Source organism: Clostridium grantii DSM 8605 (genome assembly GCF_900129965.1).
GTDB classification, from domain to species: Bacteria; Bacillota; Clostridia; order Clostridiales; family Clostridiaceae; genus Clostridium_AF; species Clostridium_AF grantii.
This window is the reverse complement of record NZ_FQXM01000006.1, coordinates 115,344-173,014: the sequence shown is the minus strand read 5'-3', so window position 1 is coordinate 173,014 and position 57,671 is coordinate 115,344. Positions and strand designations below refer to the sequence as shown.

Annotated in this window: 52 protein-coding genes (2 of these 52 cut by a window edge); 32 read left to right on the top strand and 20 right to left on the bottom strand. The window is 30.1% G+C overall.

The features are described from left to right. From BUB83_RS07065 to BUB83_RS07045, 5 genes are all read left to right on the top strand, one after another. Window positions 1-77: the 3' end of a Na+/H+ antiporter NhaC family protein gene (locus tag BUB83_RS07065; protein ID WP_084133446.1), read on the top strand. 1,534 nt of this gene lie to the left of the window's left edge; 77 of the gene's 1,611 nt are visible here — the last part of the coding sequence; its start codon lies off the left edge, out of view; the stop codon is at window positions 75-77. Window positions 78-904: 827 nt separating this feature from the next. Beyond that, entirely contained in the window at window positions 905-2,632 is a 1,728-nt protein-coding gene (locus tag BUB83_RS07060) for a methyl-accepting chemotaxis protein (RefSeq protein WP_073337741.1), read from the top strand. A gap of 425 nt (window positions 2,633-3,057) precedes the next feature. Continuing rightward, window positions 3,058-4,935: a methyl-accepting chemotaxis protein gene (locus BUB83_RS21870; protein ID WP_073337740.1), complete on the top strand. Its 1,878-nt coding sequence runs from the start codon at window positions 3,058-3,060 to the stop codon at window positions 4,933-4,935. A 249-nt stretch (window positions 4,936-5,184) separates the two neighbouring features. Next, on the top strand, window positions 5,185-5,727 hold the full coding sequence (locus tag BUB83_RS07050; protein ID WP_073337739.1) for a nitroreductase family protein: 543 nt from the start codon (window positions 5,185-5,187) through the stop codon (window positions 5,725-5,727). Window positions 5,728-5,931: 204 nt separating this feature from the next. Continuing rightward, the gene (locus BUB83_RS07045; protein WP_073337738.1) at window positions 5,932-6,129 is read left to right on the top strand and encodes a cold-shock protein; all 198 of its coding nucleotides are present in this window, start codon (window positions 5,932-5,934) and stop codon (window positions 6,127-6,129) included. Between the two features lie 118 nt (window positions 6,130-6,247). Here the strand turns inward: BUB83_RS07045 and BUB83_RS07040 are convergent, their stop codons facing one another. Then, the gene (locus BUB83_RS07040; protein ID WP_073337737.1) at window positions 6,248-7,051 is read right to left on the bottom strand and encodes an AraC family transcriptional regulator; all 804 of its coding nucleotides are present in this window, start codon (window positions 7,049-7,051) and stop codon (window positions 6,248-6,250) included. Window positions 7,052-7,198: 147 nt separating this feature from the next. Between BUB83_RS07040 and BUB83_RS07035 the strand changes: the two genes are divergently transcribed. The 5 genes from BUB83_RS07035 to BUB83_RS07015 all read left to right on the top strand — a co-directional run bounded on the left by BUB83_RS07035 (window position 7,199) and on the right by BUB83_RS07015 (window position 12,688). Continuing rightward, a complete protein-coding gene (locus tag BUB83_RS07035) occupies window positions 7,199-9,466 on the top strand; it encodes an FAD-dependent oxidoreductase (protein WP_200801445.1) in 2,268 nt (755 codons plus the stop codon). Between the two features lie 156 nt (window positions 9,467-9,622). Continuing rightward, window positions 9,623-10,483 carry a methyltransferase domain-containing protein gene (locus tag BUB83_RS07030; RefSeq protein WP_084133444.1) on the top strand — a complete coding sequence of 287 codons (861 nt, stop codon included), beginning with the start codon at window positions 9,623-9,625 and terminating at the stop codon, window positions 10,481-10,483. A 734-nt stretch (window positions 10,484-11,217) separates the two neighbouring features. Beyond that, on the top strand, window positions 11,218-11,424 hold the full coding sequence (locus BUB83_RS23055; RefSeq protein ID WP_479723229.1) for a hypothetical protein: 207 nt from the start codon (window positions 11,218-11,220) through the stop codon (window positions 11,422-11,424). Next, window positions 11,385-11,678 carry an MATE family efflux transporter gene (locus tag BUB83_RS07020; RefSeq protein WP_073337735.1) on the top strand — a complete coding sequence of 98 codons (294 nt, stop codon included), beginning with the start codon at window positions 11,385-11,387 and terminating at the stop codon, window positions 11,676-11,678. The genes BUB83_RS23055 and BUB83_RS07020 overlap by 40 nt, the downstream gene beginning before the upstream one ends. Continuing rightward, a complete protein-coding gene (locus tag BUB83_RS07015; RefSeq protein WP_073337734.1) occupies window positions 11,678-12,688 on the top strand; it encodes an endo-1,4-beta-xylanase in 1,011 nt (336 codons plus the stop codon). The genes BUB83_RS07020 and BUB83_RS07015 overlap by 1 nt, the downstream gene beginning before the upstream one ends. 133 nt (window positions 12,689-12,821) lie before the next feature. Here BUB83_RS07015 and BUB83_RS07010 read toward each other — a convergent pair whose 3' ends face one another. Continuing rightward, entirely contained in the window at window positions 12,822-13,166 is a 345-nt protein-coding gene (locus BUB83_RS07010) for a hypothetical protein (protein WP_073337733.1), read from the bottom strand. Between the two features lie 4 nt (window positions 13,167-13,170). Continuing rightward, a complete protein-coding gene (locus BUB83_RS07005; RefSeq protein ID WP_242950644.1) occupies window positions 13,171-14,439 on the bottom strand; it encodes a DUF1576 domain-containing protein in 1,269 nt (422 codons plus the stop codon). Between the two features lie 529 nt (window positions 14,440-14,968). On the opposite strand from BUB83_RS07005, the gene BUB83_RS07000 reads away from it, so the two are divergent. The 3 genes from BUB83_RS07000 to BUB83_RS06990 all read left to right on the top strand — a co-directional run bounded on the left by BUB83_RS07000 (window position 14,969) and on the right by BUB83_RS06990 (window position 17,767). Next, window positions 14,969-15,997, top strand: a complete 1,029-nt coding sequence (locus BUB83_RS07000; protein ID WP_073337732.1) for an ABC transporter substrate-binding protein — start codon at window positions 14,969-14,971, stop codon at window positions 15,995-15,997. Between the two features lie 81 nt (window positions 15,998-16,078). Then, window positions 16,079-16,969 (top strand): ABC transporter permease, encoded by an 891-nt coding sequence (locus tag BUB83_RS06995; protein ID WP_073337731.1) that lies wholly within the window; start codon window positions 16,079-16,081, stop codon window positions 16,967-16,969. A 6-nt stretch (window positions 16,970-16,975) separates the two neighbouring features. Next, window positions 16,976-17,767, top strand: a complete 792-nt coding sequence (locus BUB83_RS06990) for an ABC transporter ATP-binding protein (protein ID WP_073337730.1) — start codon at window positions 16,976-16,978, stop codon at window positions 17,765-17,767. Window positions 17,768-17,840: 73 nt separating this feature from the next. On the opposite strand, the gene BUB83_RS06985 is transcribed toward BUB83_RS06990, so the two are convergent. Both BUB83_RS06985 and BUB83_RS06980 read right to left on the bottom strand, forming a co-directional pair. After that, on the bottom strand, window positions 17,841-18,794 hold the full coding sequence (locus BUB83_RS06985; protein ID WP_073337729.1) for an L-lactate dehydrogenase: 954 nt from the start codon (window positions 18,792-18,794) through the stop codon (window positions 17,841-17,843). 46 nt (window positions 18,795-18,840) lie between these two features. Beyond that, entirely contained in the window at window positions 18,841-19,488 is a 648-nt protein-coding gene (locus tag BUB83_RS06980; RefSeq protein WP_073337728.1) for an SGNH/GDSL hydrolase family protein, read from the bottom strand. A gap of 246 nt (window positions 19,489-19,734) precedes the next feature. On the opposite strand from BUB83_RS06980, the gene BUB83_RS06975 reads away from it, so the two are divergent. After that, window positions 19,735-21,108: an aldehyde dehydrogenase gene (locus tag BUB83_RS06975; protein ID WP_073337727.1), complete on the top strand. Its 1,374-nt coding sequence runs from the start codon at window positions 19,735-19,737 to the stop codon at window positions 21,106-21,108. Window positions 21,109-21,153: 45 nt separating this feature from the next. Here the strand turns inward: BUB83_RS06975 and BUB83_RS06970 are convergent, their stop codons facing one another. Both BUB83_RS06970 and BUB83_RS06965 read right to left on the bottom strand, forming a co-directional pair. After that, the gene (locus BUB83_RS06970; protein ID WP_073337726.1) at window positions 21,154-22,374 is read right to left on the bottom strand and encodes an FAD-dependent oxidoreductase; all 1,221 of its coding nucleotides are present in this window, start codon (window positions 22,372-22,374) and stop codon (window positions 21,154-21,156) included. Between the two features lie 10 nt (window positions 22,375-22,384). Then, window positions 22,385-23,371: a helix-turn-helix domain-containing protein gene (locus BUB83_RS06965; RefSeq protein ID WP_073337725.1), complete on the bottom strand. Its 987-nt coding sequence runs from the start codon at window positions 23,369-23,371 to the stop codon at window positions 22,385-22,387. A gap of 310 nt (window positions 23,372-23,681) precedes the next feature. Here BUB83_RS06965 and hypB point away from each other — a divergent pair, with 310 nt between their 5' ends. From hypB to BUB83_RS06950, 3 genes are read left to right on the top strand one after another with little or no spacing between them, the layout of a single operon-like run. Continuing rightward, window positions 23,682-24,347, top strand: a complete 666-nt coding sequence (gene hypB, locus BUB83_RS06960) for a hydrogenase nickel incorporation protein HypB (RefSeq protein WP_073337724.1) — start codon at window positions 23,682-23,684, stop codon at window positions 24,345-24,347. A 3-nt stretch (window positions 24,348-24,350) separates the two neighbouring features. Further along, complete coding sequence (locus tag BUB83_RS06955; protein WP_084133442.1) at window positions 24,351-27,125, top strand: FAD-dependent oxidoreductase; 2,775 nt, start codon at window positions 24,351-24,353, stop codon at window positions 27,123-27,125. 30 nt (window positions 27,126-27,155) lie between these two features. Then, window positions 27,156-27,497: a hydrogenase maturation nickel metallochaperone HypA gene (locus tag BUB83_RS06950; RefSeq protein ID WP_073337723.1), complete on the top strand. Its 342-nt coding sequence runs from the start codon at window positions 27,156-27,158 to the stop codon at window positions 27,495-27,497. Between the two features lie 122 nt (window positions 27,498-27,619). Here BUB83_RS06950 and BUB83_RS06945 read toward each other — a convergent pair whose 3' ends face one another. After that, window positions 27,620-28,849 carry an MFS transporter gene (locus tag BUB83_RS06945; protein WP_242950643.1) on the bottom strand — a complete coding sequence of 410 codons (1,230 nt, stop codon included), beginning with the start codon at window positions 28,847-28,849 and terminating at the stop codon, window positions 27,620-27,622. A 389-nt stretch (window positions 28,850-29,238) separates the two neighbouring features. On the opposite strand from BUB83_RS06945, the gene BUB83_RS06940 reads away from it, so the two are divergent. The 4 genes from BUB83_RS06940 to BUB83_RS06925 all read left to right on the top strand — a co-directional run bounded on the left by BUB83_RS06940 (window position 29,239) and on the right by BUB83_RS06925 (window position 32,788). After that, the gene (locus BUB83_RS06940) at window positions 29,239-30,462 is read left to right on the top strand and encodes a carbohydrate-binding domain-containing protein (RefSeq protein WP_073337722.1); all 1,224 of its coding nucleotides are present in this window, start codon (window positions 29,239-29,241) and stop codon (window positions 30,460-30,462) included. Between the two features lie 185 nt (window positions 30,463-30,647). After that, on the top strand, window positions 30,648-31,757 hold the full coding sequence (locus BUB83_RS06935) for a radical SAM/SPASM domain-containing protein (RefSeq protein WP_073337721.1): 1,110 nt from the start codon (window positions 30,648-30,650) through the stop codon (window positions 31,755-31,757). A gap of 37 nt (window positions 31,758-31,794) precedes the next feature. Continuing rightward, window positions 31,795-32,529 (top strand): HesA/MoeB/ThiF family protein, encoded by a 735-nt coding sequence (locus BUB83_RS06930; RefSeq protein WP_073337720.1) that lies wholly within the window; start codon window positions 31,795-31,797, stop codon window positions 32,527-32,529. 22 nt (window positions 32,530-32,551) lie between these two features. Then, complete coding sequence (locus tag BUB83_RS06925) at window positions 32,552-32,788, top strand: MoaD/ThiS family protein (protein ID WP_073337719.1); 237 nt, start codon at window positions 32,552-32,554, stop codon at window positions 32,786-32,788. A 74-nt stretch (window positions 32,789-32,862) separates the two neighbouring features. On the opposite strand, the gene BUB83_RS06920 is transcribed toward BUB83_RS06925, so the two are convergent. Beyond that, entirely contained in the window at window positions 32,863-34,710 is a 1,848-nt protein-coding gene (locus BUB83_RS06920) for an aldehyde ferredoxin oxidoreductase family protein (protein WP_073337718.1), read from the bottom strand. 312 nt (window positions 34,711-35,022) lie between these two features. Further along, window positions 35,023-37,509 carry a glycoside hydrolase family 2 TIM barrel-domain containing protein gene (locus BUB83_RS06915; RefSeq protein ID WP_073337717.1) on the bottom strand — a complete coding sequence of 829 codons (2,487 nt, stop codon included), beginning with the start codon at window positions 37,507-37,509 and terminating at the stop codon, window positions 35,023-35,025. A 128-nt stretch (window positions 37,510-37,637) separates the two neighbouring features. On the opposite strand from BUB83_RS06915, the gene BUB83_RS06910 reads away from it, so the two are divergent. Further along, window positions 37,638-38,477 (top strand): PocR ligand-binding domain-containing protein, encoded by an 840-nt coding sequence (locus tag BUB83_RS06910; protein WP_073337716.1) that lies wholly within the window; start codon window positions 37,638-37,640, stop codon window positions 38,475-38,477. 84 nt (window positions 38,478-38,561) lie between these two features. On the opposite strand, the gene BUB83_RS21865 is transcribed toward BUB83_RS06910, so the two are convergent. The 6 genes from BUB83_RS21865 to BUB83_RS06885 form a co-directional block, all read right to left on the bottom strand. After that, window positions 38,562-38,750, bottom strand: coding sequence for a hypothetical protein (locus BUB83_RS21865; RefSeq protein WP_073337715.1), 189 nt, complete (start codon window positions 38,748-38,750; stop codon window positions 38,562-38,564). A gap of 88 nt (window positions 38,751-38,838) precedes the next feature. Next, window positions 38,839-38,961, bottom strand: a complete 123-nt coding sequence (locus BUB83_RS22695; protein WP_278336918.1) for a hypothetical protein — start codon at window positions 38,959-38,961, stop codon at window positions 38,839-38,841. 326 nt (window positions 38,962-39,287) lie between these two features. Further along, window positions 39,288-40,355, bottom strand: a complete 1,068-nt coding sequence (buk, locus tag BUB83_RS06900; RefSeq protein WP_073337714.1) for a butyrate kinase — start codon at window positions 40,353-40,355, stop codon at window positions 39,288-39,290. Window positions 40,356-40,458: 103 nt separating this feature from the next. Then, window positions 40,459-41,364 (bottom strand): bifunctional enoyl-CoA hydratase/phosphate acetyltransferase, encoded by a 906-nt coding sequence (locus BUB83_RS06895; RefSeq protein ID WP_073337713.1) that lies wholly within the window; start codon window positions 41,362-41,364, stop codon window positions 40,459-40,461. A gap of 13 nt (window positions 41,365-41,377) precedes the next feature. Then, window positions 41,378-42,340, bottom strand: a complete 963-nt coding sequence (locus BUB83_RS06890) for a hypothetical protein (protein WP_073337712.1) — start codon at window positions 42,338-42,340, stop codon at window positions 41,378-41,380. A 12-nt stretch (window positions 42,341-42,352) separates the two neighbouring features. After that, window positions 42,353-44,461 carry a DEAD/DEAH box helicase gene (locus BUB83_RS06885; protein WP_200801444.1) on the bottom strand — a complete coding sequence of 703 codons (2,109 nt, stop codon included), beginning with the start codon at window positions 44,459-44,461 and terminating at the stop codon, window positions 42,353-42,355. 221 nt (window positions 44,462-44,682) lie between these two features. Between BUB83_RS06885 and BUB83_RS06880 the strand changes: the two genes are divergently transcribed. From BUB83_RS06880 to BUB83_RS06870, 3 genes are all read left to right on the top strand, one after another. Continuing rightward, on the top strand, window positions 44,683-45,126 hold the full coding sequence (locus BUB83_RS06880; protein ID WP_073337711.1) for an ATP-binding cassette domain-containing protein: 444 nt from the start codon (window positions 44,683-44,685) through the stop codon (window positions 45,124-45,126). Window positions 45,127-45,249: 123 nt separating this feature from the next. Continuing rightward, window positions 45,250-45,495 (top strand): ATP-binding cassette domain-containing protein, encoded by a 246-nt coding sequence (locus BUB83_RS06875; RefSeq protein WP_073337710.1) that lies wholly within the window; start codon window positions 45,250-45,252, stop codon window positions 45,493-45,495. After that, window positions 45,488-47,104 (top strand): hypothetical protein, encoded by a 1,617-nt coding sequence (locus tag BUB83_RS06870; protein WP_073337709.1) that lies wholly within the window; start codon window positions 45,488-45,490, stop codon window positions 47,102-47,104. The genes BUB83_RS06875 and BUB83_RS06870 overlap by 8 nt, the downstream gene beginning before the upstream one ends. 493 nt (window positions 47,105-47,597) lie before the next feature. Here BUB83_RS06870 and BUB83_RS06865 read toward each other — a convergent pair whose 3' ends face one another. Continuing rightward, window positions 47,598-47,969: a PBECR3 domain-containing polyvalent protein gene (locus BUB83_RS06865; protein WP_159434055.1), complete on the bottom strand. Its 372-nt coding sequence runs from the start codon at window positions 47,967-47,969 to the stop codon at window positions 47,598-47,600. A 247-nt stretch (window positions 47,970-48,216) separates the two neighbouring features. After that, window positions 48,217-48,894 carry a Crp/Fnr family transcriptional regulator gene (locus tag BUB83_RS06860; RefSeq protein WP_073337708.1) on the bottom strand — a complete coding sequence of 226 codons (678 nt, stop codon included), beginning with the start codon at window positions 48,892-48,894 and terminating at the stop codon, window positions 48,217-48,219. Window positions 48,895-48,990: 96 nt separating this feature from the next. Here BUB83_RS06860 and BUB83_RS06855 point away from each other — a divergent pair, with 96 nt between their 5' ends. From BUB83_RS06855 to BUB83_RS06830, 6 genes are all read left to right on the top strand, one after another. Further along, window positions 48,991-49,314 carry a cupin domain-containing protein gene (locus tag BUB83_RS06855; RefSeq protein ID WP_073337707.1) on the top strand — a complete coding sequence of 108 codons (324 nt, stop codon included), beginning with the start codon at window positions 48,991-48,993 and terminating at the stop codon, window positions 49,312-49,314. 6 nt (window positions 49,315-49,320) lie between these two features. Beyond that, window positions 49,321-49,803 (top strand): permease, encoded by a 483-nt coding sequence (locus BUB83_RS06850; protein ID WP_073337706.1) that lies wholly within the window; start codon window positions 49,321-49,323, stop codon window positions 49,801-49,803. Next, on the top strand, window positions 49,800-50,525 hold the full coding sequence (locus BUB83_RS06845; protein ID WP_073337705.1) for a permease: 726 nt from the start codon (window positions 49,800-49,802) through the stop codon (window positions 50,523-50,525). The genes BUB83_RS06850 and BUB83_RS06845 overlap by 4 nt, the downstream gene beginning before the upstream one ends. Before the next feature lie 130 nt (window positions 50,526-50,655). Next, the gene (locus BUB83_RS06840; protein ID WP_084133439.1) at window positions 50,656-51,039 is read left to right on the top strand and encodes a BlaI/MecI/CopY family transcriptional regulator; all 384 of its coding nucleotides are present in this window, start codon (window positions 50,656-50,658) and stop codon (window positions 51,037-51,039) included. A 7-nt stretch (window positions 51,040-51,046) separates the two neighbouring features. Continuing rightward, on the top strand, window positions 51,047-52,588 hold the full coding sequence (locus tag BUB83_RS06835; protein WP_073337703.1) for a M56 family metallopeptidase: 1,542 nt from the start codon (window positions 51,047-51,049) through the stop codon (window positions 52,586-52,588). Between the two features lie 197 nt (window positions 52,589-52,785). Next, window positions 52,786-53,340, top strand: coding sequence for a biotin transporter BioY (locus BUB83_RS06830; RefSeq protein WP_073337702.1), 555 nt, complete (start codon window positions 52,786-52,788; stop codon window positions 53,338-53,340). Window positions 53,341-53,388: 48 nt separating this feature from the next. On the opposite strand, the gene BUB83_RS06825 is transcribed toward BUB83_RS06830, so the two are convergent. Further along, on the bottom strand, window positions 53,389-54,144 hold the full coding sequence (locus BUB83_RS06825) for a helix-turn-helix domain-containing protein (RefSeq protein ID WP_143160489.1): 756 nt from the start codon (window positions 54,142-54,144) through the stop codon (window positions 53,389-53,391). A 281-nt stretch (window positions 54,145-54,425) separates the two neighbouring features. Here BUB83_RS06825 and lacZ point away from each other — a divergent pair, with 281 nt between their 5' ends. Continuing rightward, complete coding sequence (gene lacZ, locus BUB83_RS06820; protein WP_073337700.1) at window positions 54,426-57,512, top strand: beta-galactosidase, LacZ type; 3,087 nt, start codon at window positions 54,426-54,428, stop codon at window positions 57,510-57,512. Between the two features lie 111 nt (window positions 57,513-57,623). On the opposite strand, the gene BUB83_RS06815 is transcribed toward lacZ, so the two are convergent. Further along, on the bottom strand, window positions 57,624-57,671 hold the 3' end of the coding sequence (locus BUB83_RS06815; protein WP_073337699.1) for an AraC family transcriptional regulator. It continues 699 nt past the right edge of the window; only the last 48 of its 747 coding nucleotides appear in the window; its start codon lies beyond the right edge, outside the window — the gene reads right to left on this strand; it ends in the stop codon at window positions 57,624-57,626.

The window sequence follows — 57,671 nt, the reverse complement described above, 5'->3', positions numbered from 1 at the left end:
CGTTACCGATTACAATGCTGATTATTATTGGAATTTTAGTTTTATTGAAAAAGAAGAGTGTAGTCAGAAATAACTAGGGAAGTTTAAAAATGAATTTGAAGCCAGGAATTTCTAGTCTGAAATGATTAGGAGTGCCTGGCTTTTTTTATTAATAGTCAATTTTAGCTTTATACATTTTTTGATGTATTTTTAGTTATTTTTATTGGTACTTTATTAGGGTAGGACGATGCTATTATGACAACGGATGAAGAATTAATTGAAGAGATACTTTCCGGAAGTCATACAGCTATAGAGGTTCTTGTTAATAGGTAGTATAAATATATCTTTTCATATGTGTATAGAAATATAGGGGATTATCATGAGAACTATATTTTGACCTAGGAAATTTTTGTTAAGATGATGAAGTATATAAACAGCTACAAAGAAAAGCATAAGTTAAAACTGGATTTTAAAAATATCAATAAATTCATGTAATGATTATTTTAGAAGCAGGAGCTTTAGCGAAAAGAAGTCCAATAATAAAATTAATAGAAAATGAGTAAACATTTTTGTGGTGGAGTTCACTAATAATATGGCAAGAATTACATATATATATATATAAAATTTAATTAAACAATGACTACAATTATATAAAAGATTAAAATATTGCTATAAATTACTATTTTTTTTATTTTTATTACATGAAATGTAGAATTTATTTTATAATTATGATAAAATCTAGATTGGATTTAAATTGAAATTAAATTGAATTCAAATTGAAATTAAAAAATAAGTATAAGTTTTATATGTTAAATAATTTAAAAGCATTCTCAAAACCAATGAGGAGTACTTTAGCTTGAGAGGGTTAAAAATTTATTAAACATAAGAAAAATCTAAATTGTGAATATTAATAGGGGGAAGTACTATGAAGAGGATTGTAAAAACAAAATATTTTGGTTTTAACAGTTTTAAAATTGGAACTAAGTTAGTGATTGGATTCATAATTGTTGCATTGTTGTCAGGTGTAGTGGGTTCAATTGGCTTATTCAATATGAGCAAAAGTAATAAATACGCTTTAGAGATTTATAGAGATAAATTAATACCAATTAGAGATTTATCAACCGTAAATCTAAATTTGTTAAGAATACGATCAAATAATATATATATGCTTTATAACAAAGATATGAATGATTTTAATCAAAGGGAGAAACAAAATATTGAATTGGATAATGAAAATAAAGTACTACTAGAAAAGTATGAAAATTCATTTTTAGTAGGAGAAGAAGTAGTACTATTAGACCAGTTTAATAAAGATTTAAAACCTTACATAACGATTCGTAAAGATTTTGAAAAGTATCTTAAAAATGGAAATGAAACTGAAGCTCAGAAAATTTTACAAGATTTTGTGGTTGCAAGAGAAGCAGTGGAAAAAGATCTACAAAATCTCATTGAAGAGAACAACTTACAGGCAGAAACATTAGTTCAAAATATTAATAAAAACTATAGAGAATCTTTCATTTTTATGGTGTTGATTATTGTGATAGGATTTGCTTTAGCTATTGTGTTGGGTTTGTACTTAGCACATAAAATAGGTAAGCCAATTAAAGGTATGTTAGCAGCAGCAAACAAAATTGCCGATGGAGACCTTGATGTAGAATTAGATGTTCATAGCAGGGATGAAATAGGTGAGATGGCTAAAGCGTTCAATAATATGACGGATAACTTGAACAGGGTCATGAGTAATATTAATTCATCTTCTGAACAGGTAGCGGCGGGAGCTGGACAAGTATCTGATTCTAGTACATCTCTTTCTCAGGGAGCTACAGAACAAGCAAGTTCAATAGAAGAATTAACAGCTACAGTTGAAGAAATCTCTACACAAACTAAACAAAATGCAACCAATGCTCATGAAGCTAAAGATATTGCAGAAGGAGCTAAAGTATATGCATCTCAAGGTAATGCTCAAATGCAAGAAATGTTATCTGCTATGAGTGAAATTAATAATTCTTCAAATAATATTTCTAAAATTATTAAAGTAATTGATGAAATTGCTTTCCAAACAAATATATTGGCTTTAAATGCAGCGGTTGAAGCAGCAAGAGCTGGACAACATGGTAAGGGTTTTGCAGTAGTTGCCGAAGAGGTAAGAAATTTAGCAGCACGTTCTGCCAATGCTGCAAAGGAAACTACTATTATGATTGAAGACTCTATTAAACATGTAAAAGGTGGAACTGAAATCGCTAATAAAACAGCGGAAGCTTTAAAGAAAATTGTTGAGGGTGTTACCAAAGCCGCTAACTTGGTGGGGGATATTTCATTAGCATCTAATGAACAATCAATTGGAGTTCAGCAAGTGAATGAGGGAATCACTCAAATAGCAGGAGTTGTACAAAATACCTCAGCCACATCGGAAGAAACAGCTGCCGCTAGTGAAGAATTATCTAGCCAAGCGCAATTATTAAAGGATGAAGTAAGAACTTTTAAATTAAAAAATAGAAAATCAGTTTCCTCAGAGGAGGAACTCATATTTAATAAAGGTATAGAATACTTAGGGGAGAAACCTTTGAAAATACTTGATAATTCAAAGGAGATAAGAAATTCTAATGCTAGAACGGTAATTAATTTAAGTGACAATGAATTTGAAAAATATTAAGAAAAGGACTCATCAAAATTGATGAGTCCTTTTAGTATATTCAAAAAGATTAATATTGGTTGGAATTTAAGGTTCATTTAAGAATAATGTAATATGATAATACTTAGAATAGTTAATTAAATAAGCTTTTTTCATCAGTGATAATAGAGTCTGTAAGAATTGTTTGGTGGCATCTTCCGTATAGAATAAGTTTGTATGGAAGACAACCTAAAGTCTCTTCTATTAATTCAGAGTGAAGACATTCTTAAATGTGTAGGCTGTAGCGAATATAGGGTATAATTTCTACAAAATTTCGTATAGGAGAAAAGAATTTGTTCACATAGTCCTCTCATAACTAATTTATAATAAAAAGAATTAATAAAAATTACAACACAAGAAAAAAACATAATTAAATATATTAAAATACGAAAGGTGATGTAGGAAATATGAAAAACATATTGAAGAAGAAAAGTTTTAGAATGAATAATGCATCTATTCAACTAAAATTAATGTTAGTAATTACATTCTTAATGGTATCAACTATTTCAGTTGTTGGAGGAATAAACTACTATAAAACTAGTAAAATAGTTGAAAAATCTATTCAAGACCAAAGTTTCCAATTGATTAGGACCTTTGAGGACTGGCTAAAAAATTTTACTGAGGGTACCGAACAAACATTAGATATGATTGGTCATAATCCTGACTTAAATGGTGATCTTACTGAAGAAAAATTAATTGCTATGACAGGTTTTTTTGATACGATACGAGAAAATACCTCTAACGTTCAAGCAGTATATTTAGCTACTGAGGATAAAAAAATGGTTATTTCAAGTGAAAATGAATTGCCTTCAGATTATGATCCTACTTCACAAATTTGGTATACTCAAGCAGTTGAGAAAAATGAACTCACATGGACAGAACCTTATATTGACGAAACTACAGGAGAATTAACTATGTCAATAGCGGCTCCGTTGACTATTGATAATGAACTTATAGGTGTATATGGGATAAATATTTCATTAGATGAATTAGGCTCTTATGTGTCTGAAATTTCATTAGGAGAAACAGGATATTTTTTCATTGTAGATAGTAAAAATATTGTTTTAGCCCATAATAATAATGAATACATAGGTAAAGAATTAGATGTACAAGAATTAAAAGACTCCTTAGTAGAAAATACGCAAGGGGATACCACTTATGCTTTAGATGGTGTAAAAAAATATGCAGTGTTTAGTACTATGGAAAGTAATGGATGGAAAATAATTGGTACTATGGATTATTCGGAAAGCAAAGCAGATTCTTATGATGCTCTTTATACAACAATAGTTAGTGGTGTAATATTTTTTGTTTTAGCTTTAGTTGTGGTATTTATTATTGTTAAAAGAATAGTTTCCAATCTTGATGTAATCAAAAATGATATGGAAAAAATCGGAGAAGGTGATTTATCTATAACTAGTTATGTTAAATCAAATGATCAGTCAGGAAAACTAGCTAATGAATTAAATAGAATGATTGATAATTTAAATCTATCTATGACTAATATAAATGCATCTTCTGAACAAGTTGCTGCAGGTTCTGGACAAGTTGCTGATTCAGCACAGGCACTTGCACAAGGGGCTACAGAGCAAGCAAGCTCAATAGAAGAAATAACTTCAAGTATAACACAGGTATCAAAGCAAACCAGTCAAAACACATTAAATGCAAATGAAGCAAGTCACCTTGCGGATATAGCAAAGAATGATGCTATTTCAGGTAATGAACAGATGAATGATATGGTATCAGCAATGAATGTTATAAATGAATCATCTATTAATATATCAAAAGTAATAAAAGTTATAGAGGAAATTGCATTTCAAACTAATATTTTAGCTTTAAATGCTGCTGTTGAAGCGGCCAGAGCAGGTCAACAAGGGAAAGGCTTTGCTGTAGTTGCAGAAGAAGTAAGAAGTCTTGCGGCTAGAAGTGCTAATGCTGCAAAAGAAACTGAATTAATGATAAATGATTCAATACAAAAGGTTAATCTAGGGTCAAAACTAGCAAATAAATCATCAGAATCATTAATAAAGATTGTCCAAGACGTTACAAAGGTGGCAACATTAATAAAAGATATTTCTGAGGCTTCAAATGAACAAAAATCAGGAATTGAAAAAATCAACCTAGCACTTAATCAGATTACCAGTGTAATTCAAAGCAATTCTGCTACAGCTGAAGAAAGCGCAGCTGCAAGTGAAGAGTTGTCAGCACAAGCAGAAATGTTAAAAAGAGAAGTTTCCAAATTTAAATTAAAAGATAGTGAAGAGTTGATTTTTTTTAAGAACATTTAAAAATTTTATTCTCAAATAACCTTATTTATTACGTTACGAACATATTGTATATTATATGAAAAAAAAGTGCGTACTAGTCGTGAATGTACACTTCATGTTAATATTAATACCAGGTTCTTCATTAGGAAAGTTGCTAATAAATTTATTGATTTATAATTAAGAACCAATGCAAAGACAAAAACTGTAAAATAATTTAGTTGGCTTTAAGGCTAGGTAAAAATATAAATATGAAAAAGATGGGTAATAAAAATGGATGCAGTTACAATGATAAAAGAAAGAAGAAGTGTTCGTAAATTTAAAAATGAAAAAGTTGATAGAGAAATTATGAAAGAAATAGTTTCAATCAGCAAATGGTCACCATCATGGGGAAATTTTCAAGTAGCAAGATATACATTGGTAGATGATGAAGCAACTATCAAACGTCTTGGAACAGAAGGTGTTAATGAATTTGTTTATAATGTAAACACATTAAAAGAAACAAAAGGTGTAGCAGTATTAAGTTTTGTTAAAGGTAAAAGTGGTAAACTAGACAAAGATGAATATGCTACTTCAAAAGCTAATACTTGGGAAATCTTTGATGCTGGTCTTGCATGTCAAACATTTTGTTTAGCAGCACATGCTAAAGGTATTGGGACAACAGTTATGGGAGTTATTAATGATGAGTCAATTTCTAAAGTTGTAGGTTTACCAGAAGAAGAAACGGTAGCAGCACTTATTGTCTACGGTTATCCAGATGAAAAACCTGCAGCAACTCCAAGAATGGAGACTGAAGATATAATGCGGTTTGTATAAGCGAAAAAGAATTAAATCTACGCTGAATAAAGAGTGTTAATATAAAACTGTAGACAAATTATTTTGTTTACAGTTTTTTTTGTAAGTAAGTTTTGATTTACTGTTATATAATTTGACTTTATTGTAAATAATATATTTGTGATATAAGCTGTCGAATTTTTCGGAAAGCATTAAAAGCAAATAAAAATCTCGGAGGTAAAAGTAATGAATGGAACAGTAAAATGGTTTAATGGAGAAAAAGGATTTGGTTTCATAACTACAGATGAAGGAGACGATGTTTTTGCTCACTTCTCACAAATAGATAAAGAAGGTTATAAAACTTTAGAAGAAGGCGAAAAAGTAACCTTTAATGTAGTTAGCGGACCAAAAGGACCACAAGCTGAGAGTATTAGGACAATTTAAATAAATTATACTAATAATAAAAAGTTTGTTTCTAGAAATGTTGAAGGTGGATTATTTACTGTATTGTGTGAATAATCCACCTTTAAAAAGTTTTTCGGTTTTTTGGCATTTCAAAAAATTAATGATAAAGTTGATGCTGATAATCACGTGGGGACATGCCCACAACTTTCTTGAAAATCCTACTTAAGTAATATGGGTTAGGGTAATTAAGTTTATCACTTATTTCAGAGAGAGTTAGATTTGTGGTTTGCATTAAATTTATAACCTCTCTTACTTTAAGTTCCATATGATATCTATTGATGGTTGTACCTGTTTCTGATTTGAACAGTCTCCCAAGGTAGCTATAGCTCATATTAAGCTTATCTTCAATGAGTTTTGCAGAAAATTTATCCTTTATTTGGGATTTTAGCATTTTAATAACTTTTGGAGTTATGATAGCGGCAGCGTTATTAACTTCATATTTTGAAGGTTGGCTTAAGAGTTGAAAAAATATTTGGTACAAAGAACCGCTAAGTCTTTGAGCTTTAAAGGGTTCACTTGAATTATATAATTTTTTCATAGGAGCAATGATATCATGCATCTTATCTGGCGAGCTGATAGTTAAAAGTTTAGGTAGATACATGGTATCAGCGCAAATGGGGGTGGTAGAAGGTATAAAAGAAATCCAAAACCATTTTGCCCCTGGCTGGGTTAAGGTTTTTCCGTAATGATGAAGTCTATTTTTTAAAAAGAAAACTTGGTTTTTGTTCACTTCATAATCAACTCCATTTTCAGATACATGAACTGTGCCATTTAACACAAATAACATAGTGTTAATTTCTAATATTCTATCTAAGTGACGCCATGGAGTGGTCACATTCACCATACCCACAGTAGCAACAATGGGCAATTCCTTTGGATAAATATCAACTCTATTTTCCATTTTTTTATATCCTTTCATCAAATAATAAATACAAAATAATTATAAAAAAAGCATATCACAATAAAGCGAAAAAGGATATGAAAAATTCATTATATGGTATTTAAAGTGTTCAATACATCAGTTACCATAGAATAAGAAGGATATGAATTGAAAAATAGAGAGGATGATTATATGCGTTTTAAAACGGAATTAGTAGAAAAAGATTTTACAATTATTGGAGGCGGAATGCCAGGTATTTGTGCTGCTATACAAGCCGCAAGACTGGGATTATCCGTAGCACTTATTAATAATAGAGGTTATCTTGGGGGAAATGCCAGTCCAGAAGTTCGTATAACTATATCAGGTGGAGATGGGTCAAGTGAGTTTAACTTTTATGCAAGAGAATCTGGAATTATGGAAGAACTTAGACTTGAGAATTTATATAGAAATCCCCAGGGAAATCCATATTTATGGCATACGGTATTACTTGATTATGTGCTTAGAGAAAAAAATATTTCCCTGTATTTAAACACAAATGTGGATGAGGTAATAACAAAAGAGGATGGAACAATTGAAAGTGTTTCAGGCTCACAAATAGGTACAGAAAAACGTCTTGAATTTAAAAGTCCATATTTCTTAGATGATACTGGTGATGGAACCATTGGATATTTAGCAGCGGCTGAGTATAGAATGGGAAGAGAAGCTAGCTCAGAGTTTGGCGAACGCATTGCGCCAGAAAAAGCGGATGACCATGTTTTGCTTAGTACACTATCTTTTTATTCAAAAGATACAGGAAGAAAAGCACCTTTTGTTTTGCCTGATTTTGCAAAAAGCTTGTCTGTGGAAGAAACTTTAAAAAATAGAATAATCCCAGATAGAATACCAGGAAATTCTCGTTACGAAGGTTATAGAATGCAATGGTTTTATGAGATTGGATATGGTAGAAATCAAATTAGTGATGCAGAAGAAATTATGCAAGAACAAAGGGAATTGGTTTATGGCATATGGGATCATATTAAAAAAGGAGAACAATACGACTCAGACAATTTTGATTTTGAATATGTAAGTCCAGTGACTGGTAAAAGAGAATCAAGAAGACTTATGGGAGATTACATTTTAACAGAAGGGGATATTGTAGCACAAAATGATTTTGAAGACACTATTGGTCACGGGGGATGGTCTTTTGATTTGCATGCTCTTAAAGGTTTCTTTTCTACTGATTTAATCAATCGTCATTATGTTTTAAATGGTGTTTATCCAATACCTTATAGAAGTTGTTATTCAAAAGATGTAGATAATTTATTTGTTGCAAGCCGTTGTATGTCAACAACTCACGTGGCTTTTGGCTCTACACGTGTAATGGGAACGTTAGCAGTACTTGGACAATCAGTTGCTATTGCAGCATATTTATGTAAGAAATATTCTGTTAACCCAAGAGGAATATATGAAAATTATTTAGATGAATTTAAACAAGAATTAATTAAAAATGACCAATATATTATAGGAACAGTTAATGAAGATGAAAAAGATTTAGCTAGAAAAGCAACTATAACAGCTTCTTCAAATGAAAAATTAAACTTTGATAATATGGAATATGAAAAAGTATTGAATGAAGAAGTGGCATTAATTTTACCAGTAGAAAAATACATTGGAAAAATATCTTTATTTCTTAAAGCAAAAGTAGATACAGAAATTGAATACATCATGTACACAGCAATAAAAGATCAAAACTATAAACCACAGCAGAAATTAATGAAAAAAAGTATTAATCTTAAAGCCAGTGAAGAATATCAGTGGATAGACCTAGATTTAGGTTGTGAAATTAGCACAGGTAAAATATTTATACAGATTCATAAAAATGATTTAGTATCAATGGGTATGAATAATGATAGAGTTAATGGTGTTTTTTATCTTACAAAACATTATTTTTCTAAAAAATCTACTTATATAGATATTGATACATTAGAACTTATGAAAGAAATGTGGGAAGTAAGAAAAGAATTGCCATGTTTTAAAGGTTTAGAAGAAAATATTTATAGTGCTTCTAATATCAATAATGGATACTCTAGAAATCATAAATTACCAAATTTGTGGCTTTCAGAAAAAAGTAATGATGAAGAGTGGGTAAGTTTAAAGTTTAATGAAGAAAAAGAAGTTAGTCAGGTAGTATTAGTCTTTGATTCTAATTTAAACTATATCTATCATAATTTAGAAATATATTTAGACTTTAATGTTTTTCCAGAGATTATAAAAGATTATACGATTTTTGCAAAATTAAATGGAGAATATGTTGAAATTAAATCAATTAAAGAGAATTATCAAAGAAAGAATATTATAGACTTTTCAACAATAAAAACAGATGAAATAAAAGTAGTATTTAATAAAACTAACGGTTCACCACGTGTAACTGTTTATGAAATAAGAGCATACGCTTAAATATTGATTTTGCTCCTATAATGTATATGTTTTATTATACGCCTTATATGTTTTTCCTATAGATTAAATATGCTTTTAATTACAAACCTGTTTTACTTACAAAGGAACTGATTTTGTGATATATTTATGTGGATAAGAAAATAAGGAAGTGATTTTGTGATAATTGAAAATTTGGACTCTATATTAAAATGTCCAGTATGCAATTTAAGTTTAAAAAAACATGAAAAACAGTATATATGTTTAAATAATCATAGTTATGATATAGCTAATAAAGGACAGATTAATCTTTTATTAGCTAATCAAAAAAGAACAAAAGATCCAGGAGACAGCAAAGAAATGATGGAAGCACGTAGGGACTTTTTAAATAAAGGGTATTACCACATTTTTTCTGAAGCGTTGAATGAAGTGATAATATCAAATATAAATGGAGATAAGATAAATATACTTGATGCTGGGTGTGGAGAAGGATATTTTTTATCTAATATAAAGGAATACATATATAGCAAAGAAAATAATTACATTCAAAACAAGGAAGTTGATTTTTTTGGTGTAGATATTTCAAAGACTGCAATTACATATGCGGCTAAAAGGGATAAAAAAATAAACTTTATAGTAGGAAGTAATTTTAATTTACCAATTATGTCAAATACAATAGATATTATTATTAGAAATTTTGCACCTTCTGACGAGTCAGAACTAAAAAGGGTACTGAAGGATAATGGTAAGTTAGTAGTGGTAACCCCTGGGATTCAACATTTATATGGGCTAAAAGAAATATTATATGTAAAAGCTAGAAAGCATGAAGAAAAAGAAATTAGCTTCCAGGGATTTAAATTAGTTCAGCATAAAGAGGTTAAGTATAGTATTCAAGTAGAAGGAAAGGAAGATGTAAAGAACCTTATTTCAATGACTCCTTATTATTGGACTTTTGATAATACCATGAAAGAAAAAGCGGATGAAACTTCTAAACTTTCAACAGAGCTTGATTTTAACATATCTGTATATGAGAAATATTAAGAGTAAGTAAAACAAAATTTAATTAGACGCTATTTTGTTATTCTCTTGCAATATGAGGTGAAAGAGATTATTTTAAGGCTTAAATACCTATATAAAAATTAGTTTTAAATTGATTAAATCTATTGATTTAATCTTACTAATAAATGAATGAATATTCGTTTATTAGTAAGATTTTATAAGAAAAGTATTAATTATTGTAGGGAGTATATATGGATTTATTTCAATCTGTTTAATGATTTTAAAAAATATAGAATTTAATTTTCTATGTTTTTAACTAAATTTCTTGGGTTGTTGTACTAAATTTATTTAGGTATGTTAAAAGAGTAACCGACAAAAATCTAATAAAACATAATTCATTGTATAATTATTTTTGCTTTTTCTAGTGGAGGATCAGTTTTTTCCGCATAGTTTTGGGGAAATAAAGATGAGAAAAATGTAAAAGCTGTTTTAGGTATAACTTTAATAAGTTCTATTGGATTTTCAATTTTATTTTTTCTGATAGTTTTTTTTTTATACCAGAACAGATTATGGGTTTTTTCACCAAAGATGATGAAATAATTGTTTTAGGTAAAGACTATTTCAGAGTAAGTTCTTTTAGTTAGGTGTTTACGGCAATTACCTTTTCTTATGCCAGTATTTTAAGAAGTACAGCGCAAATCAAACTACCTATGATAATAAATACTTTAGCAAGATTTATAAATACTTTTTTGAATTATTTGCTTATTGGAGGGAAAATGGGATTTCCTGCATTGGGGATTTCAGGAGCAGCGCTGGCAACGGTTATAGCTAGAATTTTAGAATGCTTAATTATGATAACGATTTTATACAAAGATAAGTATGTGGTGGCTGCAATGAATATTTCTAAAACAATACAAAATCTATCCTTTTTGCCATCTCTGGTATGGCAAGCACTTCTGTTATTATGGTGGGGAATGCTATAGGTGCTGGAGAACAGGAATTGGCCTATTCCTATGGTAGAAAAATTTTAAAGTTAAGTTTTATAGTAAGTGCAGTTATTTCTATAATAATAATAGCTTTAAACCCATACATAGGTATGATTTTTAAAATGCCTATAACTGTTGTTTTTACATTAATAACAGTTCAAGAAATATATAAATTTATCTCATGTGCAAAAAGATTCAAATCAAAAAAATGGATTAATAATTTGATTAAACTAGAAGGAGTGGTGGAATAATGAGTATTAAAAATGAAAAGGAAATTTCTTTATGTAACGCATATCAAAAACATTTTCCTATAGGGGCAGCGGTAAGACCAGATGATATTAATGGAGAGCACAAGGAAATTTTACTAAAACATTTTAATGTTTTAGTTGCAGAAAATCATATGAAGTTTGAAAATATACAACCTTTAGAAAATCAATTTAATTTTGAGCAAAGTGACAAAATAGTGAATTTTGCCGTAGATAATAATATGAAAATGAGAGGTCATACCTTGGTATGGCACAATCAAACACCAGAGTGGGTATTTAAAGATGTTAAGGGAGAAAAAGCCTCAAGAGAATTATTGCTTAAAAGAATGAAAAATCATATTAATGAAATAATGAACCATTATAAAGGAAAAGTTTATGTCTGGGATGTGGTAAATGAAGCTATTGAAGATTTTGAAGATAAATCATTAAGAGATACTCAGTGGTTAGATATAATTGGGGAAGATTATATAAAAATAGCTTTTCAATATGCAAAAGAAGCGGATAGCGAAGCAGTATTATTTTATAATGATTATAATAATGAGCAACCTAAAAAGTTAGAAAAAACTTATAAACTATTAAAAAAGCTTATAGATGAAGGAACCCCTATTGATGGAGTAGGTATTCAAGCTCACTGGGATATTAATGATGTAAATTTATTTGATAATCTACGAAATGCTTTAGAAAAATATTCATCATTAGGACTTCAAATTCAAATAACTGAAATGGATATATCTATGTTTTCATTTGAAGACCAAAGAAGGGACAGTATAAAACCTACAAAAGAAATGATTGAAAAACAAGCAGAAGTATACGAAAAAGTATTTTCTATATTTAGAGAATATCAACAGTTTATCACAGGAGTTTTATTCTGGGGAATTAGTGATGAAAAAACTTGGAAAAGTAATTTTCCAGTAAAAAATAGGCAAGATTGGCCTCTTGTATTTGATGAAAATCACCAAGAAAAGCCGGCTTTCTATAAAATAGTAAATTTTTAATAGGTTTCATAATAACTGGCAATGACTCAACGGAGATAATTAGAAAAGATATGTAGTTAAGTAAAAAATCAGGGGGAATCTATATCCCAAAAGTCACTATAAGTAATTAATGAGATTTAGCCCCCTGAGATATTTATTTTTTGTATCTTACTAATTTTATTTTAAGTGAAGGAGGTTTAAATTCAATATCTACTTCATCTACCATCATGCCAACTAAATTTAATTCCCCTCCTTTGATATCTTCTCCGGCTAACTGCCAATAGTATTCTTCCATTTCAGTTTGTCTTTGAACATTGAGAAGTTCTTTAATTTGATCGATTTTTTTAGTACTATGGTTTATTTGGTCTGATTCAGTAATTATAATAAAAGCATCATCTGTATTTTCGATAGATATATTTACTTTTTTTGATGAATTTAAAAAGCAAAAGTTTATAATTTCATCTACTATTTTAGAAATTTTTTGTACTTCGTGTCTCATAAATTTAATCTCCTTTCTTAAAAGCATCTATAATAGGAACTAATATTGCTGCAACAAATCCTCCGGCAAAACCATTATTATATAGATTTATACCTCCATGAACAACACCTACATTCATAACAACTGATAAATGTAAAAAACCAGCTATAAGTCCTATAATTGGACCGAACTCTCCGGCTATAGGAGCTAGCGTTGTACCAAACAATCCTGCAAGTATTACTGCAGTAGAATCTATATCCCATATTTTAATAAAAGCACCTAAAGCAACACCAAGCATAATAGGCAAGGCATTTCTAAGGTGTTTTCCAAAAGCACCAAATCCAACAACAGTTAATAATGCTCCAACAATAGGACCATTTAATACGCCGCCTAAAGATATAGCATAAGCCAATGATACTATACCCATAATGCCCATATTTATGTATGTGATACCATATCCTTTAAGTTGAGTAAAATCAGTAACCAATCTTCCAGAAAATTTTAAAATTTTCTTATACCCTTTAAAACTCTTATTATTAATAAAATAGCCTAATATTATTAAAAGAAGAAATAATATAAAAAAGAATATTTTTAAGAACAAATCATATTTAGTTGAAAGAACTTGTTGTGGTTCTATAACAAAGCCAAAACTTCTTAATAAGGAGGTTATTAACATACCTAAAATCCCAGCAGTTAAGCCAATATTATATAAATTATAGCCATCATGAGTTCTTAACATATGAGATGATAAAGGAGTTATAACAAAGCCAATGAAGATTCCGAAAAGTATGGCTATAGGCAATGAAAATAAAATATTTGTATTTAATCCAAAAGCTATTTCATTTATTATTGGTGCAAGGGAAGTAGAAAACATAATTACAACTAAAACACTTTTAAACTCAATTTTTTGGTATTTTGCATATAAATATCCACCTATATAAATAGGCCAAACATTAAATATATTTTTACCGAAAAATGAAAACCCTGTTATAGTAAATATAGCTGCAATAAGAGCTCCATTTAGTTTTAGTTTTAACTTATATATTATAAAAATATTTATCAATGCTAATAGTGCTGCATTTACAAAAGTAGCGCCTATGCCTCCTACTTCTAAATAATCTACCAATAAAACATCTGATGATATAATTATTGAATATAGCCCCTTAAGAATATTAGCTGGAGTATCCAGCAAGAATGCGGAAATCAAAAATATTATAGGCAAAATAGAAAGGATTATTAAATTTTCTATTCTACCTATTTCAATTTCCGTTGAATCTGTTTTTATTTTTTGCAATTAGTATCACCCTCCAAGTGTTGAAACTAAATTATTAAAGTATATTTAAGTTTATTAAACCATTTTTTTTGCTTTTATTCAATTATAATTAATTTCCTAATAAGTTTTCATAAAATTGAATTGGTTAAGTAAGATTAATCTTGACATTTTTTGATGGTTTAGATTATAATGTACCTATTAAACTTGTGACGTGGAGATAAAACTGTAATAAGCATCTACAGAGAGTGAGGGATGGTGGAAGCCTCGCGAAAAAGCTGTACAGTAAATGGACCACTGAGGGCAAGGTGAACGATTTATAGTAAATCTAGTAGCTAAGACGTACATTGGCGTTAACAATAGGTATCGTGTTTAAAATTTTGTGTATTAAGATGGTATATCAGATATAATCTGTTCTTAAAAAAGGACAGATTTTTTTGTTTATAAAAAATTAATTAAAATAATACTACTGCAAGGATTCCATGGGGAAAATAACTGGAATTTATATGCAAATAGTATAAAAAAATAATTTATTAAAAAGGGGAAAAGAGAGATGAAAAAACTATTAACATTTTTATTGGTAGCAATTATTGCATTAGGGGGCTTAACGGGGTGTTCAAGTAATACTGATAATACTAATAGTACTAATAGTACTAATAGCACTAATAGCACGGATAGTACTGAGTCAAAAATTTATAAAATTGGGATTATCCTTCCTATGGATCACCCTTCTTTGAATCAAATTCATGAAACTATTGAATCAGAACTAAAGGCAATGGATTTTGGGGATAATACTGAAATTGAAATTGATTTTGAAAATGCAAATGGAGATATGAGTTTATTACCTACTATTATGCAAGATATGTTGAGCGATGGTGTAAATATGCTTGTACCTATTGCAACTCCTACTGCACAAGCAGCAATAGCTTCAACTACCAGTGTACCTATCGTATTTTCAGCAGTAAGTAATCCTATAGAAGCTGGGCTTGTTACTTCTTTTGAAGAAACAACAGGTAATATTACAGGGGTTTCAAATTCAATTGCTATTGAAGATATTTTTAAACTAGCAAATGAATTAACACCAGAGGTAAAAGTATTTGGATTTATATACAATAGTAGCGAAATAAATTCTTCTACTGGGATCAAAAGAGCTAAAGAGTATTGTGATGCTAATGGTATAGAATATAAAGAAGCTACAATTACAGGGACTGCTGATTTACAACAAGTGGCTTCTTCTTTGGTTGGAGAAGTTGATGCTTTCTTTACACCAAATGATAATACAGTTGCTTCAGCAATGGCTACTTATATGCAAATAGCAATGGATTCTAACATTCCTACTTATGTGGGTGCAGATTCAATGGTTGCAGATGGAGCACTTGCAACAGTGGGTATTGATTATACTGTACTTGGAAAACAAACAGCTCAAATGGTTTCACGTATTATTAAAGGTGAAACAATTAAAGAAAATTCTGTAGAGCAAATTGCTGAATATTCTAAAATGATAAATATTAGTACAGCTAAAGATTTAGGTTTAAATATTTCAGATGAGTTAATGAAGGAATTTGTTATTATAGGGGAATAGAATTAATTTAAATAGACAACCCCTTAAGTAAACTTATGTATACTTTAAGGGGTTTGTTTAAAATGTAAAAAGGGGATAAATATGATACTAATAATGGGGTCATTACAACTTGGGTTATTATATGCCATTATGGCATTAGGTATATATATAACATTTCGTATCTTAAATTTGCCGGATTTAACCGTTGACGGTAGTTTTTCATTAGGTATGGCTTGTGCTGCTGTAGTAACTATCAGCGGACATCCTTTTCTTGCTTTACCAGTTGCAATACTTGCAGGAGCTTTGGCTGGGTGTACAACAGGTTTATTACAAACTAAATTAAATATACATCCCATATTATCAGGAATTCTTGTTATGACAGCATTATATACAGTGAATTTAGGAATTATGGGAGGTAAAGCAAATCTATCTATTGTAGGTAATGAAACAATATTTACCAAAATAGAGACTATTATTACGGTTCAAAACGGAATGAATAAAACGCTTTTAGCTTTATTTATATGTATTATCATTACAGTAATCCTTGCTATTGCATTTAAAACAAGATTTGGGCTTGCTATTCGTGCTACAGGTGATAATGAGGAAATGGTTCGTTCTTCATCTATAAATGCAAACCTATCTAAGTGTATTGGATTATCCATGGGTAATGCTTGTGTTGCTTTATCTGGAGCTTTGATATGTCAATATCAAATGTTTTCTGATGTGGGTTCTGGAAGCGGTATGGTGGTAATTGGTTTAGCATCAGTTATTATTGGAGAAGCTTTATTTGGCAAACGTTCAGTGACTATTGGATTGATATCAGCAGCAACAGGCTCTATTATTTACAGAATAATTATTGCACTTGCTTTAAAAATTGATTTGCTTCCTTCTTACGCTTTAAAATTAATTTCTGCAATTATTGTTACGGTGGCCCTTTCTTTACCTTCAATAAAAGCAAAGATTAAGCAAAATAAAATTAAAGGGGAGGAGTAATATACTATGTTAACTTTAAATAATGTTTCTAAAACTTTTTACCCTGGCACTGTAAATGAAAAAAAAGCTTTGAAATCAATAAATTTACATCTAGATCCAGGAGATTTTGTCACTATAATTGGCTCAAATGGAGCGGGAAAGTCTACCTTGTTTAATGCAATAGGAGGAAGTTTCTTTGTGGATAGTGGTTCTATTATGCTAGATGATAATAATATCACTAAACTTACGGATTATAAAAGGGCTTTTGATATTGGGAGGCTTATGCAGGACCCAATGAAAGGTACAGCCCCATCTATGACTATTGAAGAAAATCTAGCCCTTGCTTATACTAGAAAAGCAAAAAGAAGTTTTTTTGCTTTAAATAAAAGGGATTTTTCACACTTTAGAGAAATACTAGCTACCTTAGATTTGGGGTTAGAAGATAGAATGAAAACAAAAGTTGGACATTTATCTGGAGGACAAAGACAAGCGGTTACACTTCTTATGTGTACTATTTCTTCACCTAAACTTATACTCTTAGATGAGCATACTGCAGCACTTGACCCAGCCACTGGAGAAAAAATATTAAAGATAACTACAGATATTGTTGCTGAATCAAAAATAACAACAATGATGATTACTCATGATATAAAAGCTGCACTTTCTCTTGGAAATCGTACTATTATGATGGATGATGGTGAGATTATCTTAGATATAAAAGGGGAAGAAAGAAGTAAAATGACTATAGAGGAATTATTAACATATTACTCAAAAGAACGAAAAAAACAATTAACAAATGATAGAATGTTATTGTCTTAGTAAAAATTAAAGAATAACTTTAAAAGTGCACAGTTCATTAACCTTGAACTGTGCATTTTAATTGAAGAGTTAATTATAGTTTTTCTGCTAATGCAATGTGGTTACGAATTACATTACAGGATTCTTCAAATAATTTTTGCTCGTCAGTATTTAATTTTAACTCAATTATTTCTTCTATTCCTTTTTTCCCAATAATAGCGGGCACACCAATATGTAAATTTTCTTCACCATATTCACCTTCTAATAAAGCGGATACAGGTATAACACGATGCTCATCATGAAAGATTGCTTTAACAAGGTCTGCAAGAACAGTACCAATTCCAAATTCTGTTGAACCTTTTCCAATTACAACATCCATTCCAATCATACGAGTTCTATGTAGAATATGATCAAAATTCAAATGGCCATATTTTTCAGGCTTTTCTTTTATTAATTCTAATAAGGGTTTTCCACCAAGGGTAATATGAGAAAAAGGAATCATACTTGAATCTCCATGTTCACCCATAGAAATACATTGAATACTTCTAGAGTCTGCTCCAGTTTCTTCTTGAAGAACTCTTTTAAGTCTAGCAGTATCAAGAGAAGTTCCCGTACTAAAAACTCTATTTTTGGGCCAAGCCAAATGCTTTCTCATGTAGTTAGCAATAACATCAGCTGGATTGGATATACAAATCAATATGCCTTCAAATCCTGAGTTTTTTAAAGGTTCTACAATTTCTTTCATCACTATTATGGAGTCATCCATGGTATCTAGCCTCGTTTGTCCAGGCTTTCTTGGAACTCCTGCAGCTAAAACAACTATATCGGCATTTTTACAATCCTGATAATCTCCAAATCTCACAATGGTAGGATGAGGCATAAAACATGCTGCATCGGCAATATCCCATGCTTGTGCTTTACCTTTTGTTGAGTCCACATCGATAAAAACAATTTCATCAACTTCTCCTTGTGCTAGCAAACTGTACCCACAATGAGAGCCTACATGTCCTGCACCTATAATAACAATTTTCTTTAATTTATTTGTCATCAGCTAATTCTCCTTGTTTTTTATATGGTATTTTTTATTTGTAAATTTATTGTGTTACAGCTTTTATCCATTCTTGTGCAATCAAAGCATGTCCAGCTTGAGATGGGTGTACTCCATCACCAGCCCATTTATCCATAGCTAAAGCCATAGATGCTTTTGCAAATATACCATCTAAAGGAATAAAAGTGGCTTCAAATTCTCTTGCTAATTTTCTAGCAACATGTATTTTGGGATCTAAATCTTCACGCCATTGACTTTGACCTGCAGACCAATCCGAACGTTCTTCTATTACAGGTAAAAGAAAAGGTTCCATGATAATTATTTTTGCATTTGTTTTTTCTTTTACTTCAGTTAAGAGTTGTTTATAGGTTGCTTCGAATTTATCCGCAGCAGTGGCATCATTGTTATCATATTTTCTCCAACAATCATTAATACCAATCAAAATAGAAACTATAGATGGGTTTAAATCTAGGCAATCTTCTTTCCATCTGTTTTGTAGGTCTATTACTCTGTTTCCACTAATGCCTTTATTTAAAAAATTAAAGGATTTTTGTGGGTATTGAGCTGTAAGCCACGCAGCTATCATATTGGCATAGCCAAAGCCTAGCCCATTAGAACTTTCTAATCTACCACAATCTGTTACACTATCACCTTGAAAAAGTATTGTTGAATTTTTTTCAATTATATTTTTCATCGTTTATCATCGCCTTTGCCTTATATAATTTTATTCAATTTTTAGCAAATAAAGAAACTATATGCTATCTAATAGTATAATATATCAATTTTTAAAAGAATACAAATATAATTATTTTAGGTTTAATACCTAAGATAATTACTCCTTGACGAAGTAATATATATGTGGAATGATAATAAACAGAGATATAAATGTAAGTAAAAATTTACTGAAACTAGCAATATAATAAAAAATAGGAGGTATACCATGATAAATTATGCAGAAATCATAGAAGAACATAAAAAATATTATTATACTAGTAAGACCAAAGGCATTGAATATCGAATCCAACGATTAAGTGAGCTTAAAAATTCGATTCGTAACAATGAAGACAAGATTGCAGATGCACTATATATGGACCTTGGAAAATCTAAACATGAAGCTATAACTACTGAAATAGGTTTTACATTAAATGAAATCAAAACAGTGATGAAAAATCTCAAAAAATGGAGTAAGATTAAGCATAGCAAAACCAATCTTATAAACTTTCTTGGAAAATCTTATACAGTTAGAGAACCATTCGGTGTAACCCTTATTATGGGTCCTTGGAATTATCCTTTTCAGCTAGTGATGGCACCACTTATAGGAGCTATTGCAGGTGGAAATTGTAGTGTTATAAAGCCATCAGAATTAGCACCAAATACGGCGAGAGTTATCGAAGAAATTATAAATGAGACTTTCAAACAAAATTATATATCTGTTGTTCAAGGGGGGATACCCGAGACAGAAGCTCTTTTAGAACAACGGTTTGATAAAATATTTTTTACAGGAAGTACAAAAGTAGGAAGTATAGTTATGAACAAAGCAGCAAGACATTTGACACCGGTAGTTCTTGAGCTAGGAGGAAAAAGTCCAACCATTGTTGATAATACTGCGGATTTAACCAAAGCAGCTAAACGTATTATCTTTGGCAAGGGTATCAATTCAGGACAAACATGTGTGGCTCCTGATTATGTATTAGTTCATGAAAGTGTAAAAAAAGATTTTTATGAAACCTTCGGTAAAGTGGTAAAGAATCTATATGGAGAGGATTTACTTACCAATGAGGATTACGGTAGAATGATAAACGAAAAAAATTATCAAAGAGTTAAATCCTATATAGGTGACGGTAAACTAGTTTATGGTGGTAAAACTAATGATGATAAACTTCATATTGATTTGACTTTGATAGAAGTAGAAAATATCGATAAGCCTATTATGAAAGATGAAATCTTCGGACCTATATTGCCAGTAATAAGTTATAGTACCTATGAGGAACTTATAGAAATTATTAGAAGAAATCCGGACCCTTTAGCTTTCTATGTATTTAGTGAAAATCAGAAATTTGTTAATCGTTTGATTCAAGATGTTCCCTTTGGTGGAGGCTGTATTAATGATACCATAATGCATCTTACCAATGAGCACTTACCATTTGGGGGAAGAGGAACTAGTGGGACAGGTAATTATCATGGTAGATATAGTTTTGAAGCATTTACTCATGAAAAATCAGTTCTCAAAAGCGCTACTTTCTTTGATATGCCACTGAAATATCCCCCTTATGGAGGGAAAGCACTTGCTTTTATCAAACGATTGATGTACTAGTATATAACTCAAATAACTCATATGGCTAACATATGAGTTATTTTTTTATTTATTTGAATTATAGTCATCTAATATTTGATTTACAGAATTTTTCACTGATAGATATAAATTTGATAGTGAAGGTTGAGATACTAAAGAACCTATTAAACAAATATTACTAATTTTTTGCCTCTCACTTATATCTTGATAAAAATTTTGAGTAAGATTATTTTCTTTTAAATGGGGGAATATATACCACTGTTTGGCAGTTATTAAATGGTTTATATTTATTCCTAGACTTTGAATATCATGTGTTATTCCGTTAACTAAATCCTTTTGGATAGTTCCATATGCATAAGCAATAAGTATAATGCGGTTATTTTTTTTGAAAGTATGGAAAAACTGTATTTTACCTTTTTTTCCTAGGTTGGCTTTGAAATAGGTTGTTACTAATTTGCTGTTGCTTACTTCATAAGCACATGTGATAAATGGATTTGTATCTATTTTCTTCATTAAGTGATTATATAAATCATCCTTAATAACATCTCTTGGGAGCTTTGTAGTGATAAGAACCTTATCGTAATAGTCAGAAGAAAAGTTAGTTTCAACTTTTACTTTGTTGTCTATAAGTTCAACGTTATTAACTTCAATAGAGTATCTTATATCTGATATATTTTGGCTAAGTTTATTAATAAGGTCGGAAGTTCCACTGTTAATGAACAAAAGCTTATCACCACGAATAAAAGATAATATAATATCTAGGCTAAATATTTTAAAAGTATAGTAAGCTTGGGTATTTAAGATATTTCCATAGCCATAAGATGAGAGGTGAGGTGCAATAACCTGACATATAATCTTTAAATCATGTTTTTTCAGAAATTGGTGTAGTGGAACCAATAAATCTTCATGAATATATCCATAATTCACATCATTAAGTGAAGAAGAATATTGTTTTAAAAGAACTGTAAGACGAGCTAGCTCATCCATTAGTAAAACTACATCTTCTCTGGGCATGTGTTCCACACTATTAAAATTTTCATCAACAAAGTTTCTGTATACAAATCGTTCTGTATAATCAACTTTTAATTCAATTAATAATTCCTTGATTTCCTTGGGAAAGGAGAAAACTGTTCCAAGTTCTGCATAAAGATCTTTATTTGCAAAGGTTCTACAATGTCCGCCTATATATTCCTCTTTTTCATAAACAGTTACTTTAAGTCCATTTTTTTCTAATAAGTATGCTGCAAGCATTCCACTAAAACCCGCTCCGATAATTGCTACTTTCATAGAATCTCCTTTAGTATTTCCTATCAATATATGCCCATAGAGGCAAGATAAGAGGATTATTGGTTAATTTATTATGGTATTCAATAGGAGAACATATCTCGTTATCAAATTTTGTTTTTAAGTTTAAATTGTATGCTCGAATATGTTTTTGCAACTGCATCTTAAGTTCGTTTAATAACATACCTTCATGAATTAAAGGCATTAAATATGATAAACAACCTTCTGTATATTGTTTTCTTAATTCATCAATATTACCTAAGATGTCATTTGATTTAAAAATATATGTTTTTATATCAAGTCCATTATCTTGAACTATTTTGCTAAACTTTGAATTCAAGATGGTTATGGTTTGTTTTATAATTTTTGAATCTTGAAAAAAGCATAAATACTTTGTGTTAAAATTTAGTGTTTGTGATACAGGGATAGCTACAGCAGTTAATAAGTCTTCAAAATTATTAAAGGATATGTCGTGATACAACCTTGTGCAGGATATTCTACTTTTAAAATCAAAGATAGTATATTCATAGATATTACCTATGTTTTTAAAGTTACCATAATTTGTGATCCAAAATATCCAACATTCTCCGCTATTTATCTCATTTAATGGAGGAAGCGAGTTTGTGATATTATTATCCTTCTTCTTTGAAAATTTAATTCTACATTCTCTATTAGTTAGAGAATGTCTTTTCATCACATTGAAAACAGCTGATTCACTTATATTATAACCGAATTCTTCTAATAAGTATTTGATAGCTTTAGGTCCATAATGAGGATATGTCTTAAAAAGACCAAGTAAAACGTTTTCAATATCAGAGCTTGTTTTATTTATAGGTGTAAAATCTTTTTTTATATCATCTAGTCCTTCAATACCTAGAGCTTTATATCTTTTTAACCAACGATAATAAATAGTTCTGGAAATGTTATATTTTTGGCAAGTTGCAGTTACTCCGTTTGTTTGTCCTTCAAATATAATATTGAACTTAAGATTTTTATTCATAATGGTCACCATTATTCTAGAATTGTAATTTTTATAGGAAAAACTCTATATAATATTTTATCATTGTGAAGGAATTCTTTCAATAGTTAATATAATAACAAGGTTTTAAATAAATTTACTTTGGATTTCTGTTTACAGTTCGCATATGTAAAATGTCGAAATTGTCAGACTATTTAGCGCTTTCAATAGTTTTGGATTTGTAAACACTTTAGTAAAGTAATTGCTACAAAAAAACCTAGAAAAATTATGGGTATATGAAATGTTATTCTTTTGCTATAATCAAGATATAGACAGTGGTTGGAGGTTTAATATGGATGAATTAAAGGTTTTCACAATTAAGAAAAATATCCAAGAAGATAATAGAAAAGTTGCGCAAGAAACGAGAGATGAATTAAAGACATTAGATACTTATCTTATTAATATCATGTCTTCACCAGGTAGTGGAAAGACAACTACTCTTGTAAGTACAATTAAGGCATTAAAAGATGTAATAAAAATTGGGGTTATGGAAGCTGATGTGGACTCAGACGTGGATGCTAGAACTGTTCAAGAAGCAGGGGCAAAAGCTATTCAATTGCACACTGGTGGTTTGTGCCATTTAGATGCTACTATGACAAAACAAGGTATAGATGAATTAGGGGTAGAAGAATTAGATTTAGTTTTTTTAGAAAACATAGGAAATTTAATATGCCCAGCAGGATATGATACAGGAGCAATGAAAAATGTAGCTATACTAAGCGTTCCAGAAGGTGATGATAAACCGCTAAAATATCCTAAGATATTTGGGGTAGTAGATGTATTAATCGTGAACAAAATTGATGCCATTGAGCATTTTGATTTTAGAATGGATTTACTTGAAGAAAGAGTAAAAAAGTTAAATAAAGATATTATTATATTTCCTATATCAGCTAAAACCGGTGAAGGTATAGATGAATGGACAAATTGGATTAAAAAACAATTAAGAAAGAGGGTATAAAAAATGTCAAAAGAACAAACAAAAACAAACTTTAACAAATCAGAAAGATTTAACTTTGCTTTAAATTGGGCAGACGTGGATGGTAGAGAGTATAGACAAGAAATAGTTGATCTTGCAAACAAAATTGGAAGAACAAAACAAGGAAGTTCTAGAGAAGTAATTCCGTTTGGTCCTGAGTATTATGCTCTTGCCCCATTACTTAATGAGTATCAAGCAAAATTAGCAATGCATTTGAAATTCCGTGAAAAAGTTAGTGCAGAAGATATTGCAAAAGCAGCAGGAGAGCCATACGAAAAAGTAAAAGAAGCAATGGACTATATTGCTTGGACTGGAGCTGCTTTTGTTAATACAATAAATGGAGTAGATATGTATTGGCATGATATTTTTGTTCCAGGGCATTTAGAAATGATTAATAACAATAAAGAATTAGTTGCTAAATACCCAGAAGTAGCAGAAGCATTTTATTATTTCGGCAAAAAAAGAGGGCCAGCAGCAGCAGGTATAATGCCTATTGGTGGAGGACCTATGCGTGTAATACCTATTGAAAGATCTATTGATGGAAATTCAAAAAAAGCTTCTTATGAAGAAGTGTCAAAATATTTGAATGAATCAACAGTGTTCTCAGTATCAGATTGTTCTTGTAGAACTTCTCGTGAAGCAATGGGAGAAGGATGTGGACATTTAAAAGAAGATATGTGTATTCAATTAGATCATGCAGCTGAGTATTACATTAAAACAGGACGTGGAAGAGAAATCACTAAAGAAGAAGCTTTTGAAATTGTTCAAAAAGCAGAAGATAATGGTTTGATGCACTCTATTCCTAACTTGGATTCACCAGGACATACTCATGCTATTTGTAATTGCTGTGGATGTGGTTGCTATGCTATGAGACTTGCTAATGAATTTGTAAATGGGGATATAGTAAGATCTAATTATAGATCTGTAGTTGATGAATCTAAATGTGTTGCTTGTGGAGAATGTGTTGATGTTTGTCCTACAAATGCTTTAAGACTTGGGCAAAAATTATGTTCAAAAGAGCCAATTGATGTGGAAATGATTAAAGTAACACCAAGAAATACAGAGTGGACAGAAGAAAAGTTGAACAGAGACTATAGAATTAATAGAAAGAACACAGTAGATTCTGGTACAGCTCCTTGTATTACAAATTGTCCTGCGCATATTCCGGTACAAGGTTATGTTAAGCTAGCTTCTCAAGGTAAATATACAGAAGCATTGGAATTAATCAAAAAGCACAATCCACTTCCAGCAGTTTGTGGACGTGTTTGCCCAAGATTATGTGAGGAAGATTGTACACGTGGGGATATAGATGAAGCTGTAGCCGTTGATGATATTAAGAAGTTTATTGCAGAGCAGGATTTAAACAAAGATATTCGCTACATACCTAGAAAAAGACATGATTATAGTGATAAAAAGATTGCTATTATCGGTGGAGGTCCTTCAGGATTAACATGTGCTTATGATCTTTCTATTGATGGATATGATGTAACAATATTTGAAAAAGAAGAAAAACTAGGTGGAATGTTGACATTTGGAATACCATCTTATAGATTAGAAAAAAATGTTATACAAGCAGAAATTGATGTACTACAAGATATGGGAGTAAAGTTTAAAACTGGTGTTGAAGTTGGAAAAGACGTATCAATTCAACAACTTAGAGAACAAGGATTTAACGCATTTTATATAGCTATCGGAGCTCAATCAGGTAGAAAATTAGGCTTAGAGGGTGAAGATGCTAGTGAAGTAATAAGTGGAGTAGATTTCCTTAGAACAGTTAACTTAGAACAACCAACAGAAGTAAAAGGTAAAGTAGTTGTTATCGGTGGAGGGAATGTAGCTATCGATGTGGCTAGATCTTCAGTAAGACTTAAGAGTGTTGAACAAACAGATATTTTCTGTTTAGAAGCAAGAGATATTATGCCTGCACATATAGAAGAAGTAGAAGAAGCATTAGAAGAAAATGTTAACATAAATAACTCATGGGGACCAACAAGAGTTATAACAGAAAACGGTAAAGTTACAGGAATTGAATTCAAACGCTGTATTTCAGTATTAGATGCAGAAGGTAGATTCAATCCACAGTTTGATGAATCAGATAAAAAAATAGTTGAATGTGATTACATTTTATTATCAGTAGGACAAACATTCAATTATGGAAATTTACTACAAGGTGAAGATGTAAAATTAACTAATAGAAACACTATTCAAGTTGACCATATTACTCTTCAAAGTTCAAAAGCGGATATTTTTGCTGGTGGAGATGTGGCTAGTGGACCAAAACTTGCTATTGATGCTATAGCTGCAGGAAAAGAAGGCGCTGTATCTATTCACAGATTTGTTCAAAATGGTCAGTCATTAGTATTTGGTAGAGATAATCATTCTTACAAGATGCTTGATAAAAAGAACTTAATGGAACCTGAAGGATATGATGGAACTGTAAGACAAAGAATCAATCATGTAGATGGTAAGGTATCTAGAACAACTTTTAAAGATTTAAGAGGAACTTTAACAGAAGAACAAATCAAGAAGGAAACTGCAAGATGTCTAGGTTGTGGTGCTACTAAAACTGATCCATACTTATGTGTAGGATGTGGAGCATGTACACTTAAATGTAAATTTGATGCTATTAAACTTGAAAAAGTTTATGATGTAAAAGGTTATGAACTTGAAAACTTACCAAAAGCTGTACTTAAGAAAGCAGCAATTAGAAAAGTTAAAATATTAGCAAATAAAATTAATCCTCTTACAAAAACAAGATAAATCTACTAGATAGAAAGTGGAGTGAAAATAATGCATGAACTAGGTATAGTTTACGAAGTTATTAAAGTAGTTGATAGATTTGTTAAAGAAAATCAACTAACAAAAGTAGATAAAATTGTATTAGAGATTGGACAATTGTCTCAATCAATTCCTAGATATATTGAAGAATGTTATCCTGCAGCAGTTAGTAAAACAGACTATGAAGACACAAAACTAGAGATTATTGTACTTCCAGCTAATGCTGAATGTAAAGCTTGCAATGAAATCTATAATGTTATCGAACATAGAAAGATTTGCCCTAAGTGTAGCGGAGAGGAATATGAATTAATCTCAGGACAGGAATTTAATATTAAAGAAGTTGTAGCATATTAATAAAGTTATGATGGGCTTAATAAATTAGGGATTCAAAGTGTGAATTTTGTAAGATAATAAACAATAAAATTAAGCGGTTAATAACAAGTCTCATTGACAATTATTAACCGCATTATTTTTAATTATTTTGAGCTAATAGTTTCTTGTGTTAGTTTTATTAATCTTTCACTGCATAAAAACATGATTAATATACAACCTATTAAATAAAAAGGAAATATTCTCATACTAGAGTGTTTCACAATTACTCCTAATAGAGGAGGAAATAATGCATTTCCCGTAGCAGCAAAGCCCATTTCATAACCTATAATAAGCTGAGAATGATTTTTTCCAAAGCGTACAGGGGTTTCATGAACCATAGCAGGAAATATAGGGGAAAGACCAAGTCCTATAAGAACAAAAGAAAAAGCTGATATAAAATTGGGCAAAGGAAATAAAAGCAAAATAGCACCAATTAAAGTTATTTTTACACCGTAACGAATCATTTGAGTATTATTTAATTTAAAGGATATAAAACCAGAAATAAAACGACCTAAGGTGATTCCACCATAATACATTGCCACCCAAAAAGCTGCTTTTTCAACGGATATATTCTTGATTTGTATGAGAAAACTACTTCCCCATAAACCCATAGATAGTTCTACTGCACAATAAAATAAAAAGGTGAATAGTGCATATTTAACTCCTTTTATCTTAAGGATAGATTTTCTGCTTAATTTATCATTGATTTCAGAATTCTCAAAGGAATTTTCAAGTGTATTTCCATTAAAGTGTCCATCATTTGTGATGCTATCTGATAAACTTTCATGTTTTTTCCAAAGAGGTAAGGTAATTAATAATATAAAAGCTAGAATTAATTGAATAAAGGCTATAGTACCATATCCCAAACGCCAGGATGAAGTATTAATCAAAATCTGAGCCATAATTAAAGGCCCTAAAGTAGCGCCGACTCCCCAAAAACAATGTAGCCAATTCATATGATGAGCTTTAAAATGCAAAGCTACATAATTGTTCAAGCCAGTATCTACAGCACCACCTCCAAAACCTAGTGGAATAGCAAATAATAAAAGCCATAAATATGAAGGTGCAAAAGAAAATCCTAAAAGAGCACCACCGGTCATTGCACAACTAATAAAAGTTACTTTTCCTGTTCCAAATTTCTTGATGATATGTCCACTTAGAAAACTAGATATAATGGTGCTTCCTGTAATAAATAAAGCTACAAGACCAACAGCATCTAAAGGCAACCCCCACTGATTTTGCATAATAGGCCAAGTAACGCCTAGCAATGAATCAGGCAATCCTAAACTAATAAATGCTAAATAAATAATAATTAATAATACCGTTGTAATCATTTTATAGCTCCTTCAAGTTTAATAACACTTATTACAAGTACTATTTTGAAGGTATAAGTATTAATTGTCAATTGATATATTAACTAACTAAGTTTAAGTGTTGCATAACACTATATCAGTACAGTGGGGAATAAAGTTTTTAAATATGTGGATATTTAATTTTATTTTGATATCTAACTTTGATACAATTAAGTGATGTATTTAAACTTCAAATGTTGGATTATAAAAAAGCACGACTTTTATTATATATTAAAAAATACATAACACTGAACTTTTAAGGTTATTTTAAGGTGCATAATCTATTATTTAATTAAGGCAATAACTAATTAGAAATTTTGGCTAACAAAAATAAAGATTATTACTATTAATATCTAAAGGAGTGTTAATTTATGAAAATTAAAAAAAATATTATAACTGGTTTAAGTTTGTCTCTTGTTCTTTCTTTTGTGGGGTGTAGCAATGCACAAGATAACAATGTAGCGTCTACAAATGCAGAAACTACAGTTACTAGCGAAGTTATAACAACTGAGAATAATACAGACAATACTTCAACAAGTATTATTTCAACTGTTGAAGGGTCGATTCTTGATACATCAGAATTATTCAGCGATAGAGATTTAGAACAGTCAGCAGATCTTACTGATGCAGTACTTATACAACTGGAAAGCAATAAAAATGTTACTATAGATAAAGAAGGTGTGTATGTTTTAAGTGGTGAAGTGGAAAATACTACAGTTATAGTTGAAACTGACGAAGAAGCAAAAGTTCAAATAGTTCTAGATGGGGTTAGTATAAAAAATTCAGATTCACCTGCAATTTATGTGAAATTAGCTGATAAAGTATTTGTTACATCAACTGAAAGTCAGAACTATATGGAAGTTTCAGGTGAGTATGTAGCAGATGAAGAAACCAATTTAGATGCAGTTATTTTTTCTAAAACAGACTTAACATTAAATGGTGTGGGCACATTAGAAATTCTTTCTGCTAAAGGTAACGGAATTTCTTCTAAAGATGATATTAAAATAACTGGAGGTGTATATGTAATTAATTCATCTGAAGATGGCATAGAAGCAAATGATTCTATTCTTATGTATGATGGAGAGATTACCATAGTTACAGATAAAGATGCTCTTCATAGCGAAAATGATGAAGATTCATCCCTTGGATATATCTATATTCAAAATGGTACATTAAATATTACTGCTGCTGATGATGCAATTCGTGCCAACAGTATTGTTCAAATAGATGGCGGTACAATCAATATAGAAACATGTTCAGAAGGTATTGAAGGAACTTATATCCAGATAAATGATGGTCAGATTGATATATATGCCACCGATGATGGAGTAAATGCAACTTCTAAAAGTGATGCTTATGATGTTTTAATAGAAATTAATGGTGGTACAATTAAAGTAGTTATGGCTAGTGGTGATACTGATGGATTCGATTCAAACGGAAATATATATGTTAACGGTGGAATAATAAATGTAGAAGCAAATTCAGCTTTTGATGCAGATATTTCATCAGTATTAAATGGCGGAGATGTTACAGTTAATGGAGAAAAAATAACAGAAATAGTACAGCAAGACATGGGTAAAGGAAAGAAAAAATAGATAATTAAATTAATATAAAAATCCTCTTTAAAGCAAGGTATAAAAATATACCTTGCTTTTTTTGACTTCAACTAATTAAAGCCATCTTTTTATTTATTGTTATTATTGAAGAAAAAATATATAATAAGTGTATACAATTATTATATATTTTGTGTATGTAAAAAAAACAATTAAGGATGGATGTTATGATTGAACTTAAAAAACTTTATATTGAGCCAACATCTAATTGTAACCTACATTGTGAGATGTGTTTTAGAAATACATGGTTTGATGAAGTGTTTTGTGATATGAAATATGAGTTATTCGAAAAAATATTAAAAAATATTCCTTGTGAAACTGAAACGATTTTTTTCGGAGGTATGGGAGAACCTTTGCATCATCCTAAAATTATTGATATGATTCTTGATTGTAGTAACTTAGATTACAAGGTAGAACTTTTAACTAATGGTTCTCTTCTTAGTGAAACAATGGATAAAGCATTGATGGAAGCGGGAGTTTCTAAATTGTGGGTATCTATGGATGCCATTGAACCTACAGATAATAGTGGAATGGGTCACCCTTTTTATGAAAATTTAATAGATAAAATAAAGGAATTTAATAAGCTTAGATATAAAAATAATTCCCTTATACAATTAGGTATTACTTTTGTTGCTACAAAATCTAATGTGGCTCAATTGGCAAAACTACCATATTTCATTGATCAATATAATATTGATGAAGTGAATATATCTAATATGTATCCATCTAGTAGAGAAGCACAGAAAGAGACTTTGTATCAAAAGACCTTGAATATGTCCATAGGCTCCGACAGTTTTGCAAGTAGTAGAAGTGTTGTAAATTTACCTTTTATGGATTTTGATTTATCACAGGTGAGAGAAGGCCTTTCAGGATTATTTAGTAAGATGAACTTTAATCTTAAAATATCTAATAATAGTGTTCCTAGACCTTCGCAGTATTGTCGCTTTGTTAATGAAGGAATGGCTTTTGTTAGAAGTGATGGAAATGTAAGTCCTTGTATGGCTTTGCTGCATAATGGGACTACTGTAATTGGTGATACGGAAAGAAAAGTATATCATCATTCTTTTGGTAATGTGAATGACTTAGGGGTAAAAGAAATTTGGGAATCTAAAGATTATGTTACTTTTAGAAAAAGGGTTCAAGAGTTTTCATTTTCTCCTTGTATGAATTGTGGCCATTGTACTTATGTGGAGGATAACAAAAGTGATTGTTTCGGTAATGAAAAGCCAACCTGTGGAGCTTGTCTTTGGGCAGAAGGGTTACTTAGCTGCCCCTAGATTATTTAAATAGTAAAGTAAAAAAGGAGTCTGTATAATGGAAAATAGATATAGTAGGCAAATTTTATTAGATGACATAGGAGAATTGGGTCAAAGAAAACTGAATAAAGCCAAGGTATTGGTTATTGGTGCTGGCGGACTTGGTTGTCCTGTATTAACTTATCTTATTTGTGCAGGTGTTGGAAACATAAGAATTGTAGATTGTGATATCATTAGTGAATCTAATCTAAATCGTCAATTTTTATATGGGCCAGGGGATATTGGCAAGGAAAAAGTTTTTACTGCAAAACATTATTTGAATAAGCAAAATCCGGAAGTTATTATTGAAGCTTTTAATGACAGAGTTAATGAAGATAATATACAAAGATTAATTGATGGAATAGATATTGTTGTTGATTGTGTGGATAATATTACAACTCGTTTGATCACTAATTCTGCATGTTTAGAAAAAAATATTCCTCTTGTAGATGGAGGAGTTGAAGGTTTTTATGGATTTGCTACAGTGGTTAAAAGAGACTCAGCTTGTCTTGAATGTATGGGTTTTTATGAAGGGAATCCTAAGGAGCCAGCGGCGGTTGTTGGTGTTACAGCAGGAATTATAGGTTCTTTTGAGGCTAATGAATGTATTCGTATATTATTAGGATATAAATCAGACTTAGAGGGCAAGTTTCTTCAATATGATGGAAAAAAACAGACAATACAGAAAGTGCACGTTAAGATTGATCCAAACTGTAGTGCACATAAGCGTTATAATAAATTAAATAGTAAATAATAATAGAAAGCAGGGATAATATATGGTGAAAATTATTTTTCTTGGACCACTTGGCAGATTTATGCCAGAGGAAGATGAAAATGGCTATTGGAATGTGGAGGCTACTGGAAAAACAGTAGAAGAAATCATTAATAGTACAAAGGTAAGCGAATCTAAGATGAATTATTCAGTGCTTGTTAATGATGAGCGAAAGTCTAGGGATTATGTGCTTAATGACGGGGATGATGTTTCTATTCTTCCACTATTTTGTGCAGGTTAAGAAAAATCTTCTTTATAATTATAAAAAGGGATGTCTTATAAGTTTAAGACATCCCTATGATTTTAGTTTTTATACTATAATGTGTCTAAAAGATCCAAACGTTTTAATGTTTCTTCAGTTGGTATACCAAATTCATCCCAACCACGGATTTCGTAGTAACGGTCTAACATGCTGTCAATATCAGGTATGTTGTTGGCTGAGCCACCAGTCATTCTTCTTTTACGCATTCTTTGAGGAAGTTTATCATCTTTACGTGATTGGCCATCACGAACAAGATACATTCTTTTAAGGTTGAAAATACGTTCACCAATTTTAATTAATTCTTCTTTGTCAAGATCCCATCCAGTGATGTCGCTTAACCATGATACCAATAAATCAGCACTGGAATCGCCAGTTGCATCAAGTAAGAATTTACAAATAGTCAATGAATCGCATAAACACATAATATGTTCAAGTTCAACATTCATCTCAGGTTTGTTTTCAATTGAATGATTCTTTAATTTTATTGATCTATAAAAACCAAAGCCACCATAAAAACCACCATATTCTTGACCATGACAGTTTGCAGATAAGTGACAAGCACCACGAGGGCTAACAGCATACTGAAGTCCGATACTATCAGCGTAACGAGGATCATGTGCAGGGAAACCCATACCTCTTTGTTCTACAGAAAACTCTTCAGCTATGCCACCTAAAACTTTTGCGGCTACTTTTGTACCGTCTGCTAAATAATAACCAAAATCTTCTCTACGTCCAATTTTATGAACTATGGTAAGCATATCTTCAGCGTTACCAAAACGAGCCTTACATCCCATTTGTTCTTCCGTTAAAAGGCCTCTTTCGTAGGCTTCCATTGCAAAGGCAACTGCATTACCTACTCCAATGGTATCTATTCCGTAACGGTTACATAATTCATTAGCTTTACAAATAGGGCCTAAATCATTTATAAGACAGTTTGGACCAAATAAGCCAAGTGTTTCATATTCAGGACCTGCTGTTTCTTCACATTTATAAGGTCCTTCTTTTATTTCAACAATTCTACCGCAACGAATTGCACAATTTGCACAACCGTATCTTCCAGAAAGGAATTTTGCATTATATACAGGAGTTGCAAGATTTTCAACATTAAAGCTTCCTTGAGCCCAGTTCTTTATAGGAATATCTCCAATTTCTTCGATAAAGGGAACTGCACAAGAAGTACCACCTTCACGTAATGCTTCCATATCTTTCATTATTTTTGGCGCCCATTCCTTGATAGATTGATTAAGGGATAGCTCATTGATAATAGGAGTTTTCACATTACCATCAACACAAATGGCTTTTAATTTTTTAGAACCCATAACAGCACCTACACCACATCTTCCAGCAGTTCTGCCGTCTACTCCATCATTCATAATACATGATAAAAGGGACATTTTTTCTCCGCCAATACCAATATCGCAGGTACATGCTTTTTTGCCATGTCTCTCACGTAGAATTTCATCTGTTTCAAAGGAGTCTTTTCCCCACAAATCAGAAGCGTCTAGTAATTCCGCTTTTTCCTCTGTGATATTTAAATAAACGGGTTTTGGAGATATCCCTTTAAAGATAACACCGTCATATCCTGCTTTCTTTAATTTCACGCCCCATTTACCACCGGAGTTTGCTTCACCCCAAGAACCAGTTAAAGGAGAACGAGTAATTACTTGATAACGTCCAGCATTTGGCATTCTAGTGCCTTCTGTTGGACCAGTTAAAAAAATCAAAAGATTTTCTGGTCCTAATGGATCAGTATCTGAATTTGTTTCGTCATATAGAATTCTAGCACCTAGTCCACTTCCGCCTAAATATTTACGCAGTGTATCTTCATCATAGAAAGTATTATGCAATTCACCTGTTGTTAAGTCAATTCTCAAAATTTTACCAGCATAACCGCCTAGCATAAGTAATCCTCCTTTAGTATAATTGTTTTATTATGTATACAATTATGAGTGCTCATATTTAAAAAAGTATTTCTAATAATGAATTATATTAATCTCACTAATTATATTACTACTACTATTATATATTTAAAATCATACTTTGACAACGATGTTATTGAAAAAATGTATACAATTATATTAAAAACTGAATGCAATTAATTGAAAAAAATAATGTTCTAATTAAAATTTACTTAAATAGCAAAACAAAGAAATCTATTGAAAAAAAGTCAATAGATTTCTTTGTTTTTTATTGCATGTGCAAAAATAAGTTATTTAAAATCCACCATCTGCTGAAGTTTTTTCTTTTGTGGCTATTTCAGAAGCGGACACCGATGGAACGAAAGGTAAATAATTTGTTTCTTCAGAATTAAGCTGTAGTGTGGAGGTTATATTTTTCCATTTACCACAGATATTGATAGTGCCGGCTGTGTATGTTGATTTAACTATTGCAATACATTTACCAGCAAACAATTTACGTGAAGGGTGTTTGTCATGTTCAGAACTTAGATTATTACCATTTCCAGTGCCTATAAATTCACAAGGTCCTGTAAATTCAAATTCAATGGATTCATCAGAGGTTATGACAATATTACCTTCACTGTCTTCAAGATGAGCTGTTACAATGATAGCATCCGTATTATCTGCTAACAAAAAGGTGCGGTTTCCAGTAAGAATTAGTTTTTCGGGATTTTTTGAAGTAATTTTCTTATCTCTCAAGATTTCAATTCCTTCACGAAAACCTACAGCTTCTAGAGTGCCTTTTTCATAAAGTACATCCCATTCCACATGACCATATTTTTCACATTTTTTTCTTCCTTTACTTTTTCCATTAACAAACAATTCAACTTCTTCGCAGTTTGTAAAGGTCCATACATTTACTTTTGATTTTTCTGGAAGATTCATATTCCAATGAGGTAATAAGTGTAAAACATCTTCATCAGTCCATTGAGATTTCATATAGTAGAACCAATCTTTTTCAAAACCACAGAGGTCAATTAAACCAAAAAAACTGATTGTGGCAGGATAATCAAAAGGAAATACTTCTCCACGGTAATCAAAACCTGTCCAAAGAAACAAACCAGCAGAATAGTTTCTTTCAGCATGTACTTTCCAACTAGTTTCAGGGCTCATTGCCCAAACGGGATAGCAGGAACCATAACAAGTAACTTTATTTTTGAATTCAGGTTTTGTCCAAACAGTAATTTTTTCTGTTGTTGCAGCCATAAGGTTTGCATCATCATAAGGAAGAACATACTCACGAGAAGTACAAATGCCCGTTGTTTCAGTATTTACAATACATAAGTCAGGATATTTTTTATGCATAGAAGCAAATACATCATCATCATGATGAACAAAATAATTCACACCTACTGGATTTAATACAAAATTTTTGCTACGATCATAATCTATTATGTTATCGTAATCCGCATTAATGGCATATAAATAAGGTCTTGTATCATCATAAAGTTTACCTATGGCCATCATCTTTTGGAAAATTTGCACACCTATTTCAGTTCGGTGTATCGCCATTTCTTCATTGCCCATTGACCAACTAATCACACAAGGATGGTTACGGTCACGTTTAATTAAATTAATATAATCCTCCATTGAATCCTGGTCAACACCGGGCATTCTTGTTTCATTAAATACAAGCATACCTAATTTATCACATAACTCTAAAAATATTGGATTTGGAGGATTGTGAGAACAACGATAGGCGTTACAACCCATTTCCATAAGTTTTTTGATTTTGAATTCAATTATTGGTTTGGTAAGTGCAACACCTAAACCAGCAAAATCATCATGTCCACAAACGCCTTTTATCTTTACAGTTTGATCATTCAATTCAAATCCTTTTTCAGAACTATACTTAATTTTTCTTATTCCAAATTCTGTTGAATACTCATCATAACCATTAGTAGATTTTACTGATATTTTCACTGTGTACATGTTTCTTGAATTTAAATCCCATAAATCAATTTCATTTAATATAACTTCAAGGGTAAAATCACTTGAGGTATATTTTTTAAAATTTTTATTGGTTAATTGATGAAATACTTCTTTGCCTTTTGAATTAAAAATATGTATATCAAGTTGAAAAGAATCATCATCTAAAGAACCATTATTAATTAAACCACTTATGAGCAAAGAAGCTTGCTTATTCTCCAAATCTAATGATTGAGTTTTAACAAAAATTTCTTTGTCTACTATTCGAAGTTGGCTTGTTTTAAGTAAGCGAACATCACGGTAAATACCACCGCCTTCATACCACCAACCTTCATATTCGTTTGCATCAACTTTAATAGCCACAGTGTTTGACATACCATAAGCAACAGCTTCGGTAATTTCAAATTCAAAACCCATGTAACCACCAAGATGTCTTCCAATTAAACAACCATTTAACCAAACTTCACAATCACGAAAAATACCGTCAAATTGAAGAAAGAGTCTTTTGCCATTATCTGTAGAAGGAATATCAAAAGTTTTTCTGTACCAGCAGATACCTTTTTTTAAAGACCCTGTACAACTGAGTGTAGTTGAATCATAAACACCTCTTTCTATGACAAAATCATGAGGTAGATTTACCGAAGACCATTGGCTATCATTGTAACTGGCATAAGCAAGGCCGTTATTTCCAGATTTTAACCACTCGGGGTGGATAAATTGTTTATGTACAGTATCAATATTGTGATGGGTTATATCGCCATCATGAAATTTCCATGAGGGGTTCATGCTATAGATTTCACGAATTGTTTTCATTGTAACCTCCATAAAATTATAAAATTTTTAAATGATATAATTTTAGTATAACTTTTGCTATTATATAATTATAGCAATTATAATCCATAATAGAATTATTAACCAAAACATGAACAGGAGTGCTTAAAATGTTAGTTGAGTTTAATGAAAAAAATACAATTAAGTTACTTGAAGATTATTATTCTTTGGTAGGTGTTGGAATTGGGTTGTATGATCAAAATTATCAACCATTATATTTGGTACCTGAAAAAGGGAAATCTTTTTGTCAGTTGATTAGAGAAAATCCAGAAGTAATGAAAGCTTGTAGAAAATGTGATATGGATGCATTTAAGATTGCAGAGAAAACAAAAGATATCTATATTTACAAATGTCACATGGGTTTGTATGAAGCAGTAGCACCGGTACTTGATGAGGAAGTTGTTGTAGGATTTATTATGATTGGACAAGTTTTAAGTGATGTTTCCATTAATACTCAATGGGAGAGGGTAGAAAATAAATGTAAGAATTATGATTTGGTTGGTGAGTCGTATAAGGATTATTTTTATACACTTGAAAGAATGAGTATAAAAAAAATTGAGGCAGTGACTAATATCATGTTAGCTTGTGCAGCATATATATGGTTTAAGAAAATTGTACATGTTCAACGTGGAAGTCTTTTTTTTCGAATTGATACTTTTATCAAGGAGAACTTGGAAAATGAATTGACCCAGGAAGTAATCTGTAAAAAAATAAACATTGGGAGAACTACGCTTTACAATTGCCTTAAGAGAAACGTATCTATGTCACTGACAAATTACATTATGAAGTTAAGACTTGAAAAAGCTAGAGAATTATTAGAAAGAACTGATTTGAAAGTGCGGGATGTTGCATTAAAGGTGGGTATTGCTGACTATAATTATTTTTCAAGAGTGTTTAAAAAAAGATACGAGATAACACCAAGAGAGTTTAGATTAAAGATAAGCAAGTGATTATTAAAAATAAATCTCTGCAAAGAATTATTTGCAGAGATTAGAAATAGATTTAACAATTTTTATTGGTATAAGATTGAGTGTTTATTCAAATGATGCATCTACAACCTCATCAAATTTTTCATTTAATTCTTCAAGGTCTGTATCTTTAAAGCGAAGGTATTCATCAAAAAAGTTTAAAACAAAATCTTGTTGAATTTCAACCATTTTTTCACTATCTAAAGGACCATTATATTTAATCATACTAGTAATAGGTTGGTACATATATATCATTGTAAAATCTTGGTGATAGATACCGTTAATTTGATATAAGCCTTTTAATTCTTTTGAGTGTTGGGATAAAATTTCAAGGTAATCATCATTAAAGTTCTTTTCGATTTGAATCTACAATATCATAACTTTTAGTTCCCACAAAGTAATTACCAGAAGGTTTTGCCATACTATGTATAGGGAAAAGAATAATTAAAATAACAGATAGTAGCATAAAAAATATATTTACCCCACAAAAAAAGGTGTAACTTCTCTTGATGTGTTTTCTACTTTTTTGAATTGTGGATAGATAGCGATTCTATATAAAAAATCTACCTAAATAAATAGGAAAAAAGTAAATAAAAATCATTTGCCAACGCATACCTTCAAAAAAGCTGTGAAGTACAAAAATCAGTACAGTAATAGATGATAAAAAAGCTACTTGTTTAAGTTTTTCTTTTCCTTTAATAAAGGTAAAAAAACAGTTGTTATAGCTAAAACGCTTAAAATAATTTCAAAATATCTCAAGTTTGTACCTCCTTAAATCTTTTTATTATATAGTTAATCAGTATATATATTAGCTTTTTCTTCATTCTTAAGAACTCTTAAAGTTCCAAGAGCAAGTGCAGTTAATTCATGTTCACCGGGCATAATTGCTACGGGAGCTATAAATTCAACTCTTTCTTTTATCCAATTTGTAAATATTGAAGAATGAGCTATTCCGCCTGTTATTATAATTGCATCAATATCACCAAATAGTACGGTGGAAAGTTCTCCTATGCCTTTAGCAACTTGATAAACCATAGATTCATATAAAAGTTTGGCGTTTTCGTCACCATTTGCTATCATTTTTTCTACTTCTCTAGTATTTACAGTGTTTAGATAAGCTTTTAATCCGCCATTTCCTCTAAGTTTTTTCTTCATTGTTTTTTTGTCAAATTTACCAGCGTAACAAAGTTCAATTAATTTATTGCAAGGAACTCTTCCGCTTCTTTCAGGGGAAAAAGGACCTTCATCATCAGAAATGATATCAATCATTTTACCTTTACAATGAGCGGATAGAGAAATTCCACCACCTAAATGAGCTACTATAAAATTCATTTCAGTATAATTCTTGCTTTTTTTTTCAGCATAATTTATTGCCATAGCTCTTGAATTTAATGCGTGACAGGTACTGCTTCTTTGGATATCTGGCATGCCTGAAATTCTAGCTATATCTTTTAATTCATCTACAGCAACAGAATCATATATATATGATTTTATACCTATTGTTTTTGCAATCTCACTGGAGATTAAAGCCCCAAGATTTGAAGCATGTTCAAAAAGAGGTCTATTTTTAAGTCTGTCAATCATAAGATCATTAACTTCATAAGCGCCAGACTTAACTGGAGGAAGTATACCTCCTCTGCCAACTATAGCAGACATATCATTTATACTAATATTATTTTCTTGTAAAGCTAATAAAATTTCTTTTTTTCTCATATGAAACTGATCAGCAACTAAATTATATTTTTCAATCTCTTTGGTGTCATGTTCGATAGTTTTTGAAAATAGTTTCTTTTCATTTTCATAAACTGCAATTTTAGTTGAGGTTGAACCAGGATTTATTGCTAAAATTTTATAATTCATAAAACCTCCTATTAAAAATAGTTTGCAAGTATTAGTTTATATTTACTTCAATAATTATGTTTTAATAAAATAATTATGTTTTAATAAATTGTGTACTTTAAGATTATTTAACAGAGGAAGCTGATAAAGCAAGAGATAAATATTTTTCTTCAGAAGAAGAACCTCTTGAAGTTAAAACAATAGGAACTTTTGCGCCAACTATAAATCCAGCCATTTTAGCATGAGCTGAATAAATAAGAGATTTAGCTAAAATATTGCCAGTGGTTATATTTGGAACAATTAATATATCAACATTTTCTGTTACTTCACTTTGAAAACCTTTAATTAGGGCAGATTCTTTATTCATGGCTAAATCATAAGAAATAGGACCTTCCACCAAACAATTTTTAATTTCTCCATTTAAATTCATTTCTTTTAATGCAGCTGCATCCACAGTTTCAATCATTTTAGGATTTAAAACTTCAACTGCTGAAAGTACTGCAACCTTTGGGTTTTCATAACCCATATTTATAAATGTATTAACTGCATTTTCTAAGATGGATTTTTTTTGAGTTAAATCTGGATACATCATCATACCACCATCGGTAACAGCTAATAATTTATGATAAGAAGGAATTTCATTTATTGAAATATGGGACATAATACTATTAGTTCTTAATCCTTTATCTTTATCCACTACAGCTTTAAGTAAATCAGAGGTTTGAATTTTACCCTTCATAATAAAATCAGCTTCACCATTTCTTATAATTTCTACTGCTTTATAAGCCGCTTGAGAGTCTGATTCTACATTTATAATCCATTCAGAAGCTAATTCTTCACCTAATGAATTAATGATAGATTGAATTTTTTTTTTATCACCAATTAATATAGGGAAAATTAAACCATCATTTTTAGCTTTAAAAACAGCTTCCAAAGTATGTTTATCCTGAGCTGAAACAACAGCTACTTTTCTGATTGATTTTGATTCTTTAACTTTGGTTACTAGCTCGTTGAAATTTTTGAATTCCATAATTTAATCCTCCTTAAGAATAATTTCTTTTGGTATAAAAAGTCTTTATTACTGGGTTATAGTGAATTATTTTCTTTTCCTCAGATCCTCGAAATTTTAATTTTACTTGATACTCTATTAGTGGTATAAAATACATTATTGTATTATCAAGGGATAAATCAACATCCACAGTATATTTATTTTCCATTTCTTTTTGTTGTTTTATTTTTTCTAATTTAAGAGCTTCACCTTTTGAAATAAGCTCAGCTTTTCTTTTGTCAGTTATACCTTTGCGTTCTAGTTTCTTAAAAGTTTCCGCTTCCAGTTCAGTATAGTATTCATCTATTCTTTGAAGTTCCTTGCTAAATTCAACTTTATTCACTATTAGGTTAGAATATTCTTCAGTTTGATTTTTTACGTATAAGTAAGAGGCTTCAAAAGCATTCAAAATACTATGCTGGGGAGGGATCGGATAGTTTTTAATAAGGCTTTTTTCGTGGAAAAGTAAAGATTTGTTTTCTTGTATATTCAGATCCACTTCTCCATTTTGAAGGTTAACCCAAACATCCTTGATATCTTCAGTTCTCTCATGGGAGGTGTATCCTATTTTATAATTAAAAAGTATCCATGTGCCCATTATTTCTTTTTCTTTTACAATTTCTAATTGAGATTTATCCATACCTAAGAATTTTTTTATTTTATCCTCAGCTTTTGATAAAGAAAGCCCATCTACTAATACAAAGCGAATAGTGTTTACGGCTTTTTCATTGGCTATAGTTATTAGTTGTTCAAGGGTGTAGCTGCCAAAGGTAATAAATTCAGCTTCAGGATTTTCTTGAGCTACTTCAAAGTCAAAGGCTAAAAGCATTTCAGATTTACCATTAAAATAATTACTGTATTCGTTTGGTATCATAACATAACAAAGAGCATATTCTAACAGCTCAACCACACCATCCATGGATTCAATAACATCAATCACAAAATTTTGAAGTTCCATTATTAATCACTCCTATATATCATCTGATTTAAATGAATTACCAAACAACTTATCATCTAAATCTTTCATTTTTATATATTTTCGTTTATTATCCAAAAGTTGTTCCCCTAGTTTTTCTATTTCTTCATTCATTGTATCCATATCTTTTGAATTAATCCATGTATTCATAATTATTTCTGAAAAATCTGTATCTTCTTCAATATCTCCAAGAATCATATCAACTTCGCCAACTACTAGTTCAAACATATTGATTTTTTTGTCTAATAATTCAAGAATATAGTATTCAACAGTATTTTGGGAAGCAAGATTGTAAACAAAAACATCTCTAGTTTGGCCTACACGGTGAATTCTTCCTATTCTTTGTTCAATAGCCATTGGATTCCAAGGCAAATCATAATTAATCATAGCATTGCAGAATTGAAGGTTACGACCTTCGCCACCAGCTTCAGTGCATACAAAAATTTGTGCTTTTTCTTTAAAATAGGTTACTTGCTCTTCTTTTTCTTTTCGCTTAAGTCCTCCGTGGAATTCGGCCACCAGGAAACCGCTATTTTTAAGATAATCTACTATAAATTTTTGAGTAGCTTTATACTTAGTAAATATCAGAACCTTGTCATTAAGTTCGGTTATAATTTTATGAACTTGATTGATTTTAGAATTAGAGTAATCTTCATTAAGTAATATATTATGGGCTCTATTTGAAAAATCCTTAAAAATTTCTTTGTCTTTTTTACTAAGGGTTTCATTTTCAGAATATTTATCTAAGGTTGAGACAGCAGAATGGATACTGCTTCCCATTTGTTCCTGTAACTTTTTTAGCATGAATTTTGTAAGAGTACTAGGGGTGTTACTAAAATATATTTTGCGTATATAATTACTTATTTCATCATAGAGTTTTTGTTCTTCAACGGATAAATTTAAGCTATAGGTAATGGCTTTTCTTTTAGTAAATTTTATGTCCACATCACTTCTTTTATTTCTAATCATAACTCCAGATAGTAAACTACGAAGTCTATCTACATTCTTTGCCTCTATACCTTCTTTATCTTCTACAAAATTATTTTTAAAGTATGAATAAGTTTTAAGCTGACCCGGCTTTAACAGTGTTATAAGATTATATAGTTCGTCTAATTTGTTTTGAACTGGAGTAGCTGTAAGCAGGAAGATATATTTTTTATTAAGGGTATTTATAAATTTCCAGGCAATTGTATTGCGATTTTTAAGGTGATGGGCTTCATCTACAATAACAAGATCATAGTGAATTTTGGATATCACAGTACTATTATTTTTTCTTTTGGCAGTATTTATAGAGGCAATAACTTTATCATAATTATTCCAAGCTTCATCCCCCATGGATTTAAATTCAGCATCATCAGCTTTAATAAAATCTAGGTTAAATTTTCTTTTCATCTCGGTGTACCATTGCTCTACAAGGGATGGTGGTACAAGAATCAGAATTTTTCTGGCTAAACCTCTTGTTACATACTCCATCATAGTCATCCCAGCTTCAATAGTTTTTCCTAAACCAACTTCATCACAAAAAAGAACTCTTCCTTTAAATCTATTGATGGCTGATTTTACAGTCTTTAATTGATAATCAAATAGTTGAAGCTCACGAAGATAGGGTAAACACATCAATTTGTCATCTTTAGTATTTAAACTGAAAGATTGTGCTTTATGATAGATATCAAACCATTTCTCATCACTAGTTTTCATGCAATTTAGATCATTTAATATTTCAGATAAACGTTCTTGATGTTCACTATTCATAACAAAGCTTTTTGAAAAACCTTTTGGAATATTTTCTTCAGCGTGTACTTTGAATTTATTATCTTCTATTAGTTCCATGAAGATATATTCACTAGAGTACTTTTTAAAAAAGGTTTTGATTCCTCTACCGTTAATTAGTTTTTCTGATTTGTTAATTTTGAATTTTTTTTCCTCATCTTTTTGATTTATAAATATTATGTCTTGATTATCGTCAATGTTATTGAAAATGCTTAAAGATTTATCATCAAGTTCAATAGCATTTAAGTCTAATAAGTCTTTATTTAATTTAAACAAAAATTTATACATACACTCATACTCACTTTCTTTTTTGTGTAATTCTAAGTTATCCATATTGTGATTGTACCTATAAAATCATTTATAAACAAGTATTTAATGCACATTGCTCTGTGAGTTTAATAATAAATTATAAAAGGTAAAAAATCATAAGAGTACAACATAATATTTTAACTGGTTTTTGTAACATTTTTGTCATCTCATCTGTCTTAAGTAATGGTAAAATGAACTGCAGGGACAATTTTGGATAAGTTTCTTAAATATGGAGGAGAAAAGATATGCAACTTATTTTACAAGATATTGAGAAAAACTTTGGGGATAAAAAGGTATTGAAAAAATCATCATTTACTTTCGAGAAAGGGAAAATTTATGGACTTTTAGGTCGTAATGGAGCAGGAAAGACTACACTTTTTAACTGTATAAGTGAAGAAATCAAATACGATGGAGGAAGTATTATTTTTCACCAGGATGGAAAAGAAAATGTAAAATCAGATTATTCTAAAGTAGGATATGTGTTTTCTGAGCCAATACTTCCAGATTTTCTAACTGGATATGAATTCGTGAAGTTTTTCATAGATATAAACAAAGACAAGATAGAAAACTTACTTTCAATAGATGAATATTTAGATTGGATGAAGATTGATAAAGAGGATAGATATAGATTAATCAAGGGATATTCTCATGGTATGAAAAATAAAATTCAAATGTTGACCATTCTATAGGAATCCCATTGTGAAACTTAATTTATACTTGTACAAAATCTCCATGTTTCTAGGAGTTTTGGACATGTATAAATTAATAGTTGAACTGGGATACCTATAATTACAAAACCTGAAGTGATTTTATTGGATGAGCCTTTAACTTATTTTGATGTAGTTGTAGCACTAGAAATGAAGAATCTACTTAAAAAAATAAAAAAGGAGCACATCATTATTTTTTCAACACATATTTTGCAGTTAACTACTGATTTATGTGATGAAATTGTTGTTCTTAACGACGGGATTTTAGAATTATTGGATAATAAGCTTATTAAAAGTCCTGAGTTTGAAGCGGAGATTATGGAAATTTTAAAGGAGAATGAAAATGATTAATACATTTTTGGCTACCTTTAAAGTTAATTTTGCAATTAGTGGTAATACGTTTATATATTTTTTAAAAAAATTACCTCTAATAGGGAAAAAGATACCTGATAAACTTTATAATGAAACCGAAATGAAAATTGTTTTAGGAGTAATAGGAAAACTGTTTAAAATATCTTTGGAATTTTTTGTGAAGGTTCTTTACCTAGGAATAATGATTTTACTTCCTTCTTTTCTTATGAATAATTTCACATTTAACAGCAATGGGATATTGCTTAAATTTTTACATATATTTTTTTTCTTGAGTTTTTTTATAGGACCTTTGACTATGACTGTGATTTTTAATAAAAACAATAGGGATGCCTATAATATGATAGTACTAATGAGAGGGGAGGCCAAAGAATTTTATCTTAGCCAGTTAATATACAAAAGGATAGCAGATTTTATATATTTTTTACTACCGCTAATTATCATTGGTAATTTTATTGGGCTATCAATACTTGAAGTTTTAATTCTTATGGTAGAGTTGGCTTCGGTAAAGTTTATTGGAGAATACATTCTTTTATTCATCTATGATAAGACAGGAAAGCGTTTGAATGATAACGATAAAATACTTAGTATTATATTGATAGGTGGACTATTATTGGCATATGCGCTACCAGCATTTGATTTAACTATTAATTTCGCAAGTATATTATTAAATATTGTGGCAATGGTGATCTTAATTATTCTAGGAACAATAGCATTAATATATTTATTCAGATATAGAACATATAAAGGTATGTCAAGAGAATTTCTTACTAGAGAAAAAACCTTTGAAGTTGAAAAAATCATGAAGGATGCAAAATTTGCGGATGTAAAAGTTGATGAAGATAAAATGATGAAGGAAAATACAAATACCGATAGATATAAAGATAAACACGGATATGAATATTTAAATGCTATATTTTTCTTGAGATATAAAAAAATAATTAGCAAACCTATAAAAATTAGGGTTGCATTAATAGGAATTACATTTATAACATTTGTAGCAATAATTATTTTTGAACCTTATAATGGAACAGATATTTCTAATGCTATAGGCGGAAGTGCAAAGATATGGATATTTGTGATGTATCTTATGTCTACAACTCAAAGAGTTTGTAAGGCTATATTTCATAATTGTGATGTGAGTTTACTGAGGAATACATATTATCGACAAGGAAATGCTATTCTATCTAATTTTAAAATTAGGCTGAAGAAGATAGTAATTCTAAATTTAATACCTGCGCTAGCTATATGTGTATCATTAATTTTGATAATGATAATTAGTAGGGAGAGTGGGCTTATCATTGGGTCTGTTCCAGTATTTATTTGTATCCTTTGTTTATCTTGTTTTTTTTCAATACACCATTTATTTTTGTACTACGTAGTGCAACCTTATACAAAGGAATTAGAAGTGAAAAGCTCATTATTTAATATTGTTAATGGAGGTATATATTTACTTTGTTATGGAAGCCTTCAAATAAAAACATCTTCTTTATATTTTAGCTATGGAATAATTGTGGTTACTATTGTATATATGATGGTTGCATTGGTACTTACTTATAAATTGGCACCGAAGACTTTTAGGTTGAAGTAAAAAAATTCAGGAGCACTGTGCTAAAATTAGGATAAGCTTAAGGGCGGTAAATCGTTAGAAGATATTGTGGCCTATAGTAGTGAAGTTACGGCTATGGATAAGCCAGAGGAAGAAATGGATTTAATAATAATTATTAAGGAAAGTGATTATTTAAGAAAAGAAGTATAAAATATTTATATAAGTTTGTATATGATTGAAGGCTTCAATATCCAGTAAGGTATTGGGTGAAAAGGGAAAAACCACGGCTATGAGCCGTGGAATTATTTGCATCACAGAACAAGGTAGGTGGTAATCTACATCTCCTACAGCTTTCGCTGGGTGGCGGCTACCTGTTCCGCCCTCTGTATTCTGCTATTATAGTTTATGTGATTAAGTACTATTTATGTGACACTTAAGTAAGTTAAACCATATTCATAGTTATATTATAACCAACTTTAAAGGTTTTATCAATATCTTTTTATAAGTTAAATATATTTTTCTGTTTTTATATATTTTAGTATGTATTGAAAGCTCCTTTATTCTTGTAGGCTTGTACCTTGATTGGATCCATAACGAAGAGGGTTCTATCGAAGAGAACACCTTTTCCAGATGCCCTAACAGCAACTAAAACATGCTCATTATTTTCATCTTTAAATACTTTAACATATTCAATTGATGGTTTGTTTGGGTGCTTACATATATAAGAAGGAGAAGTTATTATCTCATCTAATTTACTACCATACTTTTCGAAATCTTGGGGATGTTCATTTTGCATGTGATTTTTGTTAGCAGGTCCACATAATATGGGAGTTCCAACTATCATGCTTAAACCTAAGGTATCTATTACTTTCTGTGTCAATTCGCCTACTTTTTGTTGTCCACTCAAAAAACTCACTCCTTTTTACCTATCACACCATTATATAATATCATATTTTATTTATATTTTTCTATTAAATTATTTATTTTTTAATAAGCAGTATTATTATCGAAAGAAATTCAGGGGCGTTAGTTTTTATAACATTAAATTGTTTTGATTGAAATTAAGATCTATCAAAAATATTAAGAACCACAGAGAGGCAGAATTAATATAACAAGAATTTAGAGAAGTAGCAATATGAGAAGTATAAAATCAACTAAAAATTCCGAATAATACTAAAATCACAGATGGTAATGGAGCTAGCGTCATAGTCAACCAAACCATCTTTTTTCATTTTGTTTAATTCTCGAGAAAGCGAAGTTCGTTGAATTCCTAGTTTTTCTGCTAATTCCTTTTTTGTCATATGAAGTTGTATTTTTTCATTCTTTTGAGAATAGTACTCATAGTTTAAAAATTCAATAATAGACTCTTTTATAGATTTCATAGAAATAGATTTAATTTTATTTGTTAGAATAGATGTTTTATCTGAGATACATGTTAAAAATTCTATCAAAAAGTTTTGATCTATTTGGCAAAGATTTAAAACAAAATCTTTGTTAATATGTAAGATTTCAGTAGCAGATTTTGATAGAACGCTCATTGGGTAACAGTGTGGTTTTGAAAATAAAAGATTTCCTCCTATATTATCACCTACTCTAAATTCTGCTATAGTAAGTACGTTTCCTTTTTCATCAATTTTTTGAATTATTAGTTCTCCTTTTAAGATAATGTCCAGAGAAGTACAAAGCTCACTTTCAAAATAAATAATATTATCTTTTTTATATTGTGATAGGGTATATTGATTTGTTTTAAAAAGTTCATAAAGTTGTGAAGTAGAGAAGCTTTTAAATAAATCGGTAAGTGTTATAATGTGTAAATAATTTTTTATATCCATAAAAACTCCTTATTTTGAAATTAGTTACCATGGTAACTGTGAATAGTTATAATTTATTATAATATAATAATAACAATTAAAAAAGGGAGTGTTATTATGTTAGAGAAAAAATATGAGTATAACCTTAATGATGAAAAATTAATTGAAAAGATTGTAGATGATGAGAATATCAATTTAAACCACATGATTCTTACAAAAGGAACGAGTCTTCCGGAGCATTATTCTAATTCAAATGTTTATATGATAGTGGCAAGAGGAATAATGACTTTGCAATTAAACGAGCAAGAGCCACATTTATATGAAAAAGGAAGTATTATAAATATACCATACAAGGTGAAAATGAATGTGCAAAATTTTCATGATGAAGTACTTGAGTTTTTTGTTGTGAAATCACCAAATCCTAGAGATTATAAGGAGTAATAAGATATGGATATATTCACTATAGTTTTATGGATTATAACAGGTGTGGCTTTAGTGTGGTCTTTGAAGAAAGACAAGAAAAAAACATTAAATTCCATGAAAATGGCTAAAGGCATGATGAAAAATATGATTGGGCAGATTATAGGGATATTATTTTTAATAGGATTGATATTAACCTTTATACCACCAGAAACTATAAGCAGTGTTTTGGGAAAATCAAATCTGTTTTTTTCAACTATTATTTCTGCTTTAGTTGGAAGTATAACTTTAATACCTGCTTTTGTAGCTTTTCCATTAGTTGGATCTTTTGTAGATGTAGGTGCTAGCATAATGCCAGCAGTTGCTTTTTTAACTACTTTAACCATGGTGGGAGTGGTTACTTTTCCATTAGAAAAGCAAGAGTTTGGTTTGAAATTTACAGCCACTAGAAACCTTGTTAGTTTTGTATTTGCTATTATAATAGCAGTGGCTATGGGGGTGATCATGTGAATATATTAGGAAAAGTGAAAAAAAATAAATTATTAGTAACAGTATTTTTAGCTTATATAGCATTGTTTATATTAATGCCTGATAAAGCTAATTCCTCTGTTAAAAATAGTATGTATTATGTTATAGAAATGTTTCAGATTATGCCTGTGATTTTTATACTTACATCAATTATTGAAGCATGGGTTCCTAAAGAAGTTATTATGAATGGATTTGGAGAAAAATCAGGAATAAAGGGTACGGTTTTCTCTTTTCTTTTAGGGAGTTTTTCAGCAGGTCCAATTTATGCAGCTTTCCCAGTTTGCAAAATGCTTTTGAAAAAAGGCGCTAGTGTTTCTAATGTGGTAATTATTTTAAGCGCTTGGGCTGTTATAAAATTACCTATGCTTGCTAATGAAGCTAAATTTTTAGGGGTAAGGTTTATGGGATTAAGATGGATATTAACAGTGACAGCTATTTTAGTAATGGCGTATATTGTTTCTATATTTGTTAAAAAAGAAAATATTCCTATTGAAGAGGAAGAAGTGCTAAATGAAATAACGGGTGTTGCTATTAAAAAACAGTATTGTATTGGTTGTGGAGTATGTGGAAAACTAGCACCAAAGTATTTTGAGATAGTGGATAAAAAAGCAAAATACAAAAATGGTATCTTGACTAAAAAAGAAATAGAAGAATTAAAACCAATAATTGATAAATGTCCAGTTAAGGCTATGAGATTTAAATAAAAAGGTTTGTAACTTTATAGTTACAAATCTTTTTTTTAGTCCAGGTTTTAAATTTTTTTAAATATGTTGACAAATAAAGACTACAAGTGTAGTATTAAATCAAAGACTACACTTGTAGGAAGGTGATATTATGAATGAATTACCAAAAATATCTGATGCAGAATGGCAAATCATGAGAGTATTGTGGCAAAAATATCCTTTGACATCTACAGAAATAATTGAAAATCTAAGAGAAAGTACTACATGGAACCCAAAGACAGTTCATACACTTATTAGCAGATTAGTAAAAAAAGAAGCTGTAGAAGTTGTGAAAACTGCTTCGATTAATCAATTTTTTCCACTTGTAACGAAAGAAGAGTGTAGGCGAGTAGAAACAAAATCATTTATTAAAAAAGTATATGATGGTTCGATTAAGTTGTTGGTAATGAATTTTATTAAAGATGAAAAGTTATCTTATGATGAAATTCAGGAACTTAAGCAAATACTTGACCATAAGATAAGTGAAAAGGAGTGAGGGATAAGTGGAATTAGTAACTTTATTTAAGATGATTCTTTCTTTGTCATTTATGGGGAGTATACTTGCTGTAATAATTATTATAGTTAAAGGATTTTTTAGAAACAGATTAAACGCTAATTGGCATTATTATATTTGGATTTTAGTAATAATTAAATTAAGCATACCTTATGCGCCAGAAAGTTCAGTGAGCATATACAATTTATTTCCAAGTGTTACAGAAAGAATGGCGATAAATGAAAATAGTGTTAATAATATTGATACTAATATTTCTTCGTTGGCTCAGAGCGATAGTAAGAGTATTTATAAAGATAATGGAATTGATATTAATAATAATGCAGAAAACAAACCTTATAATAGTGAAATTGTGACAGCTTTAATAAAGAATATCAATGAAATTCACTATGAAATTATAAGTATAATTTGGCTGATTGGAACCAGTGTAGTGTTTTTATATATGGTAATTGTAAATTTAATATTTATTTTAAAATTGAATAAAAGCTTAAGGTGCAAAGAAAATGATACACTAAGAATTTTTTATAAATGTAAGTCAGAGATGAATGTTAATATAGATATCCCAGTAATATATGAGGAGAGTCTTAAGACTCCTTCACTTTTTGGTTTTATGAGACCTAAATTATTAATGTCTTCTGATATTATAAATAGTTTAGCAGAGCAGGAAAAGCGGTACGTATTTTTGCATGAACTTGCTCATTTAAAGAGAAAGGATATCTTGGTAAATTGGATAATGATATTAATTCAAGCAGTGCATTGGTTTAATCCTATTATTTGGTATGCTTTTTATAAAATCCATGAAGATTGTGAAGTTGCTTGTGATGCATACGTACTTTCTAGACTTGAACCAGAAGAACATAAAAGTTATGGTATAACAATCATTAGATTAATGGATACAATTTCAAGGCCCTATTGGAATTCAGTATCTACTGGCATGGCGAATAACAGGTTGAATGTTAAAAAAAGAATTAAAAAGATTACAACATATAGAAAAAAATCATGGAAATGGTCAGTAATAGCAACTATTTTAGTTATAGGAATAGTGTTAACAACAATGACTAAGGGATATGAAAATAATTTTATAAAAGATAATTCACCTAAAGTAAATATTGTTGCTGAGATGAGTAATTTAACGGAGGAAGAATATAGAGAACTAGGAATATCAGGATTGGAGAATCCGTCTATTGATGATTTCGGGAAATTTATTTTAAGAGTGAATATAACAGATGCTAAAAAGGTTACTAGTAAAAAACTACAGGTTCCAAAATTAATGGATTTTAGAGAAATTTTAGATAAAACAGATGAAAGGTATTGGGTTAGTCATAGTAGTTACCAAAATAATGAGGACGAAGAGTTTTCTCTATCGGAACAAGAGATAGTTATATACATTAAAGGGATAAAAGAAACTGAGCTTAAGGAAATGATGAAACCTTTAAAAATAGAAGTAGCTTGGATAACTAAAGAAGGGGAAAATGTGGAGAAAGAATATTCAATAGGTGAAATACTGACTTTTCAAGGTCGAGAAATCAACTAAGAGATTCGATATTGTGAACTTTATTTCAAACTGTTAACTAAAATAAATCAGTAGTAATAAAGAATAAACCAATTTCAAAAAAAAGATTGTATACCTAAAATCGAAAAGAGTTGACAATGATGAAATACTTGATATAATAATGGTATGTAAACCGGAATTATAAAAAGAGTTGACAATTTTAGTTGGAGGTATTATTTATGAAAATTACTACAAAAGAAATGATTTTAGTTTCAATGTTTGCTGCACTTACAGCGGTAGGGGGATTTTTAAAAATTCCAGTAGAGCCTGCAGCTATTACTTTACAATTTTTATTTACTGCTTTTGCAGGTATAATCTTAGGAGCAAAATTGGGAGCTCTTTCTCAAATTGTTTATTTGGTTATTGGATTAATTGGAGTTCCTATTTTCACAAAAGGTGGAGGAATAGGATATGTGTTTCAACCATCCTTTGGTTATTTGATAGGATTTGTAGCTGGAGCCTATGTTATAGGTAAAATTGTAGAAAAAAGTGAAAAACAAAATTATATTACTTTTTTTATAGCATCAATAGTTGGGAGTTTTATAATTTATTTAATTGGAGTACCTTATCTTTATGTGATAGTTAAAAATGTTATGGGGTCAGATATTAACTTTATGTGGGCATTAAAAAATGGATTATTGTTATTTTTGCCAGGAGACATATTAAAATGTATAATTATAGCTATTGTTGGTGTTAATATTATCCCAAGATTAAAGAAAGCAAATATATTATAAACTAAATAAAACAAACCACCTAGTATATGAAACTATAGGTGGTTTATTTTATTTGTATATTTTTCTGAAATCAGTAGGATTTATACCAGTTATTTTTTTGAATTGTTTAGAAAAAGAATAAGCATCTGGATAGCCTAGTTCTAAAGCGATTTTTTTTATGCTTTTATTTTGTTCAAGAAGGATAGATTGAGCAGTGTTTATTCTTTTTTGGAGTATGTAGTTACCAGGAGAAGTTCCGATATGAGATTTGAAAATTTTTCGGAATTTTTCATAGCCTACCCCTAGAGTGGTGCAAACTTCTTGAACGGTAATTTGGGAATAAGGAGATTGATTTAATAAAAGACAAGCATTATCTATAAGTTCTTTATCTTCACTTATGGTAAGTTTATCTTTATGCATTCGGTATAAAGTGAATATTATTTTTTCGGCTTCACACAATAATAAAGGTAAATCTTCTTGTTTTGCTTTTTTTAATGAGTGAATAAAATCAATTAAGATTTTAAAGATAACATTATTTATGCCAGGATATAAAACATCATTTTTGCTATCCAAAAGGTTTAAGTTAGAAAGAGAGGCGTGTATTTCTCTTCCAAAGCAAATAAAAAATTCTAACCATTGGCCATCAGGTTTTATATGCAAAGAATGAGCTTTTCCGGGAACTCTTTGTATTAAGCTACCAGCATGAAGATTAAATTCACGATTTTCGTTATCAATATATAAGCCTTCTCCGCTTAATAAAATTAGAACAGCATAATAGTCTAAAACCAAATTTATATCTGAATTACTACTACTTTTTTTATTCATAAAACCACAACCAAAGATTCCATTAGTAGTATCTGAGTGAAAACTTCTATAAATTGTGTTGTTTTTGAAATATTCCTCTGGTATATGAATCAATTACATCACCTCAAATAGTTTAAATTAAAAATACCAAATATAACATCAAAGATACCATTTGTGAAATTTAAGCTTAATAATATTTAGTGTATCATATATATTGTAAATAATTCAAATACCAAAAATAATATTTTAAAAAATTATATTCCTAAATAAGCAACTAAACTAATAAATAAGGTGGTTAAAACATGGTTAAAAATTATTGGAAAGACTTAACGATACTTAATAGAAACACACTAAAACCTCATGCAGCTAAAATAAGCTATGATTCAGTTGACAATGCATTGAAAAACGAAAGAGGTTTTTCAAGTTATTTTATGTCTTTAAATGGAGATTGGAAATTTAGTTATTATAATCATCCAGCTTATGTGCCAGAAGATTATTTTGCAGTTAATTATGATGATAGTCAGTGGAACACAATACCTGTCCCTTCATGTTGGCAGATGCATGGGTATGAGATACCTGTTTATACGAATGTTGCTTATGCAATTCCTGTTGATGAACCAAATGTGCCAGAAGAAAATCCAGTGGGATGTTATAGAACAACATTTAATATACCAAGGGATTGGAAGGAAAGAAGAGTTGTGTTACATTTTGGGGGAGTATGTTCATCATTTACAGTTTATGTGAATGGGAAAGAAGTGGGATATAGTGAAGGTAGTCATATTCCATCAGAATTTGATGTGACAAAATATTTAGTTGAAAAAGAAAATTTGATTTCTGTTGAAGTTTATAAATGGTGCTCAGGGACTTACTTGGAAGATCAAGATTTTTGGAGACTTAATGGTATATTCAGAGAAGTATATCTTTATTCAACAGAAAATAATTATATTAAAGATATTCATGTAAATAGTCTTTTAAAAGAAGATTATATTGAAGGTATTCTTGATGTTACTGTGGATGTTGAAGCTAGTAACGGAAGTGTTGAGTTCTTGTTAATTGATGAGCAAGGAAACTCCATTATTGAAAAAAGTATGGAAATAGTTAATGGAAGTGTTAAAATAGATGAAATTATAGAAGCGCCTGCTAAATGGAGTGCAGAAACACCAAATTTATATAAATTGATTATTTGTCAAATAAATGAAGATGGAAAAGTCATTGATATAAGAAAAGAAAATATAGGTTTTAGAAAAGTGGAAATTAAAGATTCACAATTATTTATTAATGGAGTTTCTGTTATTATCAAGGGTGTTAATAGACATGATACTCATCCAGATAGAGGATACGCTGTTTCAAGAGCTGATATGTTACAAGATATTATTTTAATGAAACAGCACAATATAAATACAGTAAGAACATCACACTATCCTAATGATCCTTATTGGTATGAGTTATGTGATAAATTGGGTTTATATGTGATGGATGAAGCAGACCTTGAAACTCATGGATTTGTTAGAAATGAAAAGTTGAAGGATAATGGTAGAGGTCAAGCATTAGTTATTAATAATGATGAAAGATGGGAAGAAGCTTTTGTTGATAGAGCTATTCGTATGGTAGAAAGAGATAAAAATCATGCGTCAATTATCTTTTGGTCATTAGGAAATGAATCTGCTTATGGTAAAAATCATGATGCTATGGCAAAGTGGATCAAAGAAAAAGATAGTACTAGACCAATTCATTATGAAACAGCTTTAGATGCAAAGATTGTAGATGTTATTAGTGTTATGTATCCTTCAGTGGATACAATTATAGAAGAGGGAAAAAGAACTGATGAGGAAAGACCATATTTTATTTGTGAATTTTTACATTCTATGGGTAACAGTATGGGAAATCAACAAGAGTATTTTGATGCTATTTATAAATATAAAAGACTTATTGGTGGCTGTATATGGGAATGGGCAGATCATGGTATAAGACAAAAAACTGCTGATGGTGAAGAATTCTTTGCTTATGGTGGAGATTTTGGAGATAAACCAAATGATTTGAAATTTTGTATTGATGGAATGGTTTATCCTGATAGACAACCACATACAGGGCTTATTGAATATAAACAAGTAATTGCACCTGTTAAAGTAGAGGAAATTGATTCTCTTAAAGGAAAAATTAAAGTTATTAATAGATATGATTTCTTATCATTAAGCCATATTTATTTAAAATGGCAGTTGTTAAGAGATGCAGAAGTAATAAAAGAAGGAACAATAAATGAATTAAATATTTTACCTCATGAATCTAAAGAAATTCAATTGCCTTATGAAGTTGAGGAATTACAGAATGAAAAATGTGAATATCATTTAAACACATATTTTATATATAAAGAAAAAGCTAAATGGGCACAAAAGGATTTTCTTGTTTATCAAAATCAAATAGAAGTGCCAGTTAAATGTGAAGCAAAAAAAGAGGTGAAAATAAGTAGAGAATTGATTTGTGTAGAAAACAAATTAGAAGCTGTTATAAAAGGTACAGGATTTGAAATTAAATTTAATAAAGTATATGGGACTTTTGATTCATATAAAATTAATGGAACAGAGATGATCCATGAAGGGTTAGTGGAGAATTTCTGGAGAGCCCCTACAGATAATGATGAAAGAGGATGGATTCAAAGAACAGATTGTGATGCTGGAATATGGAGACAAACAGGTCTTGATATGTTATGGCGTAATGTGAAAAAAGTTAGTTTGAATAATAGTGATACTAGTGTAGAAATAAGTGTTGAAGCTAATTTTGGTAAACCGGCAGAATATATGGCATTTGAAACAATTGTAGAGTATACAATTTTAGGAAACGGAGAAATAAAAGTTAAATCTACTTTTATACCTAAAAAACAGATTGATTTAATTCCACGTCTTGGAATGACAATGCAATTAAAAGAAGGATTAGAAAACTTTGAATGGTTTGGTAGAGGACCACAGGAAAGTTATGTTGATAAAAAAGAAAGTGCATTAGTTGGAGTTTATAGTGGTACAGTAGATGAGCAACTTGAAAATTATATAATTCCGCAGGAAAATGGAAATAAAACAGAAACTAGATGGGCATCTATTGTAAATGCCAACGGAGTTGGACTAATATTCTGCGCAAAAGATAGATTTGATGTTAGTGTTCATCACTATACTGCTAAGGACTTATCAGAGGCAACTCACACTTATGAATTGAAGAAAAGAAAAGAAACTATTTTGAATATTGATTATGCTCAAACAGGTATAGGAAATGGTAGCTGTGGTATGGATTGTGGCCAACTTGAGAAATATAAATTAAAACCAGTAACTAAAGTGTTAGAATTTACAATTATACCTTTTGATAAAAAAGTATTTTCTTCAATGGAACTATATAGAAAATAATATTTTTAGTATGAAAGTGGTAATATATAAATAGATTTAAAAATTTGTGGTAATATAATATAAAATCAGAAGAAAATATTTCTTCTGATTTTTATATTATATATACATACCTTACGTAGACTTGATTTTTCGAAAGTTTATGGGGTTGCTGCCAGTATT

What these genes read in the sequence shown, in the direction of transcription:
- BUB83_RS07060 (WP_073337741.1), top strand. Translation starts at nt 905, where the DNA reads ATGAAGAGGATTGTAAAAACAAAATATTTTGGTTTTAACAGTTTTAAA.
- BUB83_RS21870 (WP_073337740.1), top strand. Translation starts at nt 3,058, where the DNA reads ATGAAAAACATATTGAAGAAGAAAAGTTTTAGAATGAATAATGCATCT.
- BUB83_RS07050 (WP_073337739.1), top strand. Translation starts at nt 5,185, where the DNA reads ATGGATGCAGTTACAATGATAAAAGAAAGAAGAAGTGTTCGTAAATTT.
- BUB83_RS07045 (WP_073337738.1), top strand. Translation starts at nt 5,932, where the DNA reads ATGAATGGAACAGTAAAATGGTTTAATGGAGAAAAAGGATTTGGTTTC.
- BUB83_RS07040 (WP_073337737.1), bottom strand. Translation starts at nt 7,051, where the DNA reads ATGGAAAATAGAGTTGATATTTATCCAAAGGAATTGCCCATTGTTGCT.
- BUB83_RS23055 (WP_479723229.1), top strand. Translation starts at nt 11,218, where the DNA reads ATGGGATTTCCTGCATTGGGGATTTCAGGAGCAGCGCTGGCAACGGTT.
- BUB83_RS07020 (WP_073337735.1), top strand. Translation starts at nt 11,385, where the DNA reads ATGGCAAGCACTTCTGTTATTATGGTGGGGAATGCTATAGGTGCTGGA.
- BUB83_RS07015 (WP_073337734.1), top strand. Translation starts at nt 11,678, where the DNA reads ATGAGTATTAAAAATGAAAAGGAAATTTCTTTATGTAACGCATATCAA.
- BUB83_RS07010 (WP_073337733.1), bottom strand. Translation starts at nt 13,166, where the DNA reads ATGAGACACGAAGTACAAAAAATTTCTAAAATAGTAGATGAAATTATA.
- BUB83_RS07000 (WP_073337732.1), top strand. Translation starts at nt 14,969, where the DNA reads ATGAAAAAACTATTAACATTTTTATTGGTAGCAATTATTGCATTAGGG.
- BUB83_RS06995 (WP_073337731.1), top strand. Translation starts at nt 16,079, where the DNA reads ATGATACTAATAATGGGGTCATTACAACTTGGGTTATTATATGCCATT.
- BUB83_RS06990 (WP_073337730.1), top strand. Translation starts at nt 16,976, where the DNA reads ATGTTAACTTTAAATAATGTTTCTAAAACTTTTTACCCTGGCACTGTA.
- BUB83_RS06985 (WP_073337729.1), bottom strand. Translation starts at nt 18,794, where the DNA reads ATGACAAATAAATTAAAGAAAATTGTTATTATAGGTGCAGGACATGTA.
- BUB83_RS06980 (WP_073337728.1), bottom strand. Translation starts at nt 19,488, where the DNA reads ATGAAAAATATAATTGAAAAAAATTCAACAATACTTTTTCAAGGTGAT.
- BUB83_RS06975 (WP_073337727.1), top strand. Translation starts at nt 19,735, where the DNA reads ATGATAAATTATGCAGAAATCATAGAAGAACATAAAAAATATTATTAT.
- BUB83_RS06970 (WP_073337726.1), bottom strand. Translation starts at nt 22,374, where the DNA reads ATGAAAGTAGCAATTATCGGAGCGGGTTTTAGTGGAATGCTTGCAGCA.
- BUB83_RS06965 (WP_073337725.1), bottom strand. Translation starts at nt 23,371, where the DNA reads ATGAATAAAAATCTTAAGTTCAATATTATATTTGAAGGACAAACAAAC.
- hypB (WP_073337724.1), top strand. Translation starts at nt 23,682, where the DNA reads ATGGATGAATTAAAGGTTTTCACAATTAAGAAAAATATCCAAGAAGAT.
- BUB83_RS06955 (WP_084133442.1), top strand. Translation starts at nt 24,351, where the DNA reads ATGTCAAAAGAACAAACAAAAACAAACTTTAACAAATCAGAAAGATTT.
- BUB83_RS06950 (WP_073337723.1), top strand. Translation starts at nt 27,156, where the DNA reads ATGCATGAACTAGGTATAGTTTACGAAGTTATTAAAGTAGTTGATAGA.
- BUB83_RS06945 (WP_242950643.1), bottom strand. Translation starts at nt 28,849, where the DNA reads ATGATTACAACGGTATTATTAATTATTATTTATTTAGCATTTATTAGT.
- BUB83_RS06940 (WP_073337722.1), top strand. Translation starts at nt 29,239, where the DNA reads ATGAAAATTAAAAAAAATATTATAACTGGTTTAAGTTTGTCTCTTGTT.
- BUB83_RS06935 (WP_073337721.1), top strand. Translation starts at nt 30,648, where the DNA reads ATGATTGAACTTAAAAAACTTTATATTGAGCCAACATCTAATTGTAAC.
- BUB83_RS06930 (WP_073337720.1), top strand. Translation starts at nt 31,795, where the DNA reads ATGGAAAATAGATATAGTAGGCAAATTTTATTAGATGACATAGGAGAA.
- BUB83_RS06925 (WP_073337719.1), top strand. Translation starts at nt 32,552, where the DNA reads ATGGTGAAAATTATTTTTCTTGGACCACTTGGCAGATTTATGCCAGAG.
- BUB83_RS06920 (WP_073337718.1), bottom strand. Translation starts at nt 34,710, where the DNA reads ATGCTAGGCGGTTATGCTGGTAAAATTTTGAGAATTGACTTAACAACA.
- BUB83_RS06915 (WP_073337717.1), bottom strand. Translation starts at nt 37,509, where the DNA reads ATGAAAACAATTCGTGAAATCTATAGCATGAACCCCTCATGGAAATTT.
- BUB83_RS06910 (WP_073337716.1), top strand. Translation starts at nt 37,638, where the DNA reads ATGTTAGTTGAGTTTAATGAAAAAAATACAATTAAGTTACTTGAAGAT.
- BUB83_RS21865 (WP_073337715.1), bottom strand. Translation starts at nt 38,750, where the DNA reads ATGATATATATGTACCAACCTATTACTAGTATGATTAAATATAATGGT.
- BUB83_RS22695 (WP_278336918.1), bottom strand. Translation starts at nt 38,961, where the DNA reads ATGCTACTATCTGTTATTTTAATTATTCTTTTCCCTATACATAGTATG.
- buk (WP_073337714.1), bottom strand. Translation starts at nt 40,355, where the DNA reads ATGAATTATAAAATTTTAGCAATAAATCCTGGTTCAACCTCAACTAAA.
- BUB83_RS06895 (WP_073337713.1), bottom strand. Translation starts at nt 41,364, where the DNA reads ATGGAATTCAAAAATTTCAACGAGCTAGTAACCAAAGTTAAAGAATCA.
- BUB83_RS06890 (WP_073337712.1), bottom strand. Translation starts at nt 42,340, where the DNA reads ATGGAACTTCAAAATTTTGTGATTGATGTTATTGAATCCATGGATGGT.
- BUB83_RS06885 (WP_200801444.1), bottom strand. Translation starts at nt 44,461, where the DNA reads ATGGATAACTTAGAATTACACAAAAAAGAAAGTGAGTATGAGTGTATG.
- BUB83_RS06880 (WP_073337711.1), top strand. Translation starts at nt 44,683, where the DNA reads ATGCAACTTATTTTACAAGATATTGAGAAAAACTTTGGGGATAAAAAG.
- BUB83_RS06870 (WP_073337709.1), top strand. Translation starts at nt 45,488, where the DNA reads ATGATTAATACATTTTTGGCTACCTTTAAAGTTAATTTTGCAATTAGT.
- BUB83_RS06860 (WP_073337708.1), bottom strand. Translation starts at nt 48,894, where the DNA reads ATGGATATAAAAAATTATTTACACATTATAACACTTACCGATTTATTT.
- BUB83_RS06855 (WP_073337707.1), top strand. Translation starts at nt 48,991, where the DNA reads ATGTTAGAGAAAAAATATGAGTATAACCTTAATGATGAAAAATTAATT.
- BUB83_RS06850 (WP_073337706.1), top strand. Translation starts at nt 49,321, where the DNA reads ATGGATATATTCACTATAGTTTTATGGATTATAACAGGTGTGGCTTTA.
- BUB83_RS06840 (WP_084133439.1), top strand. Translation starts at nt 50,656, where the DNA reads ATGAATGAATTACCAAAAATATCTGATGCAGAATGGCAAATCATGAGA.
- BUB83_RS06830 (WP_073337702.1), top strand. Translation starts at nt 52,786, where the DNA reads ATGAAAATTACTACAAAAGAAATGATTTTAGTTTCAATGTTTGCTGCA.
- BUB83_RS06825 (WP_143160489.1), bottom strand. Translation starts at nt 54,144, where the DNA reads ATGAATAAAAAAAGTAGTAGTAATTCAGATATAAATTTGGTTTTAGAC.
- lacZ (WP_073337700.1), top strand. Translation starts at nt 54,426, where the DNA reads ATGGTTAAAAATTATTGGAAAGACTTAACGATACTTAATAGAAACACA.